We start from the raw sequence: 57,671 nt of genomic DNA, 5'->3' as shown, positions 1-57,671 counted from the left end.
GTCCTGGACGGACATTCCGCTGCTGGGCATGCTCACGCCGATGTCGTTCCTGTCCAAGGCCGAAGTACGCACCTGGCCGGTGGCGGGCTGGTTGGCGGCCAAGGCCGGCAGCCTGTTTATCCGCCGTGGTTCGGGGGACAGTCAGTTGATCCGCAAACAGATGACGCGCCACCTGGAACAAGCACATCCGCTGCTGATGTTCCCGGAAGGCACCACCACCGATGGCCGTTCGTTGCGCACCTTCCATGGTCGCTTGCTGTCGGCGGCGATTGATTCGCAAGCGAAGCTGCAACCGTTGGCGATTCGTTACCTGCGCGAGGGTGAAATCGATTCGCTGGCGCCGTTCATTGGCGATGATGACTTGCTCTCGCACCTGATGCGCTTGTTTGCCAATGACCGGGGCGATGTGGAGATTCATCTGCTCAAGCCGATTGCCTGTGAAGGCCGGGAACGCGCGGCGCTGGCGTTCGAAGCGCAGCAGGCGGTGCAGAAGGTGTTGTTCGGCGCGATTCCCGAAAAACAGCAAGCGCCGATGCGCCCGGCAATCGCTGCCTGAACACATAACCCTGTAGGAGCCAGCTTGCTGGCGATGACGGCATAACATTCAACAGAGATGCTGACTGATACACCGCCATCGCCGGCAAGCCGGCTCCTACAGGGGTTTATGGTGTTGGGTAGTTTTGGGCGAAGTCCTGAAGCTGTGGGTAGAACAACCTGAAATCCTCGCTCAACGGCTCATACAACACCCGCAGCTCCTGCATCGCCGCCGCCAGTTCCTCGGGCCTGGTCAGCCGCCGCGAAATCCCCCGCAGCACCTGCTCCAACACGTCGAATTCCCGGTAAGAACCCAACCAGTCATTCGCCACCATGTGCGGCGCAATCCTCGCCAGGCGTTCCGGTAATTGCGGCTCATTGGACAGCACCCGATACACGTCGCCGGTGAACAGCGCCAGCGGCCGGTCGGCATACAGCGTCCAGTCCCGCGCCAGGCAATGGTCAAAAAACACATCGAGCACGATCCCGGCATAACGCCGGCGGGTCAGGGAAAACCGCGACAACGCCACGTCCACCATCGGATGGCGGTCGGTAAACACGTCGATGCTGCGATGCAACTGGATAGCCGCCTCGATCTCCGGGTCGAACTGCCCTTGCAGCCGTCCTTTGACGAAATCGCCATACAGACTGCCGAGCAATTGACCGGGACGCTGGCCACCGAGGTGAAGATGTGCGAGATAGTTCATGCCGCCCAGCTTAACACTGCGGCATTCATATCGTTATAACCCGATATACCGATTTACGCGGTCATCAGATCAAAATCATATTGGTATATCGCGAAATACCGATTTAAAGTTCGCCTCATCGCGATATAGCGTTTTACTCATCACGAGCCCCAAGCCATGAACCTCGACCTCGACGAAATAATAAAAGCCCTGGCACACCCAGTACGGCGAGAAATCCTGCACTGGCTCAAAGACCCGGACGTCGAATTTCCCGACCAGACCCACAGCAACGAGCACGGCGTCTGCGCCGGGCAGATCGATCAACGGTGCGGTTTGTCGCAGTCCACGGTGTCCGCACACCTGGCGACCCTGCAACGCGCCGGCCTGATCAGCAGCCGCAAAGTCGGCCAGTGGCACTTTTTCAAACGCAACGAGGAAACCATCCAGGAATTCCTCAAAACCTTCAGTAAAGAGCTCTGACCCTTAAGCTGACAAGGAATCAACAATGCCCCTCTCGCTCCTCATCCTGGCCTTGAGCGCCTTCGCCATCGGCACCACCGAGTTCGTCATCATGGGCTTGCTGCCCGATGTGGCGGCTGACCTCGGTGTGTCGATCCCCGGCGCCGGCTGGCTGGTGACCGGTTACGCCCTGGGCGTGGCCATCGGTGCGCCGTTCATGGCACTGGCCACCGCCAGGCTGCCGCGCAAGGCCGCACTGGTGGCGTTGATGGGGATATTCATCATCGGCAATCTGCTCTGCGCAGTGGCCAGTGACTACAACGTGCTGATGTTCGCCCGAGTGGTGACTGCCCTCTGCCACGGTGCGTTCTTCGGTATCGGTTCGGTAGTGGCTGCGGGCCTGGTGCCAGCCAACAAACGCGCTTCGGCCGTGGCCCTGATGTTCACTGGCCTGACCCTGGCCAACGTCCTCGGCGTGCCGCTGGGCACCGCACTCGGTCAACAAGCCGGTTGGCGCTCGACGTTCTGGGCGGTGACCGTTATCGGCGTAATCGCCTTGATCGGCCTGATCCCTTTCCTGCCGGCCAAGCGCGATGAAGAGAAACTCGACATGCGCGCCGAGCTGCGTGCCCTCAAAGGCGCCGGCATCTGGCTGTCGTTGAGCATGACCGCGCTGTTCGCCGCGTCGGTGTTCACCTTGTTCACCTACGTCGCCCCGCTGCTGGGCGAGGTGACCGGCGTCTCGCCACGCGGCGTGACCTGGACGCTGATGCTCATCGGCCTGGGCCTGACGGTCGGCAACATCATCGGCGGCAAACTGGCCGACAAAGGCCTGGCGGCGACGCTGATCGGCGTGTTCATCAGCATGGCCGTGGTGTCCACCGTACTGACCTGGACCAGCGTTGCGCTGATCCCGACCGAAATCACCCTGTTCCTCTGGGCCACCGCGTGCTTTGCCGCCGTACCCGCCCTGCAAGTGAACGTGGTGACCTACGGCAAGGCTGCACCAAACCTGGTCTCGACCCTGAACATCGGCGCCTTCAACGTCGGCAACGCACTCGGTGCCTGGGTCGGCGGCAGCGTCATCGCCCACGGCTACGGCCTGACCAGCGTGCCACTGGCGGCTGCCGCACTGGCGGTACTCGCCCTGCTGGTGACCCTGATTACTTTCCGTCAGAGCGGTAATCCCGAACTGGCCCCTGCTACCAACTGACTCACTGATACCTCACGAGGGTGCATTTCATGACAACTATTTTCGATCCGATCAAACTGGGCGACCTCGAGTTGGCCAACCGCATCATCATGGCACCGCTGACCCGCTGCCGCGCCGACGAAGGTCGTGTGCCGAACGCGCTGATGGCCGAGTACTACGTTCAACGCGCCTCGGCCGGCCTGATCCTCAGCGAAGCCACCTCGGTCACGCCGATGGGCGTTGGCTACCCGGACACTCCGGGCATCTGGTCCAACGATCAAGTGCGCGGCTGGACCAACGTCACCAAGGCGATCCACGGCGCGGGCGGCAAGATCTTCCTGCAACTCTGGCACGTCGGCCGGGTTTCCCACGAGTCGTACCTGAACGGCGAAAAACCGGTCGCACCGAGCGCCATCCAGCCCAAAGGCCATGTCAGCCTGGTTCGCCCACTGGCCGATTACCCGACGCCGCGCGCCCTGGAAACCGCTGAAATCGCCGATGTCGTCGACGCTTACCGCGTCGGTGCCGAAAACGCCAAGGCCGCCGGTTTTGACGGCGTGGAAATCCACGGCGCCAACGGTTACCTGCTCGACCAGTTCCTGCAAAGCAGCACCAACCAGCGCACCGACCAATACGGCGGCTCCGTGGAAAACCGTGCACGCCTGCTGTTGGAAGTGACCGATGCCGCCATCGAAGTCTGGGGCGCCGGCCGCGTTGGTGTGCACCTGGCACCGCGAGCCGACTCCCATGATATGGGCGACGACAACCTCGCCGAAACCTTCACCTACGTCGCTCGCGAACTGGGCAAACGTGGCATCGCGTTCATCTGCTCCCGCGAAAAAGAAGGCACCGACAGCCTCGGCCCGCAAATCAAGGAAGCCTTCGGCGGTCCGTACATCGTCAACGAACGCTTCACCAAGGACAGCGCCAACGCCTGGCTGGCCAGCGGCAAGGCTGACGCGGTCGCCTTCGGTGTGCCGTTCATTGCCAACCCGGATTTGCCGGCACGTTTGAAAGCCGATGCGCCACTGAACGAGGCGCGCCCGGAGTTGTTCTACGGCAAAGGCCCGGTCGGTTATATCGACTATCCAGCGATGTAACTTCAACTAAACAATTGCAAAGCCCCGGCTCGAAAGAGCTGGGGCTTTTTTATGCGCTCCATCAACCACGCGCAACAAACAAATACACACCCAACTAACAGACCTTTTGACTCACTGATATATTCAATCTCTCAACTCAACTCAAGAGAGATCGACATCATGGATGATACCCATATAAAGGCCGCCTCCGAAGACCAGGAAGTCTACGAAGACATTCAGAATGTGACATTTGAAAAAAACCTCTATGAGCAAGCCAGCACTCTTGCAACTCTTTCCACTTTTCCGATGATACTAAGCTTTCTTCAAAGTGCTGCCACGACTCTTTTTTCTCCTGAGACCCAGGAAAGACTAAGAGCAGAACTGGAAGTCGATAAATACTTTGAGGCCCTTGGCGAGGAAAGCCTCAGGAGGGAGGAAGAAACCTGGGCATCCCTTAAACGCATCAAATCTCACACCAGTGTTCTCTTCTACATTTTCAATGCTACCGAAGAAACTTTTAAACTCGATTACTCCAGTTGGAACAACGACAAACTCCCCGCTCAAGACTATGAAATCAAGCCATTGCAGTACACGTCATTCATACTGCGCAGCGACATACCTCAACGTATCCCCCATCGGCAGATTCATGTGTCGAGCAAAGTGAACCACGGCTTTACGTATCGTAGCGAAAAATTCGCATTCGATTTTTCCTCGCAGCTTTATTTAAGACATTCGGGCGGCAAGTCAACCCCCTACGCGGATCACCAGATAAATTCTATTGGTAAATCTTCACTGACTTGTACTTCCAGCCTCTCACGAGGCATGAGAGAGAGTCCTTATAGCTACGGCGTGCTAATTACTCTTGGTGAATTAGCCTGAAGAACCCGATTGCGTTCAAAGCGGTGCTCAGTAGCATCTGCGCTTCTTAATAAATAACCCCAGGTAAAAGCACCTGAAGCTTACCTACTTAGCAAAATGAAAAATCGACATGAACGACATGAACGACATCAAAGAAACCAGTAACAAGTACGAAGATCTACTATCGTTTTTCAATTACACTTCCATTGGCACACTTTACAACCTGACACCACTACTATTCAGCGAAGAGAATCAGCAAGCACTGGATGAGTTGATCGGGATCGCCGAGGTGGAATTAATCGGCCTCCTCGAAAAAATCGAGTCAGAACGCGAGTTGAATCAGAAAATAGAACAGTGGCGACATCAAGATGAAAGCTCGAAAAACACTCGTGTGATTGTCAAACTCATTAATAACACACCGCACACTTTTAAAATCGCACAAACCAGCCTGCCTTTACACCCATCAGAGCGCGAGTCATTCCTGCTCCGGGCTCACGCAAAGACAGCATTCAAATCCGACTTTGCCTATACGTACGCCGCGCCGTGGCCAAAAAACAAAATCATGTTCAATCAATTCGTGGATTTTATCGATCAGAACGTCGGGGTCCGTTTTGACCTCGGCATGATCATGAACAAATCCTACGGCGTTATTTCGCCAAGACACAAAGCAACGGTAAAAAACACCGTCACCTCCATTGGCTCATCCAAAATCAACTGCTCAACCAAAATCACCCGCATGGCAGAGGATCAGCCTTTCAACTTCGAGGTGGAAATAACAATGGGCTGAAGCAGCGACCACTGGGGATCGCTCTTGGCTTTTCACATCTGCGACACAAATTCCCTACAAAATACGTAGCTCGCTACCTGTCATCCTGGAGCGCGTCCCTATATAAAAGCACCCCAGTACGCCAACGCGGGCGAAGAGTTGATCTTCGCCCGCGTCTATTGACATAAACGGATCCAATTACGCATGTTGCTTCATTTTCGCAGGCTGGGACTGAAACGCAGCATGTCCAGCCCGGTATCGACCCAACGTTCGGCATCGATATGCAGTTCAAAGCTGTCCGGCGCGAGCAACCATTGGTACAGCAGGCCATCTATATAGGCATGAATGCTGATGGCCGCACGGGCGGTGTCGAGATTTTCCGGCAACTGCCCGCGATTCACGGCATTACGCAGGGTCAGGCCAATGCGCATATTGCATTCGAGGCTGGCCGTTCGGCGCTGCTGGCGCAGGTCGCACATTTCATCGGTGAATTCGCACTTATGAAACAGAATCTCGTTGATGCGCCGAGTCTTGGGGTCCAGCGCAACTTCATGAAACAAATGAATCAGCAGCCGACGCATGCAGCCCAGCGGATCGAGCTCGTCTTCGCTCTCCGCGGCTTTGGCCAGCTCATCAAGGGGCTCATGCAAGCTGTCGAGCATGGCCTGGACCAGATCGGCCTTGTTGCTGAAATGCCAGTAGATGGCGCCACGGGTGACGCCGGCCAAGGTTGCGATGTCCGCCAGCGTCGTGCGGGCCACGCCCCGCTCGAAAAAGGCTTTTTCGGCCGCCTCGAGTATCTGGCTACGAGTTTCTTGAGCTTCCTCTTTGGTGCGACGGACCATGGCAGTACAACCTCAATCAGGATGCTTCAGCGATGTCTGAATATCAGCTGAATAAAAGTGGGGCGAGCGCTCTTGGGACTCGTCCCCGGGCCTACAATTCCAACCTTGCGACGGCCTCTGTAACAGCGAGGGTACACAGCCAAGGTATTTACAAACAACCGTGAATGTAAGTATATTCCTTAGCATGCTACTTATCCACCCGGTACCCAATTTTTAACCTTCCATCTTTTCTTGTGCGTTTTTTTGCGCGCCTGACCCGAGGATTTTCATGCAATTCAAGCCAGCTGTTACCGCTCTGGTCACTGCCGTCGCCTTGGCATCGCTGCTCAGCGGATGCAAAAAGGAAGAAGCGGCACCGGCCGCTCCACCGCCTCAGGTCGGCGTCGTCACCCTGCAACCTCAAGCCTTCACCCTGACGTCCGAGCTGCCGGGTCGCACCAGCGCCTACCGCATCGCGGAAGTTCGCCCGCAGGTCAACGGCATCATTCTCAAGCGTCTGTTCAAGGAAGGCGGCGACGTCAAGGCCGGCCAACAGCTGTATCAGATCGATCCGGCGGTTTATGAAGCCACGCTGAAAAGCGCCGAAGCCAACCTGCAACAGACCAAGTCGATCTCCGATCGCTACAAGCAACTGGTCAACGAACAGGCTGTGAGCCGTCAGGAATACGACACCGCACAGGCCAACCGCCTGCAATCGGAAGCCGCCCTGCAAAGTGCCCAGATCAATGTGCGCTACACCAAGGTCTATGCGCCACTGTCCGGTCGCATCGGTCGTTCCAGCGTGACCGAAGGCGCGCTGGTCACCAGTGGCCAGGCGGACGCCATGGCGGTGATCCAGCAACTCGACCCGATCTACGTCGACGTCACCCAGTCCTCGGTAGAGCTGCTTGAACTGCGCCGCGAACTGGAAAGCGGTCGCCTGCAAAAGGCCGGCGACAACTCGGCGGCGGTCAAGCTGACCCTCGAAGACGGCAGCCAGTACAAGCTCGACGGCAAGCTCGAATTCTCCGAAGTCTCGGTTGACCAGACCACCGGTTCCGTCACCCTGCGTGCGGTGTTCCCGAACCCTGATCACACCCTGTTGCCCGGCATGTTCGTTCACGCCCAGCTTCAGGCCGGCGTGAATGCAGCTGCCATCCTGGCGCCGCAACAAGGCGTGACCCGCGACCTGAAAGGCTCCCCGACCGCGCTGGTCGTCGGTGCGGACAACAAGGTCGAGCTGCGTCAGCTCAAGGCCAGCCGCACTGTCGGCAGCCAGTGGCTGATCGAGGACGGCCTGAAAGCCGGTGATCGCCTGATCACCGAAGGGCTGCAATTCGTCAAACCTGGCATTGAAGTCAAGGCCACTGAGGCGACTAACGTTGGCGCAAAGAACCCGGCCCCCGCACAGGCAGCTAACAAGGCTTCCAGCGGCAAAGGGGAGTAAACCATGTCGAAATTTTTTATCGACCGTCCGATTTTCGCCTGGGTAATTGCCCTGGTGATCATGCTGGTCGGGGCTCTATCGATCCTCAAGTTGCCGATCAACCAGTACCCGAGCATTGCGCCTCCGGCGATCGCCATTTCCGTGGCCTACCCGGGCGCTTCCGCGCAAACCGTGCAAGACACCGTGGTTCAGGTGATCGAGCAGCAGCTCAACGGTATCGACAACCTGCGTTATGTGTCCTCGGAAAGTAACTCCGACGGTACCATGACGATCACCGCGACCTTCGAGCAAGGCACCAACTCCGATACCGCGCAGGTTCAGGTCCAGAACAAACTGAACCTGGCCACCCCGCTGCTGCCGCAAGAAGTACAGCAGCAAGGTATCCGCGTGACCAAGGCCGTGAAGAACTTCCTGCTGGTGATCGGCGTGGTCTCGCGTGACGGCAGCATGACCAAGGACGACCTGTCCAACTACATCGTGTCCAACATGCAGGATCCGATCTCGCGGACAGCCGGCGTGGGCGACTTCCAGGTGTTCGGTTCCCAGTACGCCATGCGTATCTGGCTCGACCCGGCCAAGTTGAACAACTTCAACCTGACCCCGATTGACGTGAAAACCGCCATCGCCGCGCAAAACGTCCAGGTATCGTCCGGCCAGCTCGGCGGCCTGCCTGCCCTGCCCGGCACTCAGTTGAACGCGACGATCATCGGCAAGACCCGCCTGCAGACCGCTGAGCAATTCAACAGAATCCTGCTCAAGGTCAACAAGGACGGCTCCCAGGTTCGCTTGAAAGATGTCGCCGATGTCGGTCTGGGTGGCGAGAACTACAGCATCAACGCTCAGTTCAACGGCGCCCCGGCTTCCGGCCTGGCGGTGAAACTGGCCAACGGTGCCAACGCCCTCGACACCGCGAAAGCCCTGCGCAAGACCATCGACAGCCTCAAGCCGTTCTTCCCGCAAGGGATGGAAGTGGTGTTCCCGTACGACACCACGCCAGTGGTGACCGAGTCGATCAAGGGTGTGGTTGAAACCCTGGTCGAAGCGATCGTGCTGGTGTTCCTGGTGATGTTCCTGTTCCTGCAGAACTTCCGCGCCACCGTCATCACCACGATGACCGTGCCAGTGGTATTGCTGGGTACGTTCGGCATCCTCGCGGCGTTCGGTTTCAGCATCAACACCCTGACCATGTTCGGTATGGTGTTGGCCATCGGCCTGCTGGTGGACGATGCCATCGTCGTGGTGGAAAACGTCGAACGGGTCATGAGCGAAGAAGGCCTGTCACCCAAGGAAGCCACCAAGAAATCCATGGGGCAGATCCAGGGTGCGCTGGTCGGTATTGCCCTGGTGCTCTCGGCGGTACTGTTGCCGATGGCGTTCTTCGGCGGTTCCACGGGTGTGATCTACAAGCAGTTCTCGATCACCATCGTCTCGGCCATGGCCCTGTCGGTACTGGTCGCGCTGATCTTCACCCCGGCGCTCTGCGCCACCATGCTCAAAGCCATTCCCAAGGGCGAGCACGGCGTGCCGAAACGCGGTTTCTTCGGCTGGTTCAACCGCAACTTCGACCGTAGCGTGAAAAGCTACGAGCGTGGCGTCGGCAACATTCTGCGCAACAAGGCGCCGTACCTGCTGGCCTACGTGATCATCGTCATCGGCATGATCTGGTTGTTCATGCGTATTCCTTCCTCGTTCCTCCCGGAGGAAGACCAGGGCGTACTGTTTGCTCAAGTACAAACCCCGGCCGGCTCGACTGCCCAGCGCACTCAGGTCGTCGTGGACGAGATGCGTGAATTCCTGCTGCGTCCAAGCAAGGATGGCGGTGAAGGCGATGCGGTGAACTCGGTGTTTACCGTGACCGGCTTCAACTTCGCCGGCCGTGGCCAGAGTTCGGGTATGGCGTTCATCATGATGAGGCCGTGGCACGAACGTAACGCCGACAACAACGTGTTCAAGGTCGCGGCCCGTGCCCAACAGCACTTCTTCACCTTCCGTGACGCCATGGTGTTCGCGTTCGCACCGCCAGCGGTACTGGAGCTGGGTAACGCCACCGGTTTCGACGTGTTCCTGCAAGACCGCGCCGGTATCGGTCACGAAAAGCTGATGGCTGCCCGTAACCAGTTCCTCGGCATGGCGGCGCAAAGCAAAGTGCTGGCGCAAGTGCGCCCGAACGGTCTGAACGACGAGCCGCAATTCCAGTTGGAAATCGACGACGAGAAGGCCAGTGCGCTGGGCGTTACCATCGCCGACATCAACAACACCTTGTCGATTGCCTTGGGCAGTAGCTATGTGAACGACTTCATCGACCGTGGTCGTGTGAAGAAGGTTTACGTGCAAGGCCAGCCCGGCGCGCGCATGAGCCCTGAAGACCTGAAGAAGTGGTACGTGCGCAACAGCACCGGGACCATGGTTCCCTTCACCGCGTTTGCCAAGGGTGAGTGGATTTACGGTTCGCCAAAACTGGCCCGTTATAACGGCGTAGAAGCGATGGAAATCCTCGGCTCCCCTGCCCCGGGTTATTCCACCGGTGAAGCCATGGCCGAAGTCGAGGCGCTTGCCCTGAAACTGCCGGCCGGTGTCGGTATTTCCTGGACCGGTCTGTCGTATGAAGAACGACTGGCGGGCTCCCAGGCGCCGGCGCTGTTCGCGCTGTCGATTCTGATGGTGTTCCTGTGCCTGGCGGCGCTGTACGAAAGCTGGTCGATTCCGATTGCCGTTGTGCTCGTGGTGCCACTGGGGATTATCGGTGCGTTGATGGCCACCAGCCTGCGGGGTCTGTCCAACGACGTGTACTTCCTCGTGGGTCTGTTGACCACCATCGGTCTGGCGGCGAAAAACGCCATTCTGATCGTCGAGTTCGCCAAGGATCTGCATGAACAGGGCAAGAGCTTGCAGGAGGCAGCAATCGAGGCCTGCCGCATGCGTTTGCGCCCGATCATCATGACCTCCCTGGCGTTCATTCTCGGCGTGGTACCTCTGGCCATTTCCAGCGGCGCCGGCTCGGGCAGCCAACACGCCATCGGTACCGTGGTAATTGGCGGTATGATCACCGCCACCGTATTGGCGATCTTCTGGGTCCCGTTGTTCTTCGTCACCGTGTCGGCCATGGGTCAGCGAAAAATCGCCGATCAGGACGACGCTATTGAACCTTCTAAAGAGGCTGGCTAATGAGCAAGTCGCTACTCTCCATCGCAGTCGCGGCCTTCGTGCTGAGCGGTTGCTCGCTGATACCCGATTATCAGCAGCCTGAAGCACCGGTGGCCGCCCAGTTCCCGCAAGGCCCGGCGTATTCGCCGGCCCAGGCGCCGAGCCAGGCTGCCGCCGAACAGGGCTGGAAGCAGTTTTTCCATGACCCGGCGCTGCAGCAGCTGATCCAGCTGTCTCTGGAAAACAACCGCGACCTGCGTGTCGCGGCGCTGAACATCGACGCGTTCGCGGCGCAGTACCGCATCTCGCGTGCCGACCTGTTCCCGGCGGTTTCGGCCAACGGTACCGGCAGCCGTCAGCGGGTTCCGGCTGACGCTTCACAGAGCGGTCAGGCAGGCATCACCAGTTCCTACTCGGCCACCGTCGGCATCAGCGCCTATGAACTCGACCTGTTTGGTCGGGTTCGCAGCCTGAACGAAGAAGCCCTGCAGAAGTACTTCGCCACAGAAGAAGGCCGTCGCAGCACACAAATCAGCCTGGTGGCCAGCGTGGCGAATGCCTACCTGACCTGGCAGGCCGACAAGGAGCTGCGCAAGCTGACTCAGGACACCCTCGCTGCGTTCGAGGAGAGCTACAAGCTCACCGCACGCAGCAACGAAGTGGGCGTAGCCTCGGCGCTGGACCTGGCGCAGTCGCGCACCTCGGTAGAAAACGCCCGTGCGCAACTGGCCCGTTACACACGCCAGGTCGCTCAGGATGAAAACAGCCTGGTGCTGCTGCTCGGCACCGGCATCCCGGCCAATCTGCGAGAAGCCAGGCCACTGTCTGACGATTTGCTGAGCGATGTACCGCCCGGCCTGCCGTCGGATCTGCTGCAACGTCGTCCGGATATTTTGCAAGCCGAATACAACCTGAAAGCGGCCAACGCCAACATCGGCGCAGCGCGCGCGGCGTTCTTCCCGAGCATCAGCCTCACCGCCAATGCCGGTACGTTGAGCCCCGACCTGTCCGGTCTGTTCAAGGGCGGCTCGGGCACGTGGTTGTTCCAGCCGCAAATCAACCTGCCGATCTTCAACGCCGGCAGCCTGCGCGCCAGCCTGGATTACTCGAAAATCCAGAAAGACATCGGCGTGGCGAACTACGAGAAGTCCATTCAGACGGCCTTCCAGGAAGTCGCCGACGGCCTGGCCGCCCGCCAGACCTACACCGAGCAGTTGCAGGCCCAGCGTGATTTCGTCACCGCCAACCAGGACTACTACCGTCTGGCCGAGCGTCGTTATCGCATCGGCGTCGACAGCAACCTGACCTTCCTCGATGCCCAGCGTCAGCTGTTCAGTGCCCAACAGGCGCTGATCACCGACCGCCTGGCGCAACTGACCAGCGCCGTGAATCTGTACAAGGCACTGGGCGGTGGCTGGAACGAGCAGACCGCGAAAGTCGAGCCGCTGAAAGAAGAAGCGCCGAAGCTGAAGTTGTTCTGATCGAGTTGCTGTAAACACGAAGCCCACCGTTTGGTGGGCTTTTTGTTGTCTGCTGGAAAGTTGTGGTGTCTGTGATGGCCCCTTCGCGAGCAGGCTCGCTCCTACAGTTGACCGTGTTCGTTCAGGAGGAATGCAATCGAATGTGGGAGTGAGCCTGCTCGCGATGGGGCCGGCATGCCAACACACAATCCAAGGCAATCTCGGTTCGATAATCGCCCAAAACCCGCTTTTACCAATTGAACCATCCAGTTCATTCCCCGCACCATTCGCCACACAAAACCAATAACAACAGGTTCGACACCATGCCCCCGCGCCCCGCCCTGTCCGGCTGATCTCGCCCCGTTTCATTTGAATTCGAATCTTTTTGTCTGCAACCCGACGGTTGCGGCATCGCCCCGTTTCATCTCCAAGAATTAGAGAGACCGAGCCCATGACGCCTTCCACTTATTTCGTTCCCAGCCTGATCGCCCTCGCACTGGCCGGCGCCGCCCTGCCCGCCACGGCCGAAGAGGCGGGTTTTGTCGAAGGGGCCAAGGTCAACCTGAACCTGCGCAACTTCTACATCAACCGCAACTTCACCAACCCGACCAAGGCACAGGGCAAGGCTGAAGAGTGGACGCAAAGTTTCATCCTCGACGCCAAATCCGGGTTCACCCAAGGCACCGTCGGCTTCGGCATGGATGTGCTGGGGCTGTACTCGGTAAAACTCGACGGCGGTAAAGGCACCGGCGGTACGCAGTTGCTGCCGCTGGACCACGATGGTCGCCCGGCGGACAACTTCGGTCGCACCAACGTGGCGTTCAAGGCCAAGCTGTCGCAGACCGAAGTGAAGGTCGGCGAATGGATGCCGGTGCTGCCGATCCTGCGTTCGGACGATGGACGCTCGCTGCCGCAAACCTTCCGTGGCGGTCAGGTCACCTCAAAGGAAATCAACGGCCTGACGCTCTACGGCGGCCAGTTCCGCCAGAACAGCCCGCGTGACGACAGCAGCATGAATGACATGTCGATGACCGGCAAAGCGGCGTTCACCTCCGACCGCTTCAACTTCCAGGGTGGCGAATACCTGTTCAACGAGAAGCGCACCCAGATCGGCCTGTGGAACGCCGAACTCAAGGACATCTACAGCCAGCAATTCGTCAACCTGATTCACAGCCAACCCATCGGCGACTGGACCCTGGGCGCCAACCTCGGTTTCTTCTACGGCAAGGAAGACGGCAGCGCCCGCGCCGGCGATCTGGACAACAAGACCTGGTCGGGAATGTTCTCCGCGAAGTACGGCGGCAACACCTTCTACGTCGGCCTGCAAAAACTCACCGGCGACAGCGCCTGGATGCGGGTCAACGGCACCAGCGGCGGCACGCTGGCCAACGACAGCTACAACTCCAGCTATGACAACGCGCGGGAAAAATCCTGGCAGGTGCGTCACGACTACAACTTCGTTGCGCTCGGCGTACCGGGCCTGACCCTGATGAACCGCTACATCAGCGGCGAAAACGTACACACCGGCACCATCACCGACGGCAAGGAATGGGGCCGCGAGAGTGAACTGGGCTACACCGTACAAAGCGGTGCGCTGAAAGACCTGAACGTCAAATGGCGCAACTCGACCATGCGCCGCGATTACAGCAATAACGAGTTCGACGAGAACCGGTTGATCATCAGCTACCCGATCAGTTTGTTGTAAGCCTCAGCGCCAGCGTTGACTCCTTGGGGGAAACGCTGGCGCTGACCACTGGTCGCGATGAACTGGCGAATTATTGAACCGCAGATACAGTCATCAAGGCGTTCAAGTTCTCCAGCCTGATGTAGGAGCCCCCATTTACTTCCGTTATCTCCGGATGCTGTACGCGAAGCTGCCATGACCACGGAGGTCAGGTATGAGCAAGCGAATAGTTATCGTCGGTGGCGGCGTCGGTGGAACCATGCTGGCCAATCAACTGGTCAACAAGTTGTATCCAGAAATCCTGCGCGGCGAAGTCCTGATTACTCTGCTGTCCAACTCCCCCGATCACTACTACAAACCTGCGTTCATGTACGTGGCGTTCAACCTGTTTTTTCAGGAAGAACTCAAACGCCCGGAACGCTCATTGCTGCGCCCGGAAATCACCTTCAACGTTGAAGAAGTGACGCGTTTCGATTTCCCTGGGCAACGCCTGAAGACGCGCAGCGGCAAAGTCTACGACTACGATTATCTGGTCATCGCCACCGGTTGCGTGCCCGCCCCGGAACGCATCGAAGGTTTGAAAGAAGGCGGCGACCACTTCTATCAATACGAGCCGGCCCGGCAACTGGCGCAGAAGCTGAGCACCATCGAAAAAGGCCGGATCTTCATTACCGTGTCTTTCCCGCAAACGCCCAACGTGCCGCATCAATGCGGCATCGCGCCCGTCGAAACCACCTTGATGCTCGATGATTATTTGCGGCGTCGGGGTGTGCGAGACAAAGTGAAAATTATCTACACCTACCCGACAACCGCTCAGTTACTGCGCAACTGCCTGTTCCTGCAACGACCGACAGGGGAAATTCTGCCGAGTATTTTCGAGCAGAAAAACATCCGTTTTCAGCGTGGGTTCACCCTGGACCGTGTCGATCCCGACAGCAAAATTGCCTACTCCGCAGAAGGCGACGCGCAGTCTTACGACATCCTGATGGCAACGCCGCCGATCCGCGCCGTGGATGCCGTGCTCGAGTCCGGAGCGTCAAAAGCGCCCAATAACGAAGGCTGGCTGCCCACCAATCATGAAACCCTGAAAGTCTACGACCTGGAAAACGTCTACGTGATCGGCGACACCGTCGATCTGCCAGTGAGCAAGGCCGGTGGCGCGTGCCATAACCAGGCACCGGTGATCGCCAACAACATTACCGCTGAAATTCGCCTCGGTGGCCCCATCGATGTCTACGACGGACGGGTTCAGGCCGTCGCGCAAATGGGCCTCTGTGCCGGCATGCCGCTTTGGTACAACTACGCGTGCGACGTTCTGCCAACTCCACCGACCAAACTCGGTGGCCTGCTCAGGAACGGCTTCAATCGTGGCCTGTACTGGGCGGTTGCCCGGGGCATGCTGTGACGGGCTCAGGGAGACAAACACAATGACAAACCTGACAGATGAAACCCTCGCCATCGGCACCGCCGACAGGTCGGAGGGGCTCAAGGTCTTGATGGCAAAACTGCAACCACTGATCGATGGCGGGCGACTGGATAACCTTGTCGATTTGCTCTCGTTGACCTCGGACATGGTCGACCTGCTGGACGCGGCCATGGTGGAAAAACTGGCGCGGTTGTTCGAAAACGCTACGGCGGCCACCTGGACCGTCAGCAACGCCGTGCGCATGGCCCACGCCGAAGTCGCCGCCGCCCCGGAGCCACCAGGGGTCTACGCCTTGATCAAACTGCTGAACGAGCCGGACACGCGCAAAGGTGTGGCTGTTGTCCTGAAAACCCTGAACGTCATCGGAAGACAACTGTAACCGCCAGAGAGGACCACCTCATGAGCGTCAAACTTGATAAGGCAGGGAGCGCCTGCACGCACTGGGACGCCAAGGCGTACCAGCAGTTTTCGCGCCTCAGGCAACGACCGGTCAATGAATTGCTCGGTCGTGTCGAACTCAAATCACCCCAACGCATTTATGACCTGGGGTGCGGCACCGGCATCGCCACGCAACTGTTGGCCAAGCGTTGGCCTCGCGCACAGTTGCAGGGCATCGACAGCTCCGGACAAATGCTCGACGAAGCCCGCCTTCTGCCCATCAAGGCGCTGTGGAAACAGTGTGACCTGCTCGACTGGCAGCCCGAACAGCCAGCAGACCTGCTGTTCGCCGCCGCCGTTTTGCACTTCATCAAGGATCACCATCAACTGCTGCCGCGACTGCTCAGGCAGCTCAACCCAGGCGGTTGCCTGGCAGCGCACATGCCCGACTGGCGGGATGCCTTGTGGTATCGGTTGGTGCTCGACACGCTGGAAGACGCGGGGGCGTGCGGCCAACCGTTAGGCACGGCGCAACTGCGCGAGGCCATGGCCGCACGAACGCTCTTGTCGCTGGAAGATTACTACCGCTTGCTCGCCCCGATCACCGAAACCCTGGACATCTGGGAGACCGAGCAATTGCAGGTGGTCTGCGGTCAATCGCCGATCTATGACTGGGTCAAGGTCTCGGCGCTGCGACCAGTGATGCAGGGACTCAAGCCCGACGAACAGGCACGCTTCATCTACCACTACCTGATGCGCGTACACGCGCATTACCCGCCGGAGAGCGACGGGCGAACGCTGTTTCCGTTCAAGCGCATATTCATCGTCGCGACCATCTGAATACAGTCCCGATCCACCCGGCAACACAAATCCTGTAGGAGCCGGCTTGCTGGCGATAGGATCGACGCGATCCGCCTGACAAACCGCGTCGTCCAAATCGCCAGCAAGCCGGCTCCTACAGGTGTGTGGCGTTTGGTCTATTCCCGGGACTCGACGCCCAACTCATCCCAAACCGACTCGGCCAAATGAAACGTCGCATTCGCCGCCGGGATGCCGCAGTAGATGGCGCTCTGCATGATCACTTCCTTGATCTCGCCACGGGTCACGCCATTGTTGGCGGCGGCACGCAGGTGCAGTTTGAGTTCACCCTCACGGTTCATGCCGATCAACATGGCGATGGTGATCAGGCTGCGGGTATGGCGCGGCAGGCCCGGGCGGGTCCAGATGTCACCCCACGCGTGGCGGGTGATCATCTCCTGAAACTCCGAATTGAACTCGGTCAGTGCGTTCAGGCTGCGGTCGACATGGGCGTCGCCGAGGACTGCGCGACGGACGTTCATGCCCTCGTTGTAACGTTGTTTCTCGTCCACGGATTTCCCCCTCAATGACCCAGCAAAAAAGCGAGAACGCGCTCACTGAACGCATCGCCGGCCTGCACGTTGGACAGGTGCGCCGCGTAGAACTCGGCGTACTCGGCACCTGCCACATGTTCCTGGATGAAGTGCCCACCGGACGGCGGCGTGACCGCGTCTTCGGTGCCGGCGATCACCAGCAGCGGCACCTTGATCGAGGACAGCTGATCACGGAAATCGGCATCGCGTACGGCAGCGCAATTGGCTGCGTAGCCTTGCGGTGAAGTGGCCGCGAGCATGTCGGTAATCCGTCTCGCCGCCGCCGGATTGGCCTCGGAAAAGTCCGGGGTAAACCAGCGCGCAATCGATGCATCGCGTAGCGCAACCATGGCCGCCGCGCCGTCACGCAGCACGGTCTCGATGCGCGGGTTCCAGATCGACGGGTCGCCGATTTTCGCGGCGGTGTTGCACACCACCAGTTTGTTCAATCGATCACCGGCATTGATGCCCAGCCACTGGCCAATCAAGCCGCCCATCGACAAGCCGCAGAAATGCGCCTTCTCAATGTGCAACGCATCCAGCAGCGCCAGCACGTCTCGGCCCAGTTGTTCGATGCTGTAAGGCCCCGGCGTGACCAGGGATTTGCCGTGGCCACGGGTATCAAAACGCAGCACCCGGAAATGCTCGGTGAACGCGGCAATTTGCGCGTCCCACATGTGCAGGTCGGTGCCCAGCGAGTTGGACAGCACCAGCACCGGTGCATCGACCGGCCCTTCAATTTGGTAATGCAGTTCGCCCTCGGCGAGTTGTACGAAAGCCACAGCAGTCTCCTTCAGGCAGTTAGCGCAGAATGTTCAGCCACCGCTCGCTCGACCCAGGTACGAGCCTGTCCGAGGTAGTGAGCGGGGTCCAGCAGATGATCGAGTTCAGTAGCCGAGAGCTCGGCGGTCACTTGCGGCTCGTCGCCCAGGACCGCGCGCAAATGCCGTTGCTCGGCCACGGCGCGCTTGCAGCACAGCTCCAGTAAATGATGCGCGGTGTCGCGGCCGACCCGTTGCGCGAGAACGATACTCACCGCTTCGGCCAGCACCAGGCCTTGGGTCAGGTCGAGGTTGCGGGCCATGCGTTTGGCGTCCACTTCCAGTCCGTCTGCCACCAGCAATGCTTGCTTGAGGCTGCCGGACACCAGGCAGCAAATCTCCGGCAGGGTTTCCCACTCGGCATGCCACAGGCCGAGGCTGCGCTCGTGCTCTTGCGGCATCGCACTGAACAGGGTCGAGAGCAGACCGGGAACCCGTGTTGCAGCGCCGATCAGCACGGCGGCGCCCACCGGGTTGCGTTTGTGCGGCATGGTCGACGAACCGCCCTTGCCCGGCGCCGAGGGTTCGAACACTTCGCCCGCTTCAGTCTGCATCAACAGGCTGATATCGCGACCGAGCTTGCCGAGGCTGCCGGCGATCAATCCCAGCACCGAACCGAACTCCACCAGGCGGTCGCGTTGGGTGTGCCACGGTTGGTCGGGCAACGTCAGGTGCAGCTCCGTGGCCAGCGCGTCGGCAATCGGCAACGCTTGCGCACCGAGGGCCGCGAGGGTCCCGGAGGCGCCGCCGAATTGCAGCACCAGCAGGCGCGGTTTGAGTTCTTGCAGGCGTTGACGGCTGCGGGTGACGGCGCCCAGCCATCCGGCGATCTTCATGCCCAAGGTGACCGGCGTTGCGTGCTGCAACCAGGTACGACCGGCCAACGGCGTGGCGACATAACGCTGGGCTTGCGTTGAAAGGGTTTCCCCCAGTTGCGCCAGATCGCTCTCAATCAGTTCCAGCGCCCGGCGCAATTGCAACACCAGGCCGGTGTCCATTACGTCCTGGCTGGTGGCGCCCAGATGCACGTAGCGCTCGGCTTCGGCATCGGTGGTCGCGATCTGTTTGCCCAACGCTTTCACCAGCGGAATCGCCGAATTACCGGCCGTGGCAATCGCCTCGCCGAGGGCGGCGAAATCGTAATGCCCGGCGCGGCAGGCCGCTTCGATGGGCGCCACTGCCGACTGCGGAATCAACCCGACATGCGCCTCGGCGCGGGCCAGCGCCGCTTCGAAATCGAGCATGGCCTGAACCCGGCCCTGATCGCAGAACACCTCACGCATATCGCGCGCAGTGAAATAGGCATCGAACAATTGATTGCCCGGTCGCTGGTTCATAAACAGTCCCTGGAGGCGCGGGCCGCTTGGGCCCGCGGGTGTGGATCAAAGGTCGTTTTCTAGATACTTCGCATGTTTGGGCAGACGCAGGCTGAACAGGAACGCTATCGCCATCATCAACGTCACGTACCAGTAGAAGGAGTTTTCCATGCCGACCGCTTTGAGGCTCAAGGCTACATACTCCGCTGAGCCACCGAATATTGCATTCGCCACCGCGTAAGCCAGGCCAACACCCAATGCACGCACCTCAGGCGGGAACATTTCGGCTTTTACCAGACCGCTGATCGAGGTGTAGAAACTGACAATCGCCAGCGCCAGGGTAATTAGCACGAAGGCCAGGAACGGACTGGTGACGCTTTTCAGGCTGAGCAGAATCGGCACGGTGCACAGCGTGCCGAGTGCGCCAAACCACAGCATCGAGCTCCGGCGGCCGATCTTGTCCGAGAGCATGCCGAAGATCGGCTGCATGCACATATAAAGGAACAGCGCGCCGGTCATGATGTAGCTGGCGGTCTTGGCATGCATGCCGGCGGTGTTCACCAGGTATTTCTGCATGTACGTGGTGAAGGTGTAGAAAATCAGCGAGCCGCCTGCGGTGTAACCGAGCACGGTAATGAACGCGGCTTTATGGTCGCGGAACAGCGCGCGGATGCTGCCAGCGTCCTTGTTTTCGCGCATTTCCTTGCTGGTGGTTTCTTTCAGCGAACGACGCAGGTACAGCGAAACCAATGCCGCCATGGCACCGACCACGAACGGAATCCGCCAGCCGTAGGCACGCAAGTCATCCTCGGTGAGGAACTGTTGCAGCACCACCACCAGCGACACCGCCAGCAACTGCCCGCCGATCAGCGTCACGTACTGAAACGAGGCGAAGAAACCGCGTTGGCCCTTGAGCGCCACTTCACTCATGTAGGTGGCGGTGGTGCCGTATTCGCCGCCCACCGACAGGCCCTGGAGCAAACGGGCAAACAGCAGCATGATCGGCGCCCAGACGCCGATGTCCTTGTAGGTCGGCAGACAGGCGATGAGCAACGAACCGAAGCACATCATCAGAATCGATATCAGCATCGAATTCTTGCGCCCGTGCTTGTCCGCGACACGGCCGAAAATCCAGCCGCCAATCGGTCGCATCAGGAACCCGGCGGCAAAGACGCCCGCGGTGTTGACCAACTGCACCGTGGGGTTGTCGGACGGGAAAAAGGCGGGGGCGAAATAGATCGCGCAAAAAGCGTAGACGTAGAAGTCGAACCATTCGACGAGGTTGCCGGACGAGGCGCCGACAATCGCGAAGATCCGTTTGCTGCGCTCTTCGCCGGTGTATAGCGCGGTTGAAGCGATTGGCGTTGTCATTGTTTTTCACTCAATGGGGACAGTGAGAGTCTAGACACACTTTGCAACAGTCCCGTTCCACAGATGCACAGATCCCTTGTAGGAGCCGGCTTGCTGGCGATCGCGGTGTGTCATTCAGCGTTCATGACACTGATACACCGCAATCGCCAGCAAGCCGGCTCCTACAAGTTTGTGGTGTTTTCAGTAGTCGAAGAACACCGTCTCCGCATCCGTGCCTTGCAGAATCACATTCCACTGATAAATACCGGTCGCATCCTGCTTCGCCAGCAAGGTATTGCGGCGTTCGGCTGGCACGCACTCCAACAACGGGTCGGCGACGTTGGCCGGTTCGCCATCAAAGTAAATCCGCGTCAGCAAGTGCTTCACCAGCCCGCGAGCAAACACCAGCACCACCAGGTGTGGCGCCTGGGTCGAACCTTTCAGGCCTTCCACTGTGCCCGGCTTGATCGTGGTGAAGCGGAAGCGCCCTTCGGCATCCACCGGGATCCGGCCAAAGCCTTCGAAGTTCGGGTCCAGCGGTTTGGCCTGATCGTCTTCGGGGTGGTCGTACTTGCCGGCGGCGTTGGCCTGCCAGACTTCCAGCATCGCGTCGTTGACGATGTCACCGTTGCCGTCGATGACTTGTCCGGTGATCGCCACGCGCTCGCCCAGGGTTTGTTCGACGGTCAGGTTTTCGCGGTTCAGCCAGGTCAGGCCAATGTGGTAATACGGCCCGACGGTGTGGGACGTGGTCGCAGTCAGCGTCATCTTATTTCTCCATCGGCGTGGCGTCGCGGCCGCGCAATACGATGTCCCAGCGGTAACCGAGGGCATAGGAAGGGATGGTTTTTTCCAGGTCGAAACTGGCGATCAAGCGCTCTTTGGCACTGGTATCGGGCACGCAGTTGTAGATCGGGTCGTACGCCAGCAACGGGTCGCCGGGGAAATACATCTGCGTGACGAGGCGCGTCAGGATGCTCGGCCCGAACAGCGAAAAATGGATGTGCGCCGGACGCCAGGCATTGTGGTGGTTGCCCCACGGGTAAGCGCCGGGCTTGATGGTCTGGAATTGATACCAGCCATCGGCGTCGGTCACGGTGCGGCCGGTGCCGGTGAAGTTCGGGTCCAGTGGCGCGTCGTGCAGGTCGCGGGCATGGTTGTAGCGACCGGCGGCGTTGGCCTGCCAGATCTCCACCAGAATCCCCGGCACCGGCAGACCGTTTTCATCCAGTACGCGGCCGTGAATGATGATGCGCTCGCCCAGCGGCTCGCCCTTGTGCTGGGCGGTCAGGTCATTGTCATTCTCGTTGACGCGTTCGGCGCCGATGGTCGGACCGGTAATTTCCGACAACGAATGAGGCAAAAACACCAACGGCTTCGACGGTGAGCGCAAGTTAGTGGATTGATAAGTCGGGTGCAGGTACTCCGGCTGGGTGCCTTCCTGCGGGCGACGGTAACCAGGCTTGTCAGTCATTTCGCTTTCCTCAGTTCTTATTGTCACTGCTGTGGGTCAGACCCGTTCGATGGCCAAGGCCAGACCCTGGCCAACGCCGACGCACATGGTCGCCAGACCTTTCTTGCCACCGGTTTTTTCAAGCTGATGCAACGCCGTCAACACCAGGCGCGCACCGCTCATGCCCAGCGGATGGCCCAGGGCAATGGCGCCACCGTTGGGGTTGACCTGCGCCGCGTCGTCCGCCAGGCCCAGTTCACGCAACACCGCCAAGCCTTGGCTGGCGAAGGCTTCGTTGAGTTCGATCACATCGAAATCGCTGACCGCCAGGCCGAGGCGTTCGGTCAGTTTGCGCACTGCCGGCACCGGGCCAATGCCCATGACACGCGGTGCGACACCGGCGCTGGACATGCCCAGCACTTTGGCGCGAGCGGTCAAACCGTGTTTCTTCACCGCTTCGGCCGAGGCCAGAATCAGTGCCGCCGCGCCGTCGTTCACACCCGACGCATTGCCGGCGGTGACGGTTTTGTCGGGACCGTTGACCGGTTTCAGTTTGGCCAGGGTTTCCAGCGTAGTGTCGGCGCGAGGATGTTCGTCCTGGCTGACGACGGTTTCACCCTTCTTGTGGGCAATCCGCACCTCAACGATTTCTTCCGCGAAAAATCCTGCAGCTTGCGCGGCGGCTGTCCGCTGCTGACTGCGCAGGGCAAACGCGTCCTGATCCTCGCGGGACACTTCGTAATCGTCGGCCACGTTATCGGCGGTCTGCGGCATCGCATCGACACCGTATTGCGCTTTCATCAACGGGTTGATGAAACGCCAGCCGATGGTGGTGTCTTCCAGCTTCATGTTGCGCGAGAACGCCGCATCGGCCTTGCCCATCACGAACGGTGCGCGGGACATCGACTCGACGCCGCCGGCAATCGCCAGTTCCATTTCACCGCTGGCGATGGCGCGGAACGCGGTGCCGATGGCATCCATGCCCGAAGCGCAGAGGCGATTGAGGGTCACGCCCGGAATGGATTCCGGCAGGCCCGCCAACAGCAGCGCCATGCGCGCCACGTTGCGATTGTCTTCACCGGCCTGGTTGGCGCAGCCGAGGAACACCTCGTCCACGGCGTTCCAGTCCACCGACGGGTTGCGCTCCATCAAGGCCTTGATCGGCACGGCGGCCAGGTCGTCGGCGCGAACCGCCGACAGGCCACCGCCGAAACGGCCGATGGGGGTGCGAATCGCGTCGCAGATATAAACGTCACGCATCACGCTTCTCCGGGTGCTTGGCCGTGGGCGGCGGCGGTGCGGGCTTCCAGATCCCTGAGTGCCTTGAGTTCAACCTCGGTCGGCTCGGCGGTGTGTTCAACAGTGTCGGCGAAACGAATCGCCCAACCGGTGGCCGCAACCACTTGCTCGCGGGTCACGCCAGGGTGCAACGCCGTGACCACGAATTCATGGGTGCCCGCTTCCGGTTCCATGATGCACAGGTCGGTAATGATGCCGACCGGACCGGCGCCCGGCAGCCCCAGACGCTTGCGCGAATCGCCGCCCTCGCCATGGCCGACCGAAGTGATGAAGTCGAGCTTGTCGACGAAGGAACGCGACGACTGTTTAAGGATGATCAACACGCTTTTGGCCGAACCGGCGATTTCCGGCGCGCCACCGGCGCCCGGCAGACGGACTTTCGGTGCATGATAATCGCCGACTACCGTGGTGTTGATATTGCCGAAGCGGTCCACTTGCGCGGCGCCGAGAAAACCGACGTCGATGCGCCCGCCCTGCAACCAGTAGCGAAAAATCTCACCGGTCGGGACGACGGTGTCAGCGGTTTCCGCCAATTCACCGTCACCAATCGACAGCGGCAATACACTCGGCTTGGCACCGATCGGACCCGATTCATAGATCAGGACCACGTCCGGCGAGGACGTCAGCCGCGCCAGGTTGGCCGCTTTCGACGGCAGGCCGATGCCGACGAAGCACACCGAACCGTTCTTCAGTCGGCGAGCGGCGGCAACGGTCATCATTTCATTGGTGGTGTAAGTCATTACTTCGCCTCCGAAGCAGCGGCCAGCTTGGCCTGGAACTCGCTGAAGTCAGCGCAGCCATGGATGTACTCGTTGATCCACGCGGTGAAGGTTTCACGGTCGCGGGCAATCGGGTCCCAGGCCTGATAGAAACGGTTGTCACGCTCGTTGTAGCCGTGGGCGTAAGACGGATGCGCACCGCCGGGAACGTGGCAGACAGCGCTCAAGGCCCAGGTCGGCAGCACGCAGGAGTTCATCGGTGCGTTGAGGTCGTCGACGATTTCTTCGACGGTGACGATGCAACGCTTGGCGGCCAGTGCGGCTTCTTTTTGCACACCGAGGATGCCCCAGAGCAGCACGTTGCCTTTACGGTCGGCTTTCTGCGCGTGGATCACGGTGATGTCCGGACGCACCGAAGGCACAGCGGCCAACACTTCGCCGGTGAACGGGCAGGTAACGGATTTGATCAGCGGGTTGACCTTCGGCAGGTCGGAACCGGCGTAGGCACGCAGCACCGCGAACGGCAGACCGGAGGCGCCAGCGACGTAGGCGTTCGCCAGGTCGGCGTGGCTGTGTTCTTCGATTTCCAGCGGGTGCGGCCACTGCTTCTCGACCGCATCACGCAGACGGTGCAGCGAACCCACGCCCGGGTTGCCGCCCCAGGAGAAAATCAGCTTGCGAGCACAACCGGCGCCGATCAATTGGTCGTAGATCAGGTCAGGCGTCATCCGTACCAGCGTCAGATCTTTCTTGCCCTGACGAATGATTTCATGACCCGCCGCCGTAGGGATCAGGTGAGTGAAGCCTTCGAGCGCAACGGTATCGCCGTCGTTAACGAATTGCTTCACCGCGTCGTGCAGCGAAAGGATTTCAGCCATGGGGCAGGCTCCCGTTTTGTTATGAACCGACAGTGGTAGAAAAAGGCGCGATGCGCGCGCCGGAATGACTAGAGAGTAAGCCCCTGAAAAAACCCAAACAATCCGATAATCGACTGAGTGTTCGTTTATCGAACAGATTGTTGTCTCACTACCGACCTCAAAAGCTTCGCGGGCAAGCCTCGCTCCTACGGGTAATCACTGAACCTGTAGGAGCGAGGCTTGCCCGCGAAGAGGCCATCAAACCCACTGAAGATTCTGAAACCCGGACTCAGGTCGCATCCGCATGGCTGACCATGCCCTTGATCACCACCGCCGTCGTCGCCAACGCCGCCGGAATCACCAGCGCCGTCAGCACTTGTTCAAAGTTCCAGCCCAACCCCAGCAACGTCGCGCCCATCCACGCCCCGAGGATCGCGCCAAAGCGACCAATCCCGAGCATCCACGACACGCCCGTCGCCCGCCCTTGAGTCGGATAAAACCGCGCCGCCAAAGAAGGCATCGCCGATTGCGCGCCGTTGACACACATCCCCGCCACCAGCACCAGGGTTGCCAACAGCGTGATGTTGCCCAGGCTCTGCCCTACCGCGTAGGCAAACACCCCAGCCAGCAAGTAGAAAGTGCCGATGACTTTGTGCGGATTGAACCGATCCATCGCCCAGCCTACGCCCACGGCGCTCAACACACCGCCGAACTGAAACAGCGCGCCGATAAACGCCGCTTGCTCCATGCTCGCGCCGCTGTCACGCATCAGCGTCGGCAGCCAACTGGTCAGCAGGTAAACGATCACCAGGCCCATGAAGTAAGTCAGCCACAACAACAAGGTGCCGGTGCTGTAAGTGCCGGAGAAGATCACCGCAAACACGTTGCGCGCCTTCACGGTTTTCTGTTCCGGCACACTGAAGCTGGATGCCTGAGCGACAACGCTCGGATCGATCGGCGCCAGCGCCTTGCGTACCTTGTCGGTGCCGCGATTGCGCACAACCAGGTAACGCGCCGATTCCGGCAGCCAGAGCAGCAAAACAACGGTGAGGATCAGCGGCAGAATTCCGCCGATCAGCAACAGGCTGTGCCAGCCGAACGCCGGAATCAGCTTGGCCGAAATAAACCCGCCACCGGCCATGCCGAGGTTGAAGCCGCAAAACATGCTGGTCACCAGCAGGGATTTTTTGCGCTCCGGGGTGTATTCCGACAGCAACGTCGTGGCGTTCGGCATACCGGCACCGAGGCCCAGGCCGGTCAGGAAGCGCAGCACCAGCAATTGATCGACATTGGTGCTGTAAGCCGACGCCAGGCTGAAGGCGCCGAACAACAACACGGCGCCCACCAGTACGACTTTTCGCCCGAAGCGGTCAGCCAAAGGGCCGGAACCCAGTGCGCCGAAGACCATGCCGATCAACGCCGCACTCATCACCGGGCCGAGGCTGGCGCGATCGATGCCCCAGTCCTGGGACAGTGCTGGCGCGATGAAGCCCATGGCCGCAGTGTCGAGGCCATCGAGGAAGACAATCAGGAAACACAGGATCACCACTCGCCACTGGTAGCGCGAAATGGGTTGAGCATTGATGAAGGACTGCACGTCGAGGCAGTTTCCTACAGCAGACTGAGGCTGGTTCATTATTTTTATTCCACGCAAGAACGCAGTCGGACAGGTGCCAGCCTAGGCTGGCGCTGCCGCGACATTAGTGATCCTGGGGAAAGTGCGTCAATTCGTTAAACGCGAGTCTGGGCGATTACCGAACAGCTTAGGCAAACAGCTGGGCGCTGAGGTTGCGGCTGGCCGCCAGCAGACCCGGCAGGAACCGTTGCTCCAGCTCGTTGCGGCTGACCCGGCCGGCGTGCGTGCTGACGTTGAGCGCCGCCACCACTTGCCCGGAAGCGTCGTACACCGGAACGGCAATCGAGCGCAGGCCTTGTTCCAGTTCCTGATCGACGATGCACCAGCCTTGTTGCCGTACTTCCTGCAGGCACTCGAGCAACGCTTCGGGGGTATGCAGAGTGCGACTGGTCTTGGCTTGCAGGTCGGCATGATCGAGGTATTCGCGCAGCGACGTGTCGTCCAGTGCCGCGAGAAGAATCCTGCCCATGGAGGTGCAATAGGCGGGCAGGCGTCCGCCCACCGACAGGTCCACCGAGATCAGACGCTGAGTGGTCGCCGAGCGGGCAATGTACAAAATGTCGTCGCCTTCCAGCGTGGCCATGTTGCAGGCCTCATGAAGTTGCTCGCTCATGCGGTCGAGGTAAGGCTGGGCCGACACCGCCAACGGGGTCGAGGACAGATAGGCATGGCCGAGGGTCAGCACTTTGGGCAGCAGCGAATAGGTGCGACCGTCGGTGGTGGCGTAGCCGAGTTTGATCAGGGTGTGCAGGCAACGTCGCACAGCGGCGCGGGGAATTTCCGTGCGGTGACTGATCTGGGCGATGGTCAAATGCCGTTTGCGCTCCTGGAACGCTTGCACCACGGCCAGGCCACGGGCCAGGGACGTCATGAAATCCGGGTCTCCGGTCAGGGCCTGGATCCGCTTGGCGGGCGACGCAACTATCGGCGGCGCTACTGAAGCGAAGGAATTGCGCATTTGCTCGTTCATATCAGGTCCTTTTCCCACACGGATCGGCGAAGGCTATTACATGCGGCCCCGGGTTCGGCGCACAAGCCACAGGCAGCCAAGATCGGGCGATTATCGAACGGCCGACCGATAATCGCAATCAGTCCTATGGACGCGACAGACGCTGTGCAGATTTCGGCTCGCGCCCTCTATTATATGTTTTACCTTTGCTTGAACCCGCCGTTAAAGCACCTCATGTATTCTTTAACTTGTTCGGCTTAATGACGCCAGAAAGACATCACTGCTAAGTGACCGCAAAACTTTCAAGTAACAAAACAATCACACATTGCCATTCATTTTTAACTCCTTGACGATAGTGTTCTGCAAATCGACCGCTATAATGCAACTCAGTGACCCCTCGGTTTTTACTTGCCGATTGCGTCACCCGGCAGCACGATGTTCCATCGCGGCTGCCCGCAGCAAGTGCCTGTCGTTCATTTCATATGCTCCGCCAGCGCGCTCGCTGAAACAGGAAACTGATGCTACGTCAGCCGTTTTGCTCTGGTGCCGTGGCCGCCTGCAACATGGAAGTATTGATTGCCGTGTCGTAAAACGATGCCTTTGCGGGCATTGTCCTTTCGGCGAGCGTGGTCAATGCATTTGCTGCAGCGCGATTTACCAGAATTAATCTCAACCCATACAGGTAGCACTGTGACGAAAGACGAACTGCGCGCGGAACTTGAGCGCCAGGAACAACGTTACAAGGAAGTTTACGGCGGGGAAGTCACCACCTACGCCGCTCAGCCCGAACCGGAACGCAAACCCTGGCGTAAACGCGCCACCGTTCAGGATCAGGCTTTTTCCCAGGAATTGCAGAAGATGGAAAAGGAACTCAAAGCCGAAGAGCCATGATTGCTCCGGCCTGATTCCTTTCAAGGGCCCGCGCCTGCCCCCGTTAAAAGCGGGAAGCAATGATGTTGCCATTCGCGCCCGCTACGAGCGGGCAGCGGCCTCCTCATCCATCTGATGAGGCAAATGGCTCATGTCTGGCCCTCTTCTCAGATATTTCACACAAGCGTTCAAGCCTCTCGCCTACAAGAGAGAAACCCTTGTGCCTGCGGGCTTTCCAAAGAAATTCAACGACTTGCAAAACCCGGTAAAAACCCGGCGCCCGGGCTATTTCCGCAAACTAATTCGTTGAAGAATGTTACCGATGAGCAGCTAGTGCATCGATTAGCAGTCTTTTCTGGCATAATCGCGCCCCCTTATGACCGGGTCAGAAAACCTTCATGATCGATTTATTCAGCGGACTGGATGCTTGGGTGCTTGTGAGCCTCTTGCTCGCCCTCGCCTTTGTCCTCGCCTTCGAGTTCATCAACGGCTTTCATGACACTGCAAACGCGGTGGCCACTGTTATCTACACCAAAGCCATGCCGCCTCATCTGGCCGTGTTCTTTTCCGGTGTGTTCAACTTTCTTGGCGTGCTGCTGGGCGGTGTCGGCGTGGCGTATGCCATCGTCCACCTGCTGCCGGTAGAACTGCTGATCAATGTGAACACCGGTCACGGGCTGGCCATGGTGTTCTCGTTGCTCGCCGCCGCCATCACCTGGAACCTGGGCACCTGGTACTTCGGTATCCCGGCCTCCAGCTCCCACACGCTGATCGGTTCGATCCTCGGGGTCGGCCTGGCCAACGCCCTGATCAACGACATTCCGTTGGCCGATGGCGTGAACTGGCAGAAGGCGATCGATATCGGTGCCTCCCTGGTGTTCTCGCCAATGGCCGGCTTCCTGGTCGCCGCGCTGATTCTGATCGGCCTTAAATGGTGGCGTCCGCTGTCGAAGATGCACAAGACGCCGGAACAGCGCCGCAAGATCGACGACAAGAAGCATCCGCCGTTCTGGAACCGACTGGTGCTGGTGATCTCGGCCATGGCCGTGAGCTTCGTGCACGGTTCCAACGATGGTCAGAAAGGTATCGGCCTGATCATGCTGGTGCTGATCGGTATCGTGCCGGCGCAGTTCGTGCTCGACCTGGGCAGCACCACGTACCAGATCGAACGGACTCGCGATGCGACCCTGCACCTGAGCCAGTTCTACAAACGCAATGCCGATACGCTGGGCGAGTTCCTGGCACTGGGCAAAAGCGTGGAAGGCGATCTGCCGGAGAAATTCCGTTGCAACCCGAAACAGACCGAACCAACCATTTCCGCCCTGCTCGACACCCTTAAAGGTGTGGCCGATTACCACTCGCTGTCGGCGGAAAGCCGCATCGAAGTGCGTCGCTATCTGCTCTGCCTGGACGACACGGCCAAGAAAGTCAGCAAACTGCCAAGCCTCGCGGCCCGTGAAAAGGCTGACCTGGACAAGCTGCGCAAAGACCTGACAACCACCACCGAATACGCTCCGTTCTGGGTAATCCTGGCGGTCGCACTGGCTCTGGGCCTCGGTACCATGGTTGGCTGGAAACGCGTGGTACTGACCATCGGCGAGAAGATCGGCAAGCAAGGCATGACTTACTCCCAGGGCATGTCGGCACAGATCACGACGGCGAGCCTGATCGGCATGGCGAACATCTTCAGCCTGCCGGTGTCCACCACCCACGTGCTGTCTTCTGGCGTGGCCGGCACCATGGTCGCCAACAAAAGCGGCCTGCAGGGCGGCACCGTCAAAACCATCCTGCTGGCCTGGGTCCTGACCCTGCCGGCAACCGTGGGCCTGTCGGCCGGCCTGTTCTGGCTGGCGTCGAAGGCACTGGCTAGCTGATACATCGCTGCAACGAAAAAGGCGCGTTCCGTGAGGTTCGCGCCTTTTTTTATCGCTGCGTTTTAGTGAACACCACGAAGCACGCGAGCTGGGGGGTGGTGTTGGATGGGGTACATATCCGTTTCTGCGGTAACGGCGGCTATTGGTTTCGCCCTTACGGCGAGTCACTTGGAAGAGCCCCAAGTAACCAAGGGCTCTTGCCCCTTTCGTTCGGTGGCTCGCTAATGCTCGCCATGCCCTCGCTCCGGTCCTGCTCCGTGGGCCCGCCGCCATCGGCCATCCATGGCCGGGGGCGGCTAACCCGGCATCCATGCCGGGTTGCCCACTGCGCAGAACCTCCACTCGGCCTCTCGAGGGGGCGCTCAGATCAAAAGCGGAAGGCGAGCTAACGCTCGGCCTGATGAGTGGTGAGAAGCGAAAGCAAACGCGATTCCCTGTAGGAGCCGGCTTGCCGGCGAAAAGCGTTTGGGCAACGCGTTCATTCAGACAGCCCGCGTTATCGTTGACGACCATCGCCAGCAAGCTGGCTCCTACAGGGGAAATGCAGATGTGTTTGGATAAATACGATCAACTGTAGGAGCCGGCTTGCTGGCGATAGCGGTGGGTCAATCAACGTATGTATTGGCTGGACCGACGCCATCGCCAGCAAGCCGGCTCCTACAGGGGATCGGTGCATATGTGCGGAATGAGTGAACGCATCAAAGAAGGACAACGCGGACAACTGAAGAGCCAGGTCGGCTTTCAGGCCGCCTCGGCGGCTGTGGCGGTAGTCGCCCCCTCGAGAGGCCGAGCGCAGGTTCTGCGCAGTGGGCAACCCGGCAAGGATGCCGGGTTAGCCGCGCACGGCCAGGGATGGCCGATCGCGGCGGGCCCACGGAGCAGGACCGGAGCGAGGGCATGCCGAGCCTTAGCGAGGCACCGAACGAAAGGGGCAAAAGCGCTTTGGTTACTTTCGCGCTTTTCGAAAGTGACTCGCTGTAAGAGCGAAACCAATAGCAGCCGTTACCGCAGAAACGGATATGTACCCCACCCAACAACCCACCTGAAAACCCCAGGCCGTTGCCCAACTCAGAACCTCCCACCACCAACCCGCACAAACCACCAGATTCTCGCAGGCAAAAAAAAGGGCAACCGAAGTTGCCCAAAATGCCTTGCGTGCTCATTGCATCCAGAAAGACCTACGGTTTTTTCCGTTTGTGCGAATCTTTCCAGATAAAAAATCCAAACCCTGCGAAAAACAGAACCATGAGGCCGACTGTCAGCACTCCGGCGATCACCACGTTGTCGAAAAACATGACTGGCCTCCTGCACTTGCCCTGTTGCGATGGGGCTAAGTTAACCAATCAGGCAGGAGAGGAAATTGACCGGGATCAATATCGCCCGAGACTGGGCGCAAAGGAGGGGGAAAACTGATCTGCATCAACGGATGCGAGGGGTTTAACGCTTTTTCGGTTTGTTCTTCGGCTTCTTCTTCGCTTTACCCAACGGCATTGCCTGCTCGAATGCCTGGCGCACTTCGTTCAGGCGTTTTTCGTTGAGGTCATGAACACGCTTGGCGCGTTCGGAATTGAGGTCGATCAGTTTGTCGTCTTGGCTCATGGTCTTCGGTGCATCGCGTGAAATGAAGTTCAACTGCCACTTCGTTCGGCAGGATTGCGCCAATAATGCGGTCTGGCGCCCGCGCTGACCAGTCGCCTGCGTAACAGCGGCTTAACAAAATATGTGCTCATGGCGTTTTTTCAACGCACAATCGCGACTTTACGATGGACCCAAAGGACCCGCGCCGTGGAACTGCACCAGGATCTGCCTCCCTTGATGGCCCTGCGCGCCTTCGAGGCCGTGGCGCGTCATTTGAGTTTCATCAAGGCCGCCGATGAATTGTCGGTGACCCAAAGTGCAATCAGCCATCAAGTGCAGAAACTGGAACAGTTCCTCAACCAGCGACTGTTTATCCGCCGTACCCGGGCCATCAATCTGACGCCGGCCGGCGAAGCGTATTACCGGAAGATTCAACCGGCCCTCGCCTCCATCGCCTTGGCCACCCGTGAACTGCGGGGCAATGAGCACCAGGAAAGCACCCTGCGCATCGGCCTGCTCGCCTCGTTCGCCACCCTGTGGCTGGCGCCGCGCCTGGCCAGTTTCAACGCACGCCACCCGCACATTCATGTTGAACTCCTGCCCTCGGTGCAACTGGCCGACGTCGGCGGCGGCGAAGTCGACCTGGCCATCCGCTACGGCAAAGGTGGTTGGCCGAAAGTCCAGGCCCGGCGCTTTATGGTGGAAACACTGACCCCGGTCTGCAGCCCGGCGTTCAAGGCCAAGGGCACCGACCAAGGTCCGCTGCTCATGGCCAAGTCGCACCAACCGTTCGAGTGGATCGACTGGAGCGCGCACAACGCCATCGACCTCAGCCATTGCCCCAGCGTCATGCTCCACGACTACAACATCGTCGTCGAAGCCGCCGTGGCCGGCCAAGGCATCGCCATGGGCCGTCATCACTTGATCGAGCGCCGGCTCAAGGACGGCTCGTTGGTAGAAGCCTTCTCCACCCCGCCGTTCATTAGCGATATCGGCTATTGGCTGGTCACGCCCGAGCGACCGCCGAGCCACGCGGCACAATGCTTTAGTGAATGGCTGAATGAGATGGCCAACATCGCACACAAATCTCACGGCGACTGAAGATCAAAATTGTGGGAGCGGGCTTGGTCCGGGCGGCGTTCCGACGAAGGCGGTGTGTCAGTCGCAATTTATTTTGCCTGACCCACCGCCTTCGCGAGCAAGCCCGCTCCCACATTCGATCTACGCATGAGCTAATTGAATACGTCGGATTAAATCTATCCGTTTGTCGCACTCCCCGTCCGCCAACATGCTGAAGCCTTCATTCAGGAGGATTTACCATGACCGACTCACTCGCCCACCGTGTCCAGCAACTTGGCCTGAGCCTGCCGACACCGAGCCAGCCCATCGCCAACTACGTCAACCACGTGGTCAGCCAGAACCAGTTGTTCATTTCCGGTCAGATTCCGCTACTGGACGGCAAACCGGCATTCATCGGCCGATTGGGAGAGTCGATCTCCGATGAAGAAGGCGCCAACGCCGCCGAACTTGCCGCACTGGGCCTGCTCGCACAATTGAGCGATGCACTCGGCGATGACCTGTCGAAACTGGTGCGCATCATCCGTCTTGGCGTGTTCATCGCAAGCGCCCCGGATTTTGCGCGTCAAGGTGCGGTCGCCAATGGCGCATCCAACCTGTTGGTCAATGTCCTCGGCGAAAAAGGCCGGCATGTGCGCACGGCTGTCGGCGTATCGAGCCTGCCCGGCGGCGTGGCCGTGGAAATCGACGCTATTTTCGAGCTGCGCCCATGAACCTCGGCGAAGTGGAGCGTTTGCGAGCGGCGACGCCGGGATGCGCCAGCGTGATTCACTTCAACCACGCCGGTGCATCGTTGCCGAGTCAGGCCACCCTAGACGCGGTGATCGAACAGCTGCAACGCGAGGCCACCAGCGGACCGATGGAGGCCGCCGACCAGAGTGTTCAAGCCCGCGCCCGCCATGCGGCGGCCAGACTGCTGAATGCCGAGACTGAAAACATCGCGTTCGCCAGCAGCGGTTCGGCAGCCTGGGGCATGGCATTCAATGCATTGGGGCCGTGGCAGGATGGCGAGCGGATTTTGGTCGGGCGCCATGAATGGGGCGGCAATCTGGCCTGCATCGCCGGAGCCGTCAGCGCCGGGGCGCGGCTGGAGGTGATTCCCTGCGATGAGACGGGCGCCGTGTCCGTGTCCGCCCTCCAGCAGATGATCGACCCAAAGGTGAAGCTGATCGCATTGACCTGGCTTCCGGCCAACGGCGGCCTGATCAACCCGGCCGAGGCCATTGGTGCCGTGGCGCGCCAGCACGGCATTCCCTACTTCATCGACGCTGGCCAGGCGCTGGGGCAATTGCCCTGCGACGTGCAGGCATTGAACTGCGATGTGCTCAAGGGCGCCGGGCGCAAATTCCTGCGTGGCCCGCGAGGAACGGCGCTGATGTACATCAAACCGGGGTTTCTCGAACGTCTCGTGCCCGGCCATCTGGACGTGCTTTCCGCACCGTGGGACGGCGAAGGTTTCCCGGTACGTGACGATGCGCGGCGGTTTGAAACCAGTGAAGTGTCGGTGGCTTTGCTGGCCGGGCTGGCCAATGCGCTGGAGGAGTTCAACCACTTGGGTGCAACCCGGATTCGCCAGCGGATCGAAAGCTTGAGCGGGCAACTGCGCGAACGCCTTGAGTCGGTCAGCGGGCTGACGCTACACAACCTGGGGCCGGCGAATCAGCAATCAGGCTTGGTCGCCTTCACGCTCAAGGGTTGGGACAGCGTTGAATTGAAGCAGCGACTGGCGCAACGAGGGATCAACATCGGCGCCAATGGCGTGGCCTATACGCCGCTGGATATGCAGGCCCGAGGGCTGGACAGCATCGCGCGGATTGCCGTCAGTTACCTCAATACCGAAGAAGAAATGGATGTACTGCTCAACGCCCTCAACGAACTTTCCCTCATCAAGGACTAAATCTGAATGTCGACCCACAACCCCTGACGCGGCTCGTCGTCCATCAATGGCGCGACCGGCACGGTGTTATCCGCGTTGAGCTCAGTGCCGGGAATTGCCAGGTGCTCTTCAGGATCTTCATCGGCTTCACGGCGACGGCGTTCCTTTTCCTGCTTGCGGCGCTGTTCCTCGCGCAACTGAAAAGCCGCCTCTTCCGGATCGCGCTGTTGCAGGTCGATCGTGCTTTCGTTGGAGCTTTCCTGCACCGGCACAACAGGCGGAATATCCGGGCGCTGGCGGATCGGGTCGTGCTGTGAAGTGATCGGCACGGCACTCAAGGGGAGCATCGGTGGCAGCATAATTATTTGTCTCCTGTCAGCAGGCTGTCGGCTGCGGGGATGGCGACTTGAGCCATCGGTCGCAAACTGTGACCGGATTGGCACTAACAAGTGCCCCGGCCCGCACACGTCTCAAGCGGTGAACTAACGTAAGACTGTGAGTTTTTCTGAGAGTCCTTTGGCCCTGAAGCCCTCATTCCGTTAAGATAGCCCGCTTTTTCAAGGTGGGAGTCAGGCAGCATGGCGCAGCAGTATCAACCGGGGCAACGCTGGATCAGTGACAGCGAAGCCGAGCTGGGTTTAGGCACCGTTCTGGCACAGGACGGCCGCTTGTTGACCGTGCTCTATCCGGCCACTGGCGAGACTCGCCAGTACGCGCTACGGAATGCGCCCCTCACCCGCGTGCGTTTTTCGCCGGGCGATTCGATCATTCACTTCGAAGGATGGAAACTGACCGTACAGGAAGTCGACGACATCGACGGCCTGCTGATCTACCACGGTCTCAACGCGCAGAACGAAGTGGTCACCCTGCCGGAAACCCAGCTGTCGAACTTCATTCAGTTCCGACTGGCCAGCGACCGTTTGTTCGCCGGGCAGATCGACCCGCTGGCCTGGTTCTCCCTGCGCTACAACACCCTGGAACATACCAGCCGCCAGTTGCAATCCTCGCTCTGGGGCCTGGGCGGCGTGCGTGCGCAACCGATCGCGCACCAGCTGCACATCGCCCGTGAAGTCGCCGACCGCATTGCGCCGCGGGTACTGCTGGCAGACGAAGTGGGCCTGGGCAAAACCATCGAAGCCGGCCTGGTGATCCATCGCCAACTGCTCTCGGGCCGCGCCAACCGCGTGCTGATCCTGGTGCCGGAAAACCTGCAGCACCAGTGGCTGGTGGAAATGCGCCGCCGCTTCAACCTGCAAGTCGCGCTGTTCGACGAAGAACGCTTCATCGAAAGCGATGCCGCCAACCCGTTCGAAGACACCCAGCTCGCGCTGGTCGCCCTGGAATGGCTGGTGGAAGACGAAAAGGCCCAGGACGCGCTGTTCGCCGCCGGTTGGGACTTGATGGTCGTCGACGAAGCCCACCACCTGGTGTGGCACGAAGACAAGGCCAGCCCGGAATACTCGCTGGTTGAACAGTTGGCCGAAGTCATTCCTGGCGTATTGCTGCTGACCGCCACCCCGGAACAACTGGGTCAGGACAGCCACTTCGCGCGTCTGCGCCTGCTCGACCCGAACCGTTTCCATGACCTGCACGCCTTCCGTGCCGAGAGCGAGAACTATCGCCCGGTGGCCGAAGCCGTTCAGGAGCTGCTGGACAAGGGGCGCCTGTCGCCTGAAGCGCACAAGACCATTCACGGTTTCCTCGGCAACGAAGGCGAAGCGCTGCTGAGCGCCGTCAATGATGGCGACACCGAAGCCAGTGCCCGTCTGGTCCGTGAACTGCTCGACCGCCACGGCACTGGCCGCGTGCTGTTCCGCAACACCCGCGCCGCCGTGCAGGGTTTCCCGGAGCGCAAACTGCACCCGTACCCGCTGCCGTGCCCCGACGAATACCTCGAACTGCCGTTGGGCGATCACGCCGAGCTGTACCCGGAAGTCAGCTTCCAGGCCCAGCCGGACGCCAACGAAGAAGAACGCTGGTGGAAATTCGACCCGCGCGTCGAGTGGCTGATCGACCAGCTGAAAATGCTCAAGCGCACCAAAGTGCTGGTGATCTGCGCCCACGCCGAAACCGCCATGGACCTGGAAGACGCCCTGCGCGTGCGTTCCGGTATTCCTGCGACGGTGTTCCACGAAGGCATGAACATCCTTGAGCGTGACCGCGCCGCCGCTTACTTCGCCGATGAAGAGTTTGGCGCGCAAGTGCTGATCTGCTCGGAAATCGGCAGTGAAGGTCGCAACTTCCAGTTCTCGCACCACCTGGTGCTGTTCGATCTGCCGTCGCACCCGGACCTGCTGGAGCAGCGGATCGGTCGTCTCGACCGGATCGGCCAGAAGCACATCATCGAACTGCACGTGCCGTACCTCGAAACCAGCCCGCAAGAGCGCTTGTTCCAGTGGTACCACGAAGCGTTGAACGCGTTCCTCAACACCTGCCCGACCGGCAACGCCTTGCAGCATCAGTTCGGCCCGCGCCTGCTGCCGCTTCTGGAAAATGCCGATGACGGCGAGTGGCAAGCACTGATCGACGAAGCTCGCACCGAGCGTGAGCGCCTGGAAGCCGAGCTGCACACTGGCCGTGACCGCTTGCTGGAACTCAATTCCGGCGGCGCTGGCGAAGGTGATGCACTGGTCGAGGACATCCTCGAGCAAGACGATCAGTTCACGCTGCCGATCTACATGGAAACCCTGTTCGACGCCTTTGGCATCGACAGCGAAGACCACTCGGAAAACGCCCTGATCCTCAAGCCGAGCGAAAAAATGCTCGACGCCAGCTTCCCGCTGGGCGACGACGAAGGCGTGACCATCACTTACGACCGCAACCAGGCGCTGTCTCGCGAAGACATGCAGTTCATCACCTGGGAACACCCGATGGTGCAAGGCGGCATGGACCTGGTGCTGTCCGGTTCGATGGGCAACACCGCCGTGGCGCTGATCAAGAACAAGGCGCTGAAACCGGGCACCGTGTTGCTGGAACTGCTCTACGTCAGCGAAGTGGTTGCACCGCGTTCGCTGCAACTGGGTCGTTACCTGCCGCCGGCTGCGTTGCGCTGCCTGCTCGATGCCAATGGCAATGACCTGTCGGCCCGGGTGTCGTTCGAGACCCTGAACGATCAACTGGAAAGCGTGCCGCGTGCCAGCGCCAACAAATTCATCCAGGCCCAGCGCGATCAGCTGACGCCACGGATCAACGCCGGTGAAGAGAAAATCTTCCCGCGTCATGCCGAGCGCGTGGCCGAAGCGCAACGTCGTCTCGCGGCTGATACCGATGAAGAACTGGCGCGCCTGACCGCGTTGCAAGCGGTCAACCCGACCGTACGCGACAGCGAACTGGTTGCCCTGCGCAAACAGCGTGAACAAGGTCTGGCGATGCTCGACAAGGCAGCGCTGCGACTGGAAGCGATTCGGGTGTTGGTGGCGGGTTAATCACCCCCTGCTCCACCTCGTGCAATGAAAAAGGCCCGCAGCGATGCGGGCCTTTTTTTGCCTCGGAAAAACCAAACAATCCCTGTAGGAGCCGGCTTGCTGGCGATGGTCGTTAACGATAACGCGTACTGACTGGTTCACCGCGGTGTATTCGAGTCCATCGCCAGCAAGCCGGCTCCTACAGGTTCTCTATTGCAAATTTTCTACGCGGTGACTGCCGGGATCTGCGGCTCAACCACCGCCACCAAGCCTTCCTTCATCCGCTTCGCATCCCGCACAAAACACCGCGACGCCATGAACAGGAACACCATCGTAAAGAACAGCGCCACCGGGATCAGGTACATCGCGTCATGCAGGCCAACAGCCTTGAACGCTTCGGTCATCTGTTCGGCGCCGGCCGCCAGCATCGCCGTGTGTGCGAAGTGATCGGACAAACCGCCCACCACCACCGGCCCCAATCCACCACCCAGCAAATACAGCCCGGCAAAGAACAACGCCATCGCCGTGGCCCGCAGGCGTGGTTCGACCACGTCCTGGATGGCCGTGTAAACGCAGGTGTAGAAGTTGTAGGCAAACAACCAGCCCAGACTGAACACCGCCACGAACACTCCGATCTCGATCCGCCCGGCATGCAACGCCCACGCGGTGCACACCGTCGAAACGATCAGGCTGAACGCCGCAAACAGCAGCCGCCCATTGGCCACCCGCTGGTGAATCTTGTCTGCGACCCAACCGCCCAACGTCAGGCCGAACAGCCCCGTTACACCAACGATCACACCGGTCGCCACCGCCGCTTCGTGCAATGGCATCAGGAAGTAGCGTTGCAGCATCGGCACCAGGAACGAGTTGCAGGCATAGGTCGCGAAGTTGAAACACAGCCCCGCCATCACCAGCCACAGAAAGGTCGGCACCGCCAGCACCCGGCGGATCGGCCGGTCCACACGTTCCTGCGAGACCTGCACACTTTCCGCTGCGCCGCGTTTCGGTTCCTTGATGAAAAACATGAAGACCGCCAGGATCAGCCCCGGCACCGCCGCGATGAAGAACGGCGCGCGCCAGCTGTCGAACGCCTTGACCATCCAGCCGATGGTGAAGAACGCCAGCAGCAGGCCCAACGGCAGACCCAGCATGAAAATCCCCATCGCACGCGCACGGCGGTGGGCCGGAAACAGGTCGCCGATCAGCGAATTGGCGGCAGGTGCGTAACTGGCCTCACCGATACCGATGCCCATGCGCACGATCAGAAAACTCCAGAAACTGCCCACCAGCCCGTTGACCGCTGTCAGCCCGCTCCAGGCCGCCAGCCCCCAACCCATCAACTTGGCGCGCGAACCGGTATCGGCCATCCGCCCCAGCGGCAGCCCGGCAATCGCATAGACAATGGTGAAGGCGGTACCGATGATGCCCAGCTGAAAGTCGCTGAGGTGCCATTCCATACGAATCGGCTCGATGATGATGGCCGGAATGGTGCGGTCGAAGAAATTGAACAGATTGGCCAGGAACAGCAGGAACAGAATGCGCCAGGCATTCGCCGCTTGGGTCGAGTTCTGCATGGGTCCGTCTCTTTTTATTGTTTTTGGGGCATCACTGTCCCCGGAACCTGCAATCTAGTCAGGCCCGGTGCAACTGTCTGTAATTATTCGTAAGGCTGATATCAACCCATGGCGTCAGTGGAACTGACTTGCAAGCGATGGCGGTGCCACATTCAACATTCATGTGACTGATATACCGGTCGCATCGCCCGTCCCACAGTGGGTTGGTGGTGTTTTCCATGATCCGACCAACCGTTGAAAAATACCTCTGTGCCCCCCTTCCAAAGCCCGAGGCGAAGCCTAGAATAGCGGCCTTGTCTGCCACACCATGCCCCCATCCCTCCTTTGATTATCGCCCATGTCCGAAGCCAGTCCGTGTCTGAATTGCGGTGCCTGCTGTTCTCACTTTCGCGTGTCTTTTTTCTGGGGTGAATGCACCTCGGCCGGAGGTGTAGTACCCGATGAACTGGTGGCGCCGATCAGCCCCAGCCGGGTGGCCATGCTCGGCACCGACTGCAAACCGACTCGTTGTGTCGGATTGGTCGGTGAAGTCGGCACCGCGGTGCAATGCTCGATTTACGACCAGCGCTCCAGCACTTGCCGCGAGTTCGATGCTTCCTGGGCCAACGGCGAGGCGAATGTGGATTGCGATGCGGCACGAGCCGCCTTCGGGTTACCAGCGCTGCAACCCGATTTACCTTATGAGCAGATCGCCTGAGCCTTAGCCGTAAACGCTATAACGCTTATGTCAAAATCATTAGTGCCAATGTGCCATCACCGCTGACGCTCTTTGTATGACCTCTATACTCCAAAGCATTCGCCAGCGTGCATGGCGCGGGCCGGGACAAGACGGGGCATGCTATGGAGTGGCTTGGTTTGCATTTTTTTACCGAGCTGACCGCGAACGGGCAAGTTGTCCTCAATTGCACACATGATCCTTTTCTGGTGCTGCTGGCCTATCTGGTCGCCTGTGTGGGCGGCTTCGCCACGCTGGACATGGCCGAACGGGTCGGGCATTCGGAAAACCCGGCTTCACAACGGCTGTGGCGCTGGATCGGCGCCGGGTGCCTGGCCGGCGGCATCTGGGCCATGCATTTCATCGGCATGCTGGCGTTTCAGGCGCCGGTCGAGATTCAATACGAACTGCCCGTCACCCTTGCCTCCCTGCTGATTGCCCTGTTCGCCTCGTGGCTGGCGATGCACACCCTCAGCCATCCTCACCTGAGCATCCGGCAGTACATCCAGGCGGCCATTTGCATTGGCCTGGGCATCGCGACCATGCATTACGTGGGCATGGCGGCGATGCGTTCGAATGCGATGACGTATTACGAACCGGTGCTGTTCATCCTTTCCATCGTCATCGCCATTGGCGCCAGCCTCGCGGCGCTGTTGCTGTCGAGTCGATTGCGCGAAGGCTCTGGCCTGCTCCATCAATTGGTCAAATTCAGCGCCAGCCTGGTGCTCGGGGCGGGCATTATCAGCATGCATTTCACCGGCATGGCCGCCTTCAGCCTGGTGTTGCCGACCGGCAGCCCGCTGACGTTGCCCGGTGACAACAATCACCTGCAACTGGGGCTGACGGTGGCGGTCATCACGCTACTGATCATCGGCAGCAGCATCAGCGCAGCACTGGCGGACAAGAAACTGCAACACAAAGAACGCGACCTGCAACGGGTCAACACGCTGCTCGGCCAACTGGATCAGGCGCGCATGTCGCTGCAAGAAGTGGCTAACTATGACGCCCTGACCAACCTGATCAACCGCCGTGGCTTCAACCAGATCTTCGCCGAGAAGCTGCTCCAGAAAACCAATGAAGGCGGCATGCTCGCGGTGATGTTTCTGGACATCGACCACTTCAAGCGGATCAACGACAGCCTCGGCCATGACGCCGGCGACGAATTGCTCAAAGTCCTGGCCCAGCACATCAAGGGTTCGGTTCGCAGCCACGAAGATGTGGTGGCGCGTTTCGGTGGTGACGAGTTCTGCCTCCTCATCAGCCTGCGTGAACGCGAGGAAGCACGGGCCATGGCCCAGCGCATCATGCTGAAGATGAAGGAACCGATCGAGCTGTCCGGGCGGCGCATGGTCATGACCACCAGCATCGGCATCAGCCTGTTTCCGGAGGATGGCACCACCTGCGAGGAATTGCTGAAACACGCCGACCTGGCGCTGTACCAGTCCAAGGGCGGCGGCCGCAACGGCCTGAATTTCTTCAGCCCGAACCTGAGAACCCGAGCCACACTGGAGCTGCAACTCGAAGAGGAACTGCGCCACGCCCTGCATGAAAACACCGGGCTGATCCTGCATTACCAACCGATTTTCGACTTGCAAACCGCACAGGTCAGCAAGCTGGAAGCGCTGGTCCGCTGGCAACATCCGGTTCACGGGTTGCTGACACCGGACCACTTCGTTGCCATCGCCGAGGCCAACGGGTTGATTGCCGAGCTGGACAATTGGGTTCTGCGCAAAGCCTGCGAGGACCTGAGCGAGTTGTCACGTCAGGGCTGCGAAGACCTGCACATCGCCGTCAACTGCTCGCCGCTGAACCTGGCGCGCGAAGACCTCGCAGATGAAATCGAACACGCGTTGCGGGTTGCCGGAGTGGCGCCGCAGCGACTGGAACTGGAAGTGACTGAGAACGCGCTGATGGTCAACATCGCCAATTCGCTGGTGTTGTTGCGCCAGATTCGCGCCCTCGGCGTGTCGCTGTCGATCGACGAATTCGGCACCGGTTACTCCTCCCTCGCCTACCTCAAGCGTCTGCCGCTCAACTCGCTGAAGATCGATCGCTCGTTCATCCAGGACATTCCCAAGTCGACTCAGGACATGGAAATCGTTCAGGCGATTATCGTCATGGCTCACACCCTGCATTTGCAGGTGATCACCGAAGGCGTCGAAACCCTTGAGCAATACGAGTTTCTCCAGCGCAACGGCTGCGATTTCGTCCAGGGCTACCTGCTCAGCCGCCCGGTGCCGCTGGCGGAACTGCGTCCGGTGCTGAGTGAAATCAACCAGCGCAAACACGGGCACACGATCAGTCCGCTGAGTCTGGCTCGCGGTACAGCTGCACCAGGGTCGACGGATCTTTTTCCAGGAATCCCTGGCTACCATGCAACCGCATCAATTGTGCGGCCAATCCGCTGATGGGCGTGGCCGAACCTTGCTCACGGGAAAATTTCACCGCGGTATCGAGGTCCTTGAGCAGCGTGCGCACGTGCCATTTCACCGGTTCAAAACGGCTTTCGGCCATTTGCGGGGCGAGGATCTGCAACGGTTTGGAATCGGCAAACCCGCCGGCCAGCGCTTCGGCAATCAGGCTGGCCTGCACACCGGAACGCTCGGCCAGCGCCACGACTTCGGCGATGACCAGAGCGTTACAGGCAACGATCATCTGATTACAGGCCTTGGTCACCTGCCCCGCCCCGACCGCGCCCATATGAGTGACACGTTGGCCGAGGCTGAGCAGAACAGGCCTGACACGCTCAAGGTCCGCCGCTTCGCCGCCCACCATGATCGCCAGGCTCCCGGCCTCGGCGCCGATAACGCCCCCGGACACCGGAGCATCCAGCCAGCGCATGCCGGTCTGGCTGGCCAACTGCGCCGACATTTCCCGCGTCGCGGTGGGTTCCAGGCTGGAAAAATCCACCAGCAACTGACCGCTTTTCCCACCTTCGGCCACTCCGCCCGGGCCAAACACCACCTCGCGCACCACGGCCGTGTCGGCCAGGCACAACATCAGCACATCGGCGTGCCGACACAGCTCGGCAGGCGTGGCAACTTGTCGCGCGCCCGCCTCGACCAGCGGCGCACATTTGTCCGGATTACGGTTCCATACAGTCAGCGAAAACCCCGCAGCCAGCAGGCGCCGGCACATCGGCAGGCCCATCAGGCCGATCCCGGCAAAACCCAACGAAGGTAGCGTTGACATCATTTGGCCTTCTTTTTCATTAAAGATCGCCTAATATTGGCCGATTCATCATGACTAAGGAAAGGATTCCCCCGAGTGATGTTCAGGCCCAGTCCCTGACGCTTGGGCCCAATACGCGCTGAAAAAAGACGCGAGAACCCATCCGTGATGGTTTGACGACACGTTGTCGTCCAGCCAACCAGCCCAGGTACATGGCGCACAATGACTTCTAAAAACAATCCGGCCACTGCGATTTCCGATCTGACGCTGAGCCCCGCGGCGAACAGCCCCACGCCGTCGAAGCCATTGAGCCCCTCGCGCCCGTTGGCGACTCAGCAATACCTGTACTTCACCGAGACCAATACCGACCGCATCCTCGATAACCTCGACGGTCTGCGCGACATGGTGTTCCCGCGCCCGCCGCACCTGGAAGGCGATAACGAACAGCACAACGATCAGGAATTCCCGTCGGTGTGCCTGATCGGCCTCGGTCGCTGCGGCTCGAACATCGCGCTGGACGTCGCGGAGCTGGTGTACAACGCCCGCAAGTTCTACCTCAACGAATTCAACAACGAAGATCGCCTGTCGCCGGACAAGCGCTACGCGGAAAAGGGTTACAGCCCGGCCCAGTGGATCCGCAACAACCTGCGCCTGGGCCCGAACAAGGCCACCAAGCCGGTGTTCCTGGTCGAACCGCTAGTAATGCTCGGCGACCTGGACAAAGACATCGCCGGTCGCATCCGTTTCTCGCGCAAGGGCGAAAAAAGCGGCTTCCTGCGCGATTACAGCAAAATGAAAATCATGGACTTGTCGGAAGTCCACGCCGGTGGTGCCGGTAACGCGCCGATCCTCGGTCAGTACCTGGCCAAGATCATCCTGAACAAGGACACCCAGCGTTTCTCCAGCCCGGACTGGAAAATGATTCACTCGTACCTGATCGACAGCTGCGGCATCAAGGCCAACCAGTCGCGCCTGTACTTCTCGATCTTCAGTGCCGGCGGCGGTACCGGTTCGGGCATGGCTTCGGAATTCGGCCTGGCCCAGCAGCACTCGTACATGAACAAGACGTTCGACACCAAGCCGATGGACGAGCACGACGGCAAAAGCGGTCATTCCTTCGTCTTCGAACCGATCTTCACCAGCGGCATCTGCGTGCTGCCGAACATTTCCGATCACCGCAGTGAAATGTCCGAGGCGCTGCACATCAACGCCGGTCGCCTGCTGTGCAAATACCTCTCGGAAGAATGGGACTTCTCCTACAACTTCGCCAACGAAGACAGCAGCGAAGCCAGCGTCATGGGCCGTATCCGCCCATGGAACGCGATGATGCTGATTTCCAACGACATCATGCGTTATGCCGAAGAAAGCGATGACGGCAACATCCAGAACATCGACGTCAACGCGATGGAAAAGCACGCCAACCAATACATCTCGCAGCAGATCTTCAACATTCTGACGGCGCAGGCGGTCACGACTGACTACGACCAGAACTATTTCCGTCGCGCCGGCATCGACATCGGCGAAACCATTCGCCTCGACGCCAACGACCTGTTCATGAGCCTGGCCGGCCCGGTGGCGATTGCCTACGCAGAATCCGTAGTGCCGGAAACCCCGCCGCCAAGCAGTGACAAGTTCAAGGTGTTCGAGAAAGAGCCGCAGCGCCTGAACATCGATGACCTGTTCTTCCGCTCCATCGACCTGCCGCACTTCAACAAAGTGACCCAGGCCATTGAAGGCATCAGCCTGCTGCCGATCGAGTCCAAGCGCTATCGCGCCTCGCTGGAGCAGTACAAGAATTCCGGTTACGACGCGGCCGCGTTGCACGACCTGCACTTCTTCAAGAACTGCTCGTCGGTGGTGTCGATTGTTTCGCTGCCGAAAGACTACAAACTGTCGTACATGGACCTGAACCGGTTGAAGACTCACCTCAACAGCCTGTTCCCGAACACCACGCTCAAGCGTTATGCGCTGGTGATCGGCGCGTCGGCCAACTTGTCGCTGACCACCTTGATCGCCAAGAGCCCGTGCCTGTCGGACGACTTCCTGACGCTGATCGTGGCCTTCATCAAGCGCTGCTTCGCGAAGAACCCGTACCGCTTCGACGACACGCTGGATAACTCGATCCTCGACTTCATCATCAACGAAGACTTCAACGAAGAGCTGATCGACGACTTGCTGAACGAGTTCGAGAACCCGGCGAAGATCCTCGATACCAACTGGTATGCGATCAAACCGATGTACGAGAAGAAGTACCGCGAGCTGATCAACGACAAGGAAAAATTTGTCTCGATCAATGACATTCGCCTGTCGCGCGATTGCGTGAAAAAGGCGATCAAGTACCTGCGCGAGATCTACCGTCACCGGATTGGCAAGACCAAGGTTATTTCGCTCAATAACCATACGGGCAAGACGTTTACCGTCTGATCTGATGCCGCTCCTCAGGCTTTTAGATTCAAGCTTGGGGGGCATATCCGTTTTTTGGGTGATGGCTGATATTGGTTTCGCCCTTACGGCGAGTTACTTGGAAGAGCGCCAAGTAACCAAGCGCTCTTGCCCCACCACTTGGCACCTCGCCTAGGCTCGGTGTGCCCTCAACTCCGGCATTGCTCCGCGGGTCGCCGCGATGGGCCATCCCTGGCCCAGCGCGGCTAAACCGGCATCCTTGCCGGTTTCCCCGCTGCGCAATGCCTGCGCTCGGCCAGCGTGGTTAACGGGGCGCCTGCGATCAAAATCAAAATCAAAATCAAAAACGAAGCGGCCTTTGGGCCGACCGGGGCGTCAAGCGGGCGCGCTGCGCTTGTTTGACCGTGCTGACGCCGATCCCATGTAGGAGCGAGCCTGCTCGCGAAAATCGTCCCGGCAACGCGTTTATTCAGATTGCCCGCGTTATCGTTGACGTCCATCGCGAGCAGGCTCGCTCCTACAGGGGGACGCGTACAAACCAATAGCCAGGTCGGCTATCAGGCCGCCTCGCGTGCTTTTGATTTTCTTGCCCCATGGGGAGGCCGAGTGGAGGTTCTGCGCAGTGGGCAACCCGGCATGGATGCCGGGTTAGCCGCCCCCGGCCATGGATGGCCGATGGCGGCGGGCCCACGGAGCAGGACCGGAGCGAGGGTATGCCGAGCCATGGCGAGGCACCGGACGAAAGGGGCAAGAGCCCTTGGTTACTTGGGGCTTTTCCAAGTGACTCGCCGTAAGGGCGAAACCATTAGCAGCCGTTACCGCAGTAATGGATATGTACACAACCTACAACCCACAAACCACAACTCCCAGCCTGAATAGCCCCCCCAAATCCAACATCCAGAAACAATTAAGCAGCCCATCGGCTGCTCAATAAACTGTGCCCGTTACGTTTACGTCACCGTTATGCCAACTCCGCCTGTGGCCTTTCTCTACGGCAACATGCCATCACGCTACTCGGCTACACACTTTTCCCCGGCGAAGCGACGCACTCATTCGGTGCGCAACTTCACTTCGTCGCCCTTTCCTGGATCAGAATCCACGGCGAAACCACCACTGCCCACAGCTGCGGATCACGTTCGAAAAGATCCAGCGCCCGCGTTTCAGACAGCTTGGCGACCGTGTCGGCAGCCAGCCAGGCAGCCACTTTCTCGCCCTCGTCGGTGGCCACGGCCTCGGCAACGGCGATCAAATCCAGACCGGGATCGACCCACAATAGGGCACCCTTGGCGAAGAAGGGCTCCAGCTCCTTCCAGGTAATAGATGCGGTTTCACCAAGCAGCTTGGCATAGAGGGTGCTAGGTTCTTGAGTCATGGGTCCTGTCCGGAAAAGAAATCGACGTGGATGATAACGTCGGTGGTCAGGCAGAAAAACCCGGATGCAATTGAGTTACCGATTGAAAACTGCAGGAAAGCCAAGGATTGCTGAGAATTCAGCTACAACCCCCGCCGCAATTCTGTCTTTTTCTTTCAAAAAAGCGACACCCTCAGGTTTTGCCCCCCGGCGCTGCCTTCCCAGGCTAACAATCGGCGCTCTACACTGTACCGGTACAGTTGCCGGGGGCATTTTCCGGAGGATATTCGAAGATATCTGACCCGGTTCTGCTGCTACGGCGCCAGGACTATAAAAACTACAACAGTAAGAGTGGAGCACTATGACTAAGGCTACTAAGCAGATTTCCAAACTGTTTGCCGCTATGGTTCTGGCCGGGGTTGCCAGCCATTCGTTCGCAGCTGACACCATCAAGATCGGCATCGCCGGCCCTAAAACCGGTCCTGTAGCCCAATACGGCGACATGCAGTTCAGTGGCGCCAAAATGGCCATCGAACAGATCAACGCCAAGGGCGGCGTAGACGGCAAGAAACTCGAAGCCGTTGAATACGATGACGCCTGTGATCCAAAACAAGCTGTGGCTGTCGCGAACAAGGTCGTCAACGACGGCGTCAAGTTCGTAGTCGGTCACCTGTGCTCCAGCTCCACTCAACCGGCTTCGGACATCTACGAAGACGAAGGCGTGATCATGATCACCCCGGCTGCCACCAGCCCGGACATCACCGCTCGTGGTTACAAAATGGTGTTCCGCACCATCGGTCTGGACAGCGCCCAGGGCCCTGCCGCCGGTAACTACATTGCCGATCACGTAAAACCGAAAATCGTTGCTGTCCTGCACGACAAACAGCAATACGGTGAAGGCATCGCCACCGCCGTGAAGAAAACCCTGGAAGGCAAAGGCGTCAAGGTTGCCGTGTTCGAAGGCATCAACGCCGGCGACAAAGACTTCTCTTCGATGGTCTCCAAGCTCAAGCAAGCCAACGTCGACTTCGTCTACTACGGCGGCTACCACCCGGAGCTGGGCCTGATCCTGCGTCAATCCCAGGAAAAAGGCCTGAAAGCCAAGTTCATGGGTCCGGAAGGCGTGGGTAACGACTCCATTTCGCAGATCGCCAAGGAAGCTTCCGAAGGCCTGCTGGTAACCCTGCCGAAATCCTTCGACCAGGATCCAGCCAACGTTGCTCTGGCTGACGCGTTCAAAGCGAAGAAAGAAGACCCGAGTGGTCCGTTCGTGTTCCCGGCCTACTCGGCTGTGGAAGTGATCGCCGAAGGTATCAAGGCTGCCAAGTCCGAAGACTCCGCCAAAGTGGCTGAAGCCATCCACAAAGGCACCTTCAAGACTCCTACCGGCGACCTGAGCTTCGACGACAAGGGCGACCTGAAAGACTTCAAATTTGTGGTTTACGAGTGGCACTTCGGCAAACCAAAAACTGAAGCCAAGCCTCAGTAAGGCGCTGCCTGACTGACTGCCAATAAAGCCCACGGCGTGCCGTGGGCTTTGTTTTACGAACGTATTGGGCCGCGCTGGCGTGATCCGCCAGTCTCCCCACCTGAAAATCTCAAAACCGTCATCAGCGGTTCGCTGGCAAACCTCGCGTTCGAAGTGGATGCAGATCCACGGGGCTCGAGCGGGAAAATGACTCCACCAGTGAAATGCGTATCAGGTTTTTAGGAGCGCTGTAATGCCTGACATCTATCACTTCTTCCAACAGCTGGTTAATGGTCTGACCATTGGCAGCACGTATGCCCTGATCGCCATCGGCTATACGATGGTTTACGGCATCATTGGAATGATCAACTTCGCCCACGGCGAGGTGTACATGATCGGTTCCTACGTGGCGTTCATCGCCATTGCGGGCCTGTCCATGATGGGACTCGACAGTGTTCCGCTGTTGATGACCGCCGCTTTCCTCGCGACCATCGTCGTGACCAGTGCCTACGGTTACAGCATCGAACGGATCGCCTACCGCCCCTTGCGCGGCAGCAACCGTCTGATCCCGCTGATTTCCGCCATCGGCATGTCGATTTTCCTGCAGAACACGGTTCTGCTGGCGCAAGACTCCAAGGACAAATCCATCCCCAACCTGATCCCCGGCAACTTCGCCATCGGGCCAGGTGGCGCACATGAAGTGCTGATTTCCTACATGCAAATCGTGGTGTTCGTGGTGACTCTGATCGCCATGCTCGGCCTGACGCTGTTCATCTCCCGCTCTCGCCTGGGTCGCGCCTGCCGCGCCTGTGCCGAAGACATCAAGATGGCCAACCTGCTGGGTATCAACACCAACAACATCATCGCCCTGACCTTCGTCATCGGTGCCGCACTGGCGGCCATCGCGGCCGTGCTGCTGAGCATGCAATATGGCGTGATCAACCCGAACGCCGGTTTCCTGGTCGGCCTCAAGGCCTTCACCGCAGCGGTACTGGGCGGTATCGGCAGCATCCCCGGCGCCATGCTCGGCGGGATCGTGCTTGGGGTGGCGGAAGCCTTCGGTGCCGATATCTTCGGCGACCAGTACAAGGACGTCGTGGCGTTCGGCCTATTGGTTCTGGTGTTGTTGTTCCGGCCTACCGGCCTGTTGGGCCGTCCGGAGGTTGAAAAAGTATGACTAGGAATCTTAAACAGGCGTTGTTCAGCGCCTTGCTGGTGTGGGCCGTTGCCTACCCGGTACTCGGTCTGAAGCTGACCATTGTCGGCATCAACCTCGAAGTCCATGGCACCAGCACTGCAACGCTGATCACCATCGCCGTGTGCTCGGTACTGATGTTCCTGCGGGTGCTGTTCGACCAGCAGATCAGCTCGGCCTGGAAATCCTCGCCGAACATGCCGGTGATGCCGGCCAAGGCCAGTAATTTCCTGACCCTGCCGACCACCCAACGCTGGATCATCATCGCGCTGATCGTCGGCGCGCTGGTCTGGCCGTTCTTCGGTTCTCGCGGTGCGGTGGATATCGCCACGCTGGTGCTGATCTACGTGATGCTTGGCCTGGGCCTGAACATCGTGGTCGGCCTGGCTGGCCTGCTCGACCTCGGTTACGTCGGTTTCTATGCCGTCGGCGCCTACAGCTACGCGTTGCTGTCGCACTACTACGGCTTGAGCTTCTGGATCTGCCTGCCGATCGCCGGCCTGATGGCGGCCACTTTCGGCTTCCTGCTCGGTTTCCCGGTCCTGCGTCTGCGCGGTGACTACCTGGCGATCGTGACCCTGGGCTTCGGCGAAATCATCCGTCTGTTCCTGCGTAACCTGACCGACATCACTGGTGGCCCGAACGGCATCAGCAACATCGAAAAACCGACGTTCTTCGGCCTGACTTTCGAACGTAAGGCGGCCGAAGGCCTGCAGACGTTCCACGAGTACTTCGGCCTGGAATACAACTCGATCAACAAGGTGATCTTTCTTTACCTGGTCGCGCTGTTCCTCGCACTGTTTGCGCTGTTCGTCATCAACCGCTTGCTGCGCATGCCCCTGGGCCGTGCCTGGGAAGCGTTGCGTGAAGACGAAATCGCCTGCCGTGCACTGGGCCTGAACCCGACGATCATCAAGCTCTCGGCTTTCACCCTCGGCGCATGCTTCGCCGGTTTCGCCGGCAGCTTCTTCGCCGCGCGTCAGGGCCTGGTGACACCGGAGTCCTTCACCTTCATCGAGTCGGCGACCATCCTCGCCATCGTGGTGCTGGGTGGCATGGGCTCGCAGCTGGGCGTCGTACTCGCCGCCACGGTGATGATCCTGTTGCCGGAAATGATGCGTGAGTTCAGTGAATACCGCATGTTGATGTTCGGCGCCTTGATGGTGCTGATGATGATCTGGCGTCCTCAAGGTCTGCTGCCCATGCAACGTCCTCACATGGAGCTGCGCAAATGAGCCGCGAGATCCTTAAAGTCGAAAACCTGAGCATGCGCTTCGGCGGCTTGCTGGCCGTCAATGGCGTAGCCCTGAGCGTGAAAGAGAAACAGGTCGTGGCACTGATCGGCCCCAACGGCGCCGGCAAGACCACCGTGTTCAACTGCCTGACCGGTTTCTACAAGCCGAGCGGCGGCAGCATCATGCTGGACGGCGAGCCGATCGAAGGCCTGCCCGGCCACAAGATCGCCCTCAAAGGCGTGGTGCGCACCTTCCAGAACGTGCGGCTGTTCAAGGACATGACGGCGGTCGAGAACCTCTTGATCGCCCAGCACCGTCACCTGAACACCAACTTCCTGGCGGGCCTGTTCAAGACCCCGGGCTTCCGCAAAAGCGAACGCGAAGCCATGGAGTTCGCCGAGTACTGGCTGGACAAGGTCAACCTCAAGGCATTCGCCAACCGTCCGGCCGGCACCCTGGCCTACGGTCAGCAACGTCGTCTGGAAATCGCTCGTTGCATGATGACCCGCCCGCGGATCCTCATGCTCGACGAACCGGCTGCCGGCCTGAACCCGAAGGAAACCGAGGATCTCAAGGCGCTGATCAGCATGCTGCGTGAAGAGCACAACGTCACCGTGCTGCTGATCGAACATGACATGAAACTGGTCATGAGCATTTCCGACCACATCGTCGTGATCAACCAGGGCACGCCTCTGGCCGACGGTACGCCGGAACAGATCCGCGACAATCCTGAAGTGATCAAAGCCTACCTGGGGGAAGCGTAAATGCTGCAATTCGAAAACGTTTCCACCTTCTACGGCAAGATCCAGGCGCTGCACAGTGTCAACGTCGAAGTCCGTCAGGGCGAGATCGTGACCCTGATCGGTGCCAACGGCGCCGGCAAGTCGACCCTGCTGATGACCCTCTGCGGTTCGCCGCAAGCCCACAGCGGCAGCATCCGCTACATGGGTGAAGAGCTCGTCGGCCAGAGTTCGTCGCAGATCATGCGCAAGAGCATCGCCGTCGTGCCGGAAGGTCGTCGGGTGTTTGCTCGCCTGACCGTGGAAGAAAACCTCTCCATGGGTGGCTTCTTCACTGAAAAGGGCGATTACCAGGAACAGATGGACAAGGTCCTCGGACTTTTCCCACGCCTGAAAGAGCGTTTCAATCAGCGCGGCGGCACCATGTCCGGCGGCGAACAGCAAATGCTCGCCATCGGCCGTGCGCTGATGAGCAAGCCCAAGCTGCTGCTGCTCGACGAGCCTTCGCTGGGTCTGGCGCCGATCATCATCCAGCAGATCTTCGACATCATCGAACAGCTGCGAAAGGATGGCGTGACGGTGTTCCTGGTCGAGCAGAACGCCAACCAGGCGCTGAAAATCGCTGACCGCGCGTACGTTCTGGAGAACGGCCGCGTGGTGATGCAAGGCACCGGTGAAGCACTGCTGACCGACCCGAAAGTGCGCGAAGCGTACCTCGGTGGTTAAGCGTTCGCGGTAAACAAAAAACGGCCTTCGGGCCGTTTTTTTATGTATGCCCCCAATCCCCCGAACAACGAAATCCCCCTGTAGGAGCCGGCTTGCTGGCGATGGCGGTGTATCAGTCAGCATCTCTGTTGAATGTTATACCGCGATCGCCAGCAAGCCGGCTCCTACAGGGACCGTGTGATGGCTCACAGCCTGTCCAACGCCTCCCCACTGCGTTTGAACCAGCCAATCAAGTAATCCGCCAGCACCTGCGTGCGCTTGGGCAACCCACCCTGATACGGGTGCACCAAATACATCGGCATGCGACGCGTCTGATAATCGCGCAGGAGCCAGCGCAAACGGCCGTCAGCCAATTCCGCCTGCAACAGGTAGGACGGCAGACGCGCAATGCCTGCGCCCGCCAGCGCGGCTTTTTTGAGCAGGCTGTAATGATTGCTGGCGAACGGTCCCGACACACGCACCCGCAATAATTCGTGCTGCTGGTGATACAGCCATTCTTCGCGGCCGCTGTAGTGGCTGTTGAGCAAACATTGGTGCTCAGCCAGGGACTGCGGGGTCAGCGGTTCGCCGTGTTGCTCAAGGTAAGCCGGGCTGGCGCAGGTCAGTTCGTGCCAGGCCAACAGCGGTCGCGCCACCAGACGCTCGTCATTGCCGACGTCAGAGCGAACCGCCAGATCAAAACCGTCGCGGGACAAGTCACGGTAATTGTTGCTGAGGTCGAGCTCGATCTGCACCTGCGGGTACTTGTGGGAAAACTCCAGCAGCAAGCCATCGAAGAAGGTTTCTCCCAACGATACCGGAACCGTCATACGCACCGGCCCTGCCATATCGTCCTTCAACCGCGCCAATGCCTGACGCGCCCTTTCCACTTGCACCACCAGCGCCTGGGCTTGCGGCAACAGCGCCGCCCCCGCCGCCGTCAGGCTCAAGCGGCGGGTGGTGCGTTGCAACAGCACCACGGAAAACCGCGTCTCCAACAGGCTGATGCGCTTGGACAACTGGCCCTTGCTGCAACCCAGTTGCTGCGCCGCCAAGGTGAAACTGCCCGCTTCAATCAGCACTGCAAACGCCGCCAGATCATCCATCTCGCTCATGGATTGTTTCCATTAGAAAACCAAAGGTTGCCTATTAGCGCGCTTATCCACAGAAAAAACCACTCTAGACTGAAGCCACTTTCAACACACATGAGGATAAACAACATGAAAATTCTTTTGATTGGCGCAGGCGGCACCATCGGTTCGGCGATCGACAAGGAGTTGTCCGAGCGTCACGAGGTCATCCGCATCGGTCGCAACAGCGGCGATTTCCAAGTGGATATCAGCGACAGCGCCTCGATTCGCAAACTGTTCGAACAGACCGGCAAGTTTGACGCACTGGTTTGCGCTGCGGGCAACGTGACCTTCGCGCCGCTGAACGAAATGACCGCCGACAGTTTCACCCTCGGCCTGAACGACAAGCTGATGGGCCAGGTCAACCTGCTGCTGATCGGTCGCGAATTCGCCAATGACGGCGCATCGTTCACCTTCACCACCGGCGTGCTCAGCCACGACCCGATCCGCAGCGGTGCTTCGGCCGCACTGGTCAACGGTGCCATCGACAGCTTCGTGCGTGCCGCCGCGATCGAACTGCCGCGCGGCCTGCGGGTGAACTCGGTGAGCCCGAATGTCCTGGTTGAAGCGATGGGCAAATACGCGCCGTACTTCCGCGGCTTCAAACCGGTTCCGGCTGTCGATGTGGCACTGGCCTACGCCAAAAGCGTCGAAGGCCTGCAAACCGGTCAGACCTTTCACGTCGGCTAAACAACCAAGACCTGTAGGAGCCAGCTTGCTGGCGATGGGGTCATCAAGATCGCCATCGCCAGCAAGCCGGCTCCTACAAGGTTGATCGCGGGGTTGTGATGAACGGTCAGGCTGCGTAACGTGGCGGCACTTGTCTGGAGAGCCAAAGATGCGTGTTGCCCGTTCCTTAGTCCTTGTTGCCGTGCTTCCACTGTTCGCGGCCTGTCAGTTGTTCGATGGCCCGCGTGAAAGTGCCTCCCACGTGGGCCAGACCCGAATGCAGGGTCAGTTGACGGCGGCCGACGGCAAGCTGTTGTTCCAGCCGTGCAATGAGCAGCGCAGTTTCGTGGTCAACGACACCGGCGGCACCAGCGTCCTGCAAGAGGCCGCCAGCCTCGCCAATGCGCAGGGCAAGCTGTTCGCCGACGTTCGCGGGCGGATCGTCGACAGTCGCCTCGATCTGGAGCAGCTGTACCGCGTCGAGCGCTCGGGCACCGCCTGCGGCGATCCGAATTTCAAACCGTTGATCCTGCGCGCCGCCGGCCACGGGCCCGAGTGGAACGTCAAGGTCAGTGGCAAAGGCATGGTCGTCGACCGTGCGGGCCAACCGCCCCTGGCCGTCCCTTATGTTGAAGAGCAACTGGGCGATGGCCGCTTCAACCTCAGCACCGAAGCCAATAACCAGCACATCGAACTGTGGGTCGCGCCGCAACGTTGCATCGACAGCAGCACCGGCAGTGTTCAACACATGAGCGCCGAACTGCGCATTGACGGCCAGGTTCAGCGTGGTTGCGGGTATTTCGGCGGATCGCGCGACGACTGATCGTTTAAGCCTCACGGGACTCGGCTTTTGGGGCTTATAATCGCCGCCTTCAAACGCCTTGGCGCAGTTGTGCGCCCCGCGAACCGGATCCCGTCATGTTACGAATCACTGAACTCAAGCTGCCGATCGACCATCCCGAAGAAGACCTGCGCCCTGCCATCGTGCAGCGCCTGGGCATCGCCAGTGATGACCTGCTCGATTTCACCTTGTTCAAGCGCAGCTACGATGCGCGCAAAAAATCCTCCGAACTGTGCTTCATCTACACCATCGACCTCACCGCGAAGGATGAGGCGGCGTTGTTGCACAAGTTCGCCGATGACCGCAACGTCAACGTGGCGCCGGATGTCAGCTACAAAGTGGTCGGCCAGGCGCCGGCCGATCTGCAGCAACGCCCGGTTGTCGTAGGTTTCGGGCCGTGCGGGATTTTCGCCGGGCTGCTGCTCGCGCAAATGGGCTTCAAGCCGATCATCCTCGAGCGCGGCACCGAAGTGCGCCAGCGCACCAAGGACACCTGGGGCCTGTGGCGTAAAAGCGTGCTCAACCCCGAGTCCAACGTGCAATTTGGTGAAGGCGGCGCGGGGACTTTCTCCGACGGCAAGCTCTACAGCCAGATCAAGGATCCGAAGTTCATCGGGCGTAAAGTCCTGCATGAGTTCGTCAAAGCCGGCGCGCCGGAAGAAATCCTCTACGTCAGCAAACCGCACATCGGTACGTTCCGTCTGACGGGCGTTGTGGAAAACATGCGTGAGCAGATTCGTGCACTGGGTGGCGAAGTACGCTTCCAGCAGCGCGTCACCGACGTGTTGATCGAGGACGGTCAATTGGTTGGCGTCGAGCTCAACGGCGGCGAACAGATCCATTCGAAGCACGTGATTCTGGCCCTCGGCCACAGTGCCCGCGACACCTTCCGCATGCTCCACGGTCGTGGCGTGTTCATGGAAGCCAAGCCGTTCTCGGTGGGTTTCCGTATCGAACACCCGCAGTCGCTGATCGACCGCGCGCGCCTGGGCAAGTACGCCGGCCACCCGAAACTGGGTGCCGCCGACTACAAACTGGTGCACCACGCCAAGAACGGTCGCTCGGTCTACAGCTTCTGCATGTGCCCGGGCGGCACGGTGGTCGCGGCGACCTCCGAGCCGAATCGCGTCGTGACCAACGGCATGAGCCAGTACTCGCGTAACGAGCGCAACGCCAACTCCGGGATCGTCGTCGGGATCACCCCGGAAGTCGATTATCCGGGCGGCCCGCTGGCCGGTATCGAGTTGCAGGAACGCCTGGAATCCCACGCCTTTGTGCTGGGTGGCAGCAACTACGAAGCGCCGGCACAGCTGGTGGGCGATTTCATCGCGGGCAAACCGTCCACCGAGCTGGGCAGCGTTGAACCGTCCTACAAGCCCGGTGTTGCGCTGGGTGATTTAGCGTTGGCCTTGCCAGCGTTCGCCATCGAAGCCATTCGCGAAGCCTTGCCGGCGTTCGAGAAGCAGATTCGCGGCTACTCGCTGCATGACGCGGTGTTGACCGGGATCGAGACGCGCACGTCGTCGCCGTTGCGGATCACCCGTAACGAGTCGATGCAGAGCCTCAACGTCAAGGGCTTGTTCCCGGCGGGTGAAGGTGCGGGTTATGCGGGCGGGATTCTGTCGGCAGGTGTCGATGGCATTCGCATCGCCGAAGCCGTGGCCCGCGACATCCTCGGCCTCGAGGCCTGACCGGCAATTTCTGAAACAATGCAGAACCCTGTGGGAGCGAGCCTGCTCGCGATGACGGCTGAACATTCAACTGAGATGTTGACTGGTCTACCGCTATCGCCGGCAAGCCGGTCTCGCTCCCACATTGGATTTCGGTGTGTCAGATGTTGGCGCGCAGCACGGTCGCTGGAAGCGGCTCGCCGCGCTCGACACTCGCTGCCACCGCCGCCATCAACCCGCTCAACTCATACCCCTGCGCCTTGAGCCAGGCCTGATCGTAATAACTGGTTTCATAGCGCTCGCCGCCATCGCACAGAATCGCCACGATCGACCCCGCTTCCCCCGCTGCCACCATCTGTTGCGCCGCCATCAACGCACCAATCAGATTGGTCCCGCT

50 protein-coding genes and 1 pseudogene (1 of these 51 running past the window's edge) are annotated in these 57,671 nt (G+C 59.8%); 30 read left to right on the top strand and 21 right to left on the bottom strand.

What is annotated here, in order from left to right:
* Window positions 1-556 carry the 3' portion of a lysophospholipid acyltransferase family protein gene (locus KGB24_RS14570; RefSeq protein WP_008025680.1) on the top strand. The gene continues 236 nt to the left of window position 1, outside the view, so only the last 556 of its 792 coding nucleotides appear in the window; the start codon falls outside the window, past its left edge; its stop codon occupies window positions 554-556.
* A gap of 106 nt (window positions 557-662) precedes the next feature.
* Here the strand turns inward: KGB24_RS14570 and KGB24_RS14565 are convergent, their stop codons facing one another.
* Complete coding sequence (locus KGB24_RS14565; RefSeq protein WP_223416337.1) at window positions 663-1,241, bottom strand: ACP phosphodiesterase; 579 nt, start codon at window positions 1,239-1,241, stop codon at window positions 663-665.
* Window positions 1,242-1,397: 156 nt separating this feature from the next.
* Here KGB24_RS14565 and KGB24_RS14560 point away from each other — a divergent pair, with 156 nt between their 5' ends.
* From KGB24_RS14560 to KGB24_RS14540, 5 genes are all read left to right on the top strand, one after another.
* Window positions 1,398-1,700, top strand: coding sequence for an ArsR/SmtB family transcription factor (locus KGB24_RS14560; protein WP_008025677.1), 303 nt, complete (start codon window positions 1,398-1,400; stop codon window positions 1,698-1,700).
* A 25-nt stretch (window positions 1,701-1,725) separates the two neighbouring features.
* On the top strand, window positions 1,726-2,892 hold the full coding sequence (locus KGB24_RS14555) for an MFS transporter (protein WP_223416338.1): 1,167 nt from the start codon (window positions 1,726-1,728) through the stop codon (window positions 2,890-2,892).
* Between the two features lie 29 nt (window positions 2,893-2,921).
* Window positions 2,922-3,971: an alkene reductase gene (locus KGB24_RS14550; protein ID WP_223416339.1), complete on the top strand. Its 1,050-nt coding sequence runs from the start codon at window positions 2,922-2,924 to the stop codon at window positions 3,969-3,971.
* 51 nt (window positions 3,972-4,022) lie between these two features.
* A complete protein-coding gene (locus KGB24_RS14545) occupies window positions 4,023-4,829 on the top strand; it encodes a hypothetical protein (protein ID WP_223416340.1) in 807 nt (268 codons plus the stop codon).
* Between the two features lie 109 nt (window positions 4,830-4,938).
* On the top strand, window positions 4,939-5,595 hold the full coding sequence (locus KGB24_RS14540) for a hypothetical protein (RefSeq protein WP_223416341.1): 657 nt from the start codon (window positions 4,939-4,941) through the stop codon (window positions 5,593-5,595).
* Window positions 5,596-5,786: 191 nt separating this feature from the next.
* Here the strand turns inward: KGB24_RS14540 and emhR are convergent, their stop codons facing one another.
* Window positions 5,787-6,419 (bottom strand): efflux system transcriptional repressor EmhR, encoded by a 633-nt coding sequence (gene emhR, locus KGB24_RS14535; RefSeq protein ID WP_223416342.1) that lies wholly within the window; start codon window positions 6,417-6,419, stop codon window positions 5,787-5,789.
* A gap of 268 nt (window positions 6,420-6,687) precedes the next feature.
* Between emhR and emhA the strand changes: the two genes are divergently transcribed.
* From emhA to KGB24_RS14500, 7 genes are all read left to right on the top strand, one after another.
* A complete protein-coding gene (gene emhA / locus KGB24_RS14530; RefSeq protein WP_008025666.1) occupies window positions 6,688-7,845 on the top strand; it encodes an efflux RND transporter periplasmic adaptor subunit EmhA in 1,158 nt (385 codons plus the stop codon).
* 3 nt (window positions 7,846-7,848) lie between these two features.
* A complete protein-coding gene (emhB, locus tag KGB24_RS14525; protein WP_008039452.1) occupies window positions 7,849-11,010 on the top strand; it encodes an efflux RND transporter permease subunit EmhB in 3,162 nt (1,053 codons plus the stop codon).
* On the top strand, window positions 11,010-12,470 hold the full coding sequence (emhC, locus tag KGB24_RS14520) for an efflux RND transporter outer membrane subunit EmhC (protein WP_008025662.1): 1,461 nt from the start codon (window positions 11,010-11,012) through the stop codon (window positions 12,468-12,470). Before emhB ends, emhC begins: the two co-directional genes overlap by 1 nt.
* 430 nt (window positions 12,471-12,900) lie before the next feature.
* A complete protein-coding gene (locus KGB24_RS14515) occupies window positions 12,901-14,154 on the top strand; it encodes an OprD family porin (RefSeq protein WP_223416343.1) in 1,254 nt (417 codons plus the stop codon).
* 193 nt (window positions 14,155-14,347) lie between these two features.
* Window positions 14,348-15,538, top strand: a complete 1,191-nt coding sequence (locus KGB24_RS14510) for an FAD/NAD(P)-binding oxidoreductase (protein ID WP_223416344.1) — start codon at window positions 14,348-14,350, stop codon at window positions 15,536-15,538.
* Between the two features lie 22 nt (window positions 15,539-15,560).
* Complete coding sequence (locus KGB24_RS14505) at window positions 15,561-15,938, top strand: DUF1641 domain-containing protein (protein ID WP_223416345.1); 378 nt, start codon at window positions 15,561-15,563, stop codon at window positions 15,936-15,938.
* A gap of 20 nt (window positions 15,939-15,958) precedes the next feature.
* Window positions 15,959-16,777 carry a methyltransferase domain-containing protein gene (locus KGB24_RS14500; protein ID WP_223416346.1) on the top strand — a complete coding sequence of 273 codons (819 nt, stop codon included), beginning with the start codon at window positions 15,959-15,961 and terminating at the stop codon, window positions 16,775-16,777.
* 137 nt (window positions 16,778-16,914) lie between these two features.
* Here the strand turns inward: KGB24_RS14500 and pcaC are convergent, their stop codons facing one another.
* The 11 genes from pcaC to pcaR form a co-directional block, all read right to left on the bottom strand.
* Window positions 16,915-17,307, bottom strand: coding sequence for a 4-carboxymuconolactone decarboxylase (pcaC, locus tag KGB24_RS14495; protein ID WP_223415789.1), 393 nt, complete (start codon window positions 17,305-17,307; stop codon window positions 16,915-16,917).
* Between the two features lie 11 nt (window positions 17,308-17,318).
* On the bottom strand, window positions 17,319-18,110 hold the full coding sequence (gene pcaD, locus KGB24_RS14490) for a 3-oxoadipate enol-lactonase (RefSeq protein WP_223415788.1): 792 nt from the start codon (window positions 18,108-18,110) through the stop codon (window positions 17,319-17,321).
* Window positions 18,111-18,121: 11 nt separating this feature from the next.
* Window positions 18,122-19,486 (bottom strand): 3-carboxy-cis,cis-muconate cycloisomerase, encoded by a 1,365-nt coding sequence (locus KGB24_RS14485; RefSeq protein ID WP_223415787.1) that lies wholly within the window; start codon window positions 19,484-19,486, stop codon window positions 18,122-18,124.
* A 45-nt stretch (window positions 19,487-19,531) separates the two neighbouring features.
* A complete protein-coding gene (locus KGB24_RS14480) occupies window positions 19,532-20,836 on the bottom strand; it encodes an MFS family transporter (RefSeq protein WP_223415786.1) in 1,305 nt (434 codons plus the stop codon).
* 180 nt (window positions 20,837-21,016) lie between these two features.
* Window positions 21,017-21,583, bottom strand: a complete 567-nt coding sequence (gene pcaG / locus KGB24_RS14475) for a protocatechuate 3,4-dioxygenase subunit alpha (protein WP_223415785.1) — start codon at window positions 21,581-21,583, stop codon at window positions 21,017-21,019.
* Window position 21,584: 1 nt separating this feature from the next.
* Window positions 21,585-22,289 (bottom strand): protocatechuate 3,4-dioxygenase subunit beta, encoded by a 705-nt coding sequence (pcaH, locus tag KGB24_RS14470; RefSeq protein ID WP_223415784.1) that lies wholly within the window; start codon window positions 22,287-22,289, stop codon window positions 21,585-21,587.
* Between the two features lie 36 nt (window positions 22,290-22,325).
* Complete coding sequence (gene pcaF, locus KGB24_RS14465) at window positions 22,326-23,531, bottom strand: 3-oxoadipyl-CoA thiolase (RefSeq protein WP_223415783.1); 1,206 nt, start codon at window positions 23,529-23,531, stop codon at window positions 22,326-22,328.
* Window positions 23,528-24,307 carry a CoA-transferase subunit beta gene (locus KGB24_RS14460; protein ID WP_008025640.1) on the bottom strand — a complete coding sequence of 260 codons (780 nt, stop codon included), beginning with the start codon at window positions 24,305-24,307 and terminating at the stop codon, window positions 23,528-23,530. The genes pcaF and KGB24_RS14460 overlap by 4 nt, the downstream gene beginning before the upstream one ends.
* Entirely contained in the window at window positions 24,307-25,164 is an 858-nt protein-coding gene (locus KGB24_RS14455) for a CoA transferase subunit A (RefSeq protein ID WP_008025638.1), read from the bottom strand. Before KGB24_RS14455 ends, KGB24_RS14460 begins: the two co-directional genes overlap by 1 nt.
* A 268-nt stretch (window positions 25,165-25,432) precedes the next feature.
* Complete coding sequence (locus KGB24_RS14450; RefSeq protein ID WP_008039434.1) at window positions 25,433-26,779, bottom strand: MFS transporter; 1,347 nt, start codon at window positions 26,777-26,779, stop codon at window positions 25,433-25,435.
* Window positions 26,780-26,906: 127 nt separating this feature from the next.
* Window positions 26,907-27,749: a pca regulon transcriptional regulator PcaR gene (gene pcaR, locus KGB24_RS14445; RefSeq protein ID WP_008025635.1), complete on the bottom strand. Its 843-nt coding sequence runs from the start codon at window positions 27,747-27,749 to the stop codon at window positions 26,907-26,909.
* 669 nt (window positions 27,750-28,418) lie between these two features.
* On the opposite strand from pcaR, the gene KGB24_RS14440 reads away from it, so the two are divergent.
* The gene (locus KGB24_RS14440; protein WP_007903846.1) at window positions 28,419-28,619 is read left to right on the top strand and encodes a hypothetical protein; all 201 of its coding nucleotides are present in this window, start codon (window positions 28,419-28,421) and stop codon (window positions 28,617-28,619) included.
* 377 nt (window positions 28,620-28,996) lie between these two features.
* Window positions 28,997-30,472, top strand: a complete 1,476-nt coding sequence (locus tag KGB24_RS14435) for an inorganic phosphate transporter (protein ID WP_008025627.1) — start codon at window positions 28,997-28,999, stop codon at window positions 30,470-30,472.
* A 1,178-nt stretch (window positions 30,473-31,650) separates the two neighbouring features.
* Here KGB24_RS14435 and ccoM read toward each other — a convergent pair.
* Both ccoM and KGB24_RS14430 read right to left on the bottom strand, forming a co-directional pair.
* Window positions 31,651-31,767, bottom strand: coding sequence for a cytochrome c oxidase subunit CcoM (gene ccoM, locus KGB24_RS29290; RefSeq protein ID WP_007906619.1), 117 nt, complete (start codon window positions 31,765-31,767; stop codon window positions 31,651-31,653).
* Between the two features lie 142 nt (window positions 31,768-31,909).
* Entirely contained in the window at window positions 31,910-32,104 is a 195-nt protein-coding gene (locus tag KGB24_RS14430) for a hypothetical protein (RefSeq protein WP_223415790.1), read from the bottom strand.
* A gap of 153 nt (window positions 32,105-32,257) precedes the next feature.
* On the opposite strand from KGB24_RS14430, the gene KGB24_RS14425 reads away from it, so the two are divergent.
* From KGB24_RS14425 to KGB24_RS14415, 3 genes are all read left to right on the top strand, one after another.
* Complete coding sequence (locus KGB24_RS14425; protein ID WP_223415782.1) at window positions 32,258-33,151, top strand: LysR substrate-binding domain-containing protein; 894 nt, start codon at window positions 32,258-32,260, stop codon at window positions 33,149-33,151.
* 218 nt (window positions 33,152-33,369) lie between these two features.
* Window positions 33,370-33,840, top strand: coding sequence for a RidA family protein (locus tag KGB24_RS14420; protein WP_223415781.1), 471 nt, complete (start codon window positions 33,370-33,372; stop codon window positions 33,838-33,840).
* Window positions 33,837-35,024 (top strand): aminotransferase class V-fold PLP-dependent enzyme, encoded by a 1,188-nt coding sequence (locus tag KGB24_RS14415; RefSeq protein ID WP_223415780.1) that lies wholly within the window; start codon window positions 33,837-33,839, stop codon window positions 35,022-35,024. Before KGB24_RS14420 ends, KGB24_RS14415 begins: the two co-directional genes overlap by 4 nt.
* Here KGB24_RS14415 and KGB24_RS14410 read toward each other — a convergent pair.
* On the bottom strand, window positions 35,021-35,362 hold the full coding sequence (locus tag KGB24_RS14410) for a hypothetical protein (protein WP_008034222.1): 342 nt from the start codon (window positions 35,360-35,362) through the stop codon (window positions 35,021-35,023). The genes KGB24_RS14415 and KGB24_RS14410 overlap by 4 nt on opposite strands.
* Before the next feature lie 219 nt (window positions 35,363-35,581).
* On the opposite strand from KGB24_RS14410, the gene rapA reads away from it, so the two are divergent.
* Complete coding sequence (gene rapA, locus KGB24_RS14405) at window positions 35,582-38,428, top strand: RNA polymerase-associated protein RapA (protein WP_008034221.1); 2,847 nt, start codon at window positions 35,582-35,584, stop codon at window positions 38,426-38,428.
* A 203-nt stretch (window positions 38,429-38,631) separates the two neighbouring features.
* Here rapA and KGB24_RS14400 read toward each other — a convergent pair whose 3' ends face one another.
* Entirely contained in the window at window positions 38,632-39,981 is a 1,350-nt protein-coding gene (locus KGB24_RS14400; RefSeq protein WP_192417969.1) for a spinster family MFS transporter, read from the bottom strand.
* A 337-nt stretch (window positions 39,982-40,318) separates the two neighbouring features.
* Between KGB24_RS14400 and KGB24_RS14395 the strand changes: the two genes are divergently transcribed.
* Both KGB24_RS14395 and KGB24_RS14390 read left to right on the top strand, forming a co-directional pair.
* Window positions 40,319-40,678, top strand: coding sequence for a YkgJ family cysteine cluster protein (locus KGB24_RS14395; RefSeq protein ID WP_032829148.1), 360 nt, complete (start codon window positions 40,319-40,321; stop codon window positions 40,676-40,678).
* Window positions 40,679-40,821: 143 nt separating this feature from the next.
* Entirely contained in the window at window positions 40,822-43,104 is a 2,283-nt protein-coding gene (locus KGB24_RS14390; RefSeq protein ID WP_223415779.1) for a putative bifunctional diguanylate cyclase/phosphodiesterase, read from the top strand.
* On the opposite strand, the gene KGB24_RS14385 is transcribed toward KGB24_RS14390, so the two are convergent.
* Window positions 42,995-43,891, bottom strand: a complete 897-nt coding sequence (locus tag KGB24_RS14385) for an NAD(P)-dependent oxidoreductase (RefSeq protein WP_223415778.1) — start codon at window positions 43,889-43,891, stop codon at window positions 42,995-42,997. The two genes, KGB24_RS14390 and KGB24_RS14385, sit on opposite strands and share 110 nt — an antisense overlap.
* Before the next feature lie 198 nt (window positions 43,892-44,089).
* Here KGB24_RS14385 and KGB24_RS14380 point away from each other — a divergent pair, with 198 nt between their 5' ends.
* Window positions 44,090-46,291 carry a hypothetical protein gene (locus tag KGB24_RS14380; RefSeq protein WP_008034213.1) on the top strand — a complete coding sequence of 734 codons (2,202 nt, stop codon included), beginning with the start codon at window positions 44,090-44,092 and terminating at the stop codon, window positions 46,289-46,291.
* A 1,045-nt stretch (window positions 46,292-47,336) separates the two neighbouring features.
* Here the strand turns inward: KGB24_RS14380 and KGB24_RS14375 are convergent.
* Window positions 47,337-47,642: a DUF2288 domain-containing protein gene (locus KGB24_RS14375; RefSeq protein ID WP_223415777.1), complete on the bottom strand. Its 306-nt coding sequence runs from the start codon at window positions 47,640-47,642 to the stop codon at window positions 47,337-47,339.
* A 340-nt stretch (window positions 47,643-47,982) separates the two neighbouring features.
* Between KGB24_RS14375 and KGB24_RS14370 the strand changes: the two genes are divergently transcribed.
* The 5 genes from KGB24_RS14370 to KGB24_RS14350 all read left to right on the top strand — a co-directional run bounded on the left by KGB24_RS14370 (window position 47,983) and on the right by KGB24_RS14350 (window position 52,985).
* Window positions 47,983-49,110: a branched-chain amino acid ABC transporter substrate-binding protein gene (locus tag KGB24_RS14370; protein WP_008034377.1), complete on the top strand. Its 1,128-nt coding sequence runs from the start codon at window positions 47,983-47,985 to the stop codon at window positions 49,108-49,110.
* 232 nt (window positions 49,111-49,342) lie between these two features.
* Complete coding sequence (livH, locus tag KGB24_RS14365) at window positions 49,343-50,266, top strand: high-affinity branched-chain amino acid ABC transporter permease LivH (RefSeq protein ID WP_008034378.1); 924 nt, start codon at window positions 49,343-49,345, stop codon at window positions 50,264-50,266.
* Window positions 50,263-51,519: a high-affinity branched-chain amino acid ABC transporter permease LivM gene (locus KGB24_RS14360; RefSeq protein WP_192417965.1), complete on the top strand. Its 1,257-nt coding sequence runs from the start codon at window positions 50,263-50,265 to the stop codon at window positions 51,517-51,519. Before livH ends, KGB24_RS14360 begins: the two co-directional genes overlap by 4 nt.
* Window positions 51,516-52,283, top strand: a complete 768-nt coding sequence (gene livG / locus KGB24_RS14355) for a high-affinity branched-chain amino acid ABC transporter ATP-binding protein LivG (protein WP_008034380.1) — start codon at window positions 51,516-51,518, stop codon at window positions 52,281-52,283. The genes KGB24_RS14360 and livG overlap by 4 nt, the downstream gene beginning before the upstream one ends.
* Window positions 52,284-52,985: an ABC transporter ATP-binding protein gene (locus tag KGB24_RS14350; protein WP_008034381.1), complete on the top strand. Its 702-nt coding sequence runs from the start codon at window positions 52,284-52,286 to the stop codon at window positions 52,983-52,985. It abuts the gene before it with no gap.
* Between the two features lie 185 nt (window positions 52,986-53,170).
* Here KGB24_RS14350 and KGB24_RS14345 read toward each other — a convergent pair whose 3' ends face one another.
* Window positions 53,171-54,079, bottom strand: coding sequence for a LysR family transcriptional regulator (locus KGB24_RS14345; protein WP_008034383.1), 909 nt, complete (start codon window positions 54,077-54,079; stop codon window positions 53,171-53,173).
* Window positions 54,080-54,184: 105 nt separating this feature from the next.
* Between KGB24_RS14345 and KGB24_RS14340 the strand changes: the two genes are divergently transcribed.
* The 3 genes from KGB24_RS14340 (at window position 54,185) to KGB24_RS14330 (ending at window position 57,295) form a co-directional block, all read left to right on the top strand.
* Complete coding sequence (locus KGB24_RS14340; RefSeq protein ID WP_008034386.1) at window positions 54,185-54,784, top strand: short chain dehydrogenase; 600 nt, start codon at window positions 54,185-54,187, stop codon at window positions 54,782-54,784.
* Between the two features lie 148 nt (window positions 54,785-54,932).
* Window positions 54,933-55,586, top strand: a complete 654-nt coding sequence (locus KGB24_RS14335; RefSeq protein WP_223415776.1) for a COG3650 family protein — start codon at window positions 54,933-54,935, stop codon at window positions 55,584-55,586.
* Between the two features lie 95 nt (window positions 55,587-55,681).
* Complete coding sequence (locus tag KGB24_RS14330) at window positions 55,682-57,295, top strand: NAD(P)/FAD-dependent oxidoreductase (protein ID WP_192228637.1); 1,614 nt, start codon at window positions 55,682-55,684, stop codon at window positions 57,293-57,295.
* Window positions 57,296-57,434: 139 nt separating this feature from the next.
* Here the strand turns inward: KGB24_RS14330 and KGB24_RS14325 are convergent.
* Window positions 57,435-57,671, bottom strand: a pseudogene (locus tag KGB24_RS14325) (PLP-dependent cysteine synthase family protein); the annotation flags it as partial.

This window comes from Pseudomonas sp. BF-RE-25, from assembly GCF_019956105.1.
Lineage (GTDB): Bacteria > Pseudomonadota > Gammaproteobacteria > Pseudomonadales > Pseudomonadaceae > Aquipseudomonas > Aquipseudomonas migulae.
This window is presented reverse-complemented; position numbering and strand designations above follow the sequence as displayed.

Excerpts from the sequence above, each read along its gene's own strand:
- KGB24_RS14350 (WP_008034381.1), top strand. The coding sequence starts at position 52,284 with ATGCTGCAATTCGAAAACGTTTCCACCTTCTACGGCAAGATCCAGGCG.
- KGB24_RS14555 (WP_223416338.1), top strand. The coding sequence starts at position 1,726 with ATGCCCCTCTCGCTCCTCATCCTGGCCTTGAGCGCCTTCGCCATCGGC.
- emhB (WP_008039452.1), top strand. The coding sequence starts at position 7,849 with ATGTCGAAATTTTTTATCGACCGTCCGATTTTCGCCTGGGTAATTGCC.
- rapA (WP_008034221.1), top strand. The coding sequence starts at position 35,582 with ATGGCGCAGCAGTATCAACCGGGGCAACGCTGGATCAGTGACAGCGAA.
- KGB24_RS14560 (WP_008025677.1), top strand. The coding sequence starts at position 1,398 with ATGAACCTCGACCTCGACGAAATAATAAAAGCCCTGGCACACCCAGTA.
- KGB24_RS14545 (WP_223416340.1), top strand. The coding sequence starts at position 4,023 with ATGCGCTCCATCAACCACGCGCAACAAACAAATACACACCCAACTAAC.
- emhA (WP_008025666.1), top strand. The coding sequence starts at position 6,688 with ATGCAATTCAAGCCAGCTGTTACCGCTCTGGTCACTGCCGTCGCCTTG.
- KGB24_RS14370 (WP_008034377.1), top strand. The coding sequence starts at position 47,983 with ATGACTAAGGCTACTAAGCAGATTTCCAAACTGTTTGCCGCTATGGTT.
- KGB24_RS14380 (WP_008034213.1), top strand. The coding sequence starts at position 44,090 with ATGACTTCTAAAAACAATCCGGCCACTGCGATTTCCGATCTGACGCTG.
- KGB24_RS14485 (WP_223415787.1), bottom strand. The coding sequence starts at position 19,486 with ATGAACCAGCGACCGGGCAATCAATTGTTCGATGCCTATTTCACTGCG.
- KGB24_RS14455 (WP_008025638.1), bottom strand. The coding sequence starts at position 25,164 with ATGGCTGAAATCCTTTCGCTGCACGACGCGGTGAAGCAATTCGTTAAC.
- KGB24_RS14565 (WP_223416337.1), bottom strand. The coding sequence starts at position 1,241 with ATGAACTATCTCGCACATCTTCACCTCGGTGGCCAGCGTCCCGGTCAA.
- KGB24_RS14390 (WP_223415779.1), top strand. The coding sequence starts at position 40,822 with ATGGAGTGGCTTGGTTTGCATTTTTTTACCGAGCTGACCGCGAACGGG.
- KGB24_RS14540 (WP_223416341.1), top strand. The coding sequence starts at position 4,939 with ATGAACGACATGAACGACATCAAAGAAACCAGTAACAAGTACGAAGAT.
- KGB24_RS14400 (WP_192417969.1), bottom strand. The coding sequence starts at position 39,981 with ATGCAGAACTCGACCCAAGCGGCGAATGCCTGGCGCATTCTGTTCCTG.
- KGB24_RS14385 (WP_223415778.1), bottom strand. The coding sequence starts at position 43,891 with ATGATGTCAACGCTACCTTCGTTGGGTTTTGCCGGGATCGGCCTGATG.
- livG (WP_008034380.1), top strand. The coding sequence starts at position 51,516 with ATGAGCCGCGAGATCCTTAAAGTCGAAAACCTGAGCATGCGCTTCGGC.
- emhR (WP_223416342.1), bottom strand. The coding sequence starts at position 6,419 with ATGGTCCGTCGCACCAAAGAGGAAGCTCAAGAAACTCGTAGCCAGATA.
- emhC (WP_008025662.1), top strand. The coding sequence starts at position 11,010 with ATGAGCAAGTCGCTACTCTCCATCGCAGTCGCGGCCTTCGTGCTGAGC.
- pcaG (WP_223415785.1), bottom strand. The coding sequence starts at position 21,583 with ATGACGCTGACTGCGACCACGTCCCACACCGTCGGGCCGTATTACCAC.
- KGB24_RS14410 (WP_008034222.1), bottom strand. The coding sequence starts at position 35,362 with ATGCTGCCACCGATGCTCCCCTTGAGTGCCGTGCCGATCACTTCACAG.
- KGB24_RS14415 (WP_223415780.1), top strand. The coding sequence starts at position 33,837 with ATGAACCTCGGCGAAGTGGAGCGTTTGCGAGCGGCGACGCCGGGATGC.
- KGB24_RS14340 (WP_008034386.1), top strand. The coding sequence starts at position 54,185 with ATGAAAATTCTTTTGATTGGCGCAGGCGGCACCATCGGTTCGGCGATC.
- pcaR (WP_008025635.1), bottom strand. The coding sequence starts at position 27,749 with ATGAACGAGCAAATGCGCAATTCCTTCGCTTCAGTAGCGCCGCCGATA.
- KGB24_RS14435 (WP_008025627.1), top strand. The coding sequence starts at position 28,997 with ATGATCGATTTATTCAGCGGACTGGATGCTTGGGTGCTTGTGAGCCTC.
- KGB24_RS14500 (WP_223416346.1), top strand. The coding sequence starts at position 15,959 with ATGAGCGTCAAACTTGATAAGGCAGGGAGCGCCTGCACGCACTGGGAC.
- KGB24_RS14480 (WP_223415786.1), bottom strand. The coding sequence starts at position 20,836 with ATGACAACGCCAATCGCTTCAACCGCGCTATACACCGGCGAAGAGCGC.
- KGB24_RS14420 (WP_223415781.1), top strand. The coding sequence starts at position 33,370 with ATGACCGACTCACTCGCCCACCGTGTCCAGCAACTTGGCCTGAGCCTG.
- pcaH (WP_223415784.1), bottom strand. The coding sequence starts at position 22,289 with ATGACTGACAAGCCTGGTTACCGTCGCCCGCAGGAAGGCACCCAGCCG.
- KGB24_RS14330 (WP_192228637.1), top strand. The coding sequence starts at position 55,682 with ATGTTACGAATCACTGAACTCAAGCTGCCGATCGACCATCCCGAAGAA.
- KGB24_RS14450 (WP_008039434.1), bottom strand. The coding sequence starts at position 26,779 with ATGAACCAGCCTCAGTCTGCTGTAGGAAACTGCCTCGACGTGCAGTCC.
- KGB24_RS14335 (WP_223415776.1), top strand. The coding sequence starts at position 54,933 with ATGCGTGTTGCCCGTTCCTTAGTCCTTGTTGCCGTGCTTCCACTGTTC.
- KGB24_RS14345 (WP_008034383.1), bottom strand. The coding sequence starts at position 54,079 with ATGAGCGAGATGGATGATCTGGCGGCGTTTGCAGTGCTGATTGAAGCG.
- KGB24_RS14395 (WP_032829148.1), top strand. The coding sequence starts at position 40,319 with ATGTCCGAAGCCAGTCCGTGTCTGAATTGCGGTGCCTGCTGTTCTCAC.
- ccoM (WP_007906619.1), bottom strand. The coding sequence starts at position 31,767 with ATGTTTTTCGACAACGTGGTGATCGCCGGAGTGCTGACAGTCGGCCTC.
- KGB24_RS14510 (WP_223416344.1), top strand. The coding sequence starts at position 14,348 with ATGAGCAAGCGAATAGTTATCGTCGGTGGCGGCGTCGGTGGAACCATG.
- KGB24_RS14550 (WP_223416339.1), top strand. The coding sequence starts at position 2,922 with ATGACAACTATTTTCGATCCGATCAAACTGGGCGACCTCGAGTTGGCC.
- KGB24_RS14375 (WP_223415777.1), bottom strand. The coding sequence starts at position 47,642 with ATGACTCAAGAACCTAGCACCCTCTATGCCAAGCTGCTTGGTGAAACC.
- KGB24_RS14505 (WP_223416345.1), top strand. The coding sequence starts at position 15,561 with ATGACAAACCTGACAGATGAAACCCTCGCCATCGGCACCGCCGACAGG.
- KGB24_RS14515 (WP_223416343.1), top strand. The coding sequence starts at position 12,901 with ATGACGCCTTCCACTTATTTCGTTCCCAGCCTGATCGCCCTCGCACTG.
- KGB24_RS14360 (WP_192417965.1), top strand. The coding sequence starts at position 50,263 with ATGACTAGGAATCTTAAACAGGCGTTGTTCAGCGCCTTGCTGGTGTGG.
- KGB24_RS14460 (WP_008025640.1), bottom strand. The coding sequence starts at position 24,307 with ATGACTTACACCACCAATGAAATGATGACCGTTGCCGCCGCTCGCCGA.
- livH (WP_008034378.1), top strand. The coding sequence starts at position 49,343 with ATGCCTGACATCTATCACTTCTTCCAACAGCTGGTTAATGGTCTGACC.